The sequence below is a fragment of the Neorhizobium huautlense genome (assembly GCF_030811685.1).
GTDB classification, from domain to species: domain Bacteria; phylum Pseudomonadota; class Alphaproteobacteria; order Rhizobiales; family Rhizobiaceae; genus Neorhizobium; species Neorhizobium huautlense_A.
The window spans coordinates 57,131-113,312 of record NZ_JAUSRF010000014.1 but is presented as its reverse complement, the minus strand read 5'-3'; the positions used below and the strand labels follow the sequence as shown (position 1 = coordinate 113,312).

Genomic DNA, 56,182 nt, shown 5'->3' with positions numbered 1-56,182 from the left:
GCCGCAAGATCAGCGGTTCAAGCCGGAGGTCTCTCAATCACTATGTAGAACGCGTCCAGTCCTCCACCGGAGGTGGAGGTTTACTTCTCTTATAAGAAAACCGCCGGCATCGAAATCGATACCGGCGGTTTCAATGTTCCACGTGAATCAGGAATTTATTCCGCGGCGATCAACATGCCCGGAGCGGCATCGCGCACCTTGCTGTCGACGTGATCCTCGAATTTGCCGAAATTGCTGATGAACATCGCCACCAGCTTGGCCGCCTGCTGGTCATAGGCAATGCCATCAGACCATGTCGAACGCGGATCGAGAATGCTGGTATCGACACCCGGAACGGCTACCGGCACCGCGAAACCGAAATTGGCATCGGTGCGGAACTCGGCGCTTTTCAGGCTGCCGTTGAGCGCAGAGGTCAGCAGCGCGCGGGTTTCCTTGATCGGCATGCGACGACCGATGCCGTAAGCGCCGCCGGTCCAGCCCGTGTTGACCAGCCAGCAATCGACGCCGTGGCGATCGATCAGATCGCGCAGCAGATTGCCGTATTCGGTCGGGTGACGCGGCATGAATGGTGCGCCGAAGCAGGTCGAGAAGGTTGCCTCCGGTTCCTTGACGCCCTTTTCCGTGCCGGCAACCTTGGCGGTGTAACCAGACAGGAAGTGGTACATGGCCTGTTCCGGCGTCAGCTTGGCGATCGGCGGCATCACACCAAATGCATCGGCGGTCAGCATGATGATCGTCTTCGGGTGCGGCGCGATACCGGTCTTCGACGCATTCGGAATGAAATGCAGCGGATAGGCGCTACGGGTGTTTTCCGTCAGCGAATTGTCATCGAAGTCAGGCACGCGGTTTTCGTCGAGAACGACGTTTTCCAGCACCGTGCCGAAACGACGGGTCGCGGCATAGATTTCCGGCTCGGCTTCGGCCGATAGCTTGATGGCCTTGGCGTAGCAGCCGCCTTCGAAGTTGAAAATGCCGTTTTCGCCCCAGCCATGCTCATCGTCGCCGATCAGCGTGCGGTTCGGATCGGCCGACAGCGTGGTCTTGCCGGTGCCGGACAAGCCGAAGAACACGGCGGCATCGCCATCCGGGCCGACATTGGCCGAGCAGTGCATCGGCATGACGCCCTTTTCAGGCAGAAGGTAGTTGAGGACGGTGAAGACCGACTTCTTGTTTTCGCCAGCGTAGGACGTGCCGCCGATCAGAACCAGACCATTGGTCAGGTCGCAGGCAATCACTGTTTCCGAACGGCAGCCGTGGCGAGCCGGATCGGCCTTGAAGCTCGGCAGGTTCACGATCGTGAGCTTCGGCAGGAAGCCAGCGAGCGTGCCGCGATCCGGACGGATCAGCAGGTTGCGGATGAACAGGGCATGCCAGGCAAATTCGGTGACGACACGCGTCGGCAAAGCGTTCTCTGCGTCGGCACCGCCGATCAGGTCCTGCACATAGAGGTTCTTGCCGGCGGCATGGGCGAACATGTCCTTGCGCAGCAGCTCGAAATGTTCCGGCGAAAGCGGCTTGTTATTGTCCCACCAGATCTGGCTGTCGGTCTTGGTGTCACGAACGACGAACTTGTCCTTCGGCGAACGACCGGTGTGCTGGCCGGTGACGGCACGCAGGGCGCCATCGATGGTCAGTTCGGCTTCCTTGTTCTGGAGAGCCGCTTCGTAAAGTTCGGTCTCGATGAGGTTATAGCGGACGCTCGAAGCGCCGGAGAGGCCGATAACCTCTACACCATTCGCCGGATTATGAAGTCCGATCTGCTCCATGTCACGCTTTCCCTTCTTTTAAACTCGGGTTGCCAATGACGCCGGAAACTAGTGTCGGTTTTTTAAATAGGCAATACGCAAACACAAAAAAGATAAGCAAGATCAAATATTTAATCGATTTAAAGAATTTTCTTCTGTTTTAAATCGGTTTGATCACCACATGCGAACCGTCAATTCATATCCCTAATGTAAAGGCGGATCTGCAACTGCCCTTTGACGTTGCCACAATTTGTTCCACCTTTATACTCAGAACGCATCGACAGGGCAGCCGAGAGGCGGGGGCGATTTCCAGGAGACGCCTTGACGATGACGACGACGGAGACCGAAAGAATGCAGACAATCGCGCTCGTGGACGACGACCGCAACATCCTCACTTCAGTGTCTATCGCACTGGAGGCAGAGGGATATCGGGTCGAAACCTACACCGACGGCGCGTCGGCGCTGGATGGTCTGACCGCCCGCCCACCGCAGCTGGCGATCTTCGACATCAAGATGCCGCGCATGGACGGCATGGAACTGCTGCGCCGCCTGCGCCAGCGCTCGGACCTGCCGGTCATCTTCCTCACCTCCAAGGATGAAGAGATCGACGAGTTGTTCGGCTTGAAGATGGGCGCCGACGATTTCATCACCAAGCCGTTCTCGCAACGCCTGCTGGTGGAACGCGTGAAGGCGATCCTTCGCCGTTCCGCAAACCGCGAAGCAGCGGCCGCCGGCGGCACGACTGGCGCCAAATCCGCAGACCAGCAGGCAGCACGGACACTGGAACGTGGCCAGTTGGCCATGGACCAGGAACGCCATACCTGCACCTGGAAGGGTGAACCGGTGACGCTGACTGTCACGGAATTTCTCATCCTGCATTCGCTGGCACAGCGTCCCGGCGTGGTCAAAAGCCGCGATGCGCTGATGGATGCGGCCTATGACGAGCAGGTCTATGTCGACGACCGCACCATCGACAGCCACATCAAGCGACTTCGCAAGAAGTTCAAGATGGTTGATGACGACTTCGACATGATCGAGACGCTTTATGGCGTCGGATACCGCTTCCGCGAAGCCGCATGATTGCGATAGGGCGTTGACCCTGTCACAACCGGCGGCGATTCGGCGGTGGAAAGGAATAGGACTTGGCCGACCCGGCTATTGATAAGGACGTTGCTTACGCGAGTGAACCGCGGCAGGCGAACAGACGGCTGTGGTCACGGCCGTTCACGCTTGCCCGGCGCGTGTTCGGTCATGCCGTATTTTCCAGCCTGACGCGACGGATCCTGTTCTTCAACATCGCCGCGACCGTGGTTCTGGTCGCAGGTATCCTCTACCTCAACCAGTTTCGCGAGGGCCTGATCGACGCACGTGTCGAAAGCCTGCTCACTCAGGGCGAGATCATTTCGGCCGCCGTCTCGGCATCGGCTTCAGTCGATACCAACTCGATCACCATCGATCCGGAAAAGCTTCTGGAACTGCAGGCCGGACAGAGCATCACGCCGGTTCCCAATGACGAAGATCTCGATTTCCCGATCGATCCGGAGCGTGTGGCACCTGTCCTGCGACGGCTGATCTCGCCGACACGCACCCGTGCGCGTCTATTCGATGCCGACGCCAACCTGCTTCTCGACTCACGTCACCTCTATTCTCGCGGTCAGGTTCTGCGGTTCGATCTGCCGCCAATCGAAACTGAACAACAGACCTGGAACGAGTGGCTGGCAAGCCTGTTCAATCGCATGCTGCAGCCCGGCAATCTGCCGAGCTACAAGGAAGCACCGGGCGGCGACGGTTCGATCTATCCGGAAGTCATGAATGCGCTGACCGGCGTACGTGGCGCCGTGGTGCGTGTAACGGATCGTGGCGAACTGATCGTGTCGGTTGCCGTGCCGGTCCAGCGCTCTCGTGCCGTGCTCGGCGTGCTGCTGCTTTCGACGCAGGCTGGCGACATCGACAATATCGTCCATGCCGAACGCCTGGCGATCATGCGCGTTTTCGGTGTCGCGACCCTCGTCAACATTCTTCTTTCGCTGCTTTTGTCATCTACGATCGCCAATCCTCTGCGCAGGCTGTCGGCAGCCGCCATTCGCGTGCGCCGTGGCGCCAAGCAGCGCGAAGAAATTCCGGATTTCTCTGCCCGTCAGGACGAAATCGGCAATCTGTCGATTGCACTGCGTGACATGACGAACGCGCTTTACGACCGTATTGCCGCGATCGAAAGCTTTGCGGCCGATGTCAGCCATGAACTCAAGAATCCCCTCACCTCGCTGCGTAGCGCCGTCGAAACACTGCCGCTCGCCAAGAGCGAGGAGTCAAAGCAGCGTCTGACCAACATCATCTTCCACGATGTGCGCCGTCTCGACCGCCTGATCAGCGATATCTCCGATGCTTCGCGACTGGATGCAGAACTAGCGCGCTCGGATTCCGCACCGATCGACATGGAAGCCTTGGTCAGCAATCTTGTCGATATCTCGCTGCAGATCCGCACCGGTCGCAAGCCTGTCGAAATCGACCTCACTGTTGATCGCAAGACCGATGTGAAATCCGAATTCACGGTTTCGGGACATGATCTGCGCCTTGGGCAGATCGTCACCAACCTGATCGAAAATGCACGCTCTTTCGTCCCGGAAAAGAGCGGCAGGATCAAGGTTCGTCTTTTCACCAACAGCAAGGGCCGCTGTATCGTTCATGTCGACGACAACGGACCCGGCATTCAGGCGGAAGATATCGACCGCATTTTCGAGCGGTTTTATACGGACCGCCCGGAAGGCGAAAGTTTTGGCCAGAATTCCGGTCTCGGCCTCTCCATCAGCCGGCAGATCGCCGAAGCACATGGCGGTACACTGAGGGCGGAAAACCTGATCGACGAAAAGACCGGCAGCCCGAACGGTGCCCGCTTCATCCTTTCGCTTCCATCCGGCCAGCAACCGTAAGCACGGCGATCAGATGAGCATCGTGACAAAGGCAACCAATATCCATGGCACTGCGATTGTCATCGGCACATCCGGCATCCTGTTCGTGGGTCCGTCCGGCGCTGGTAAATCATCATTGGCACGAGATTGCCTTCAAGCCGCAGAGCAGGCTGGACGATATTGCGCATTGGTAGCCGACGATCAGGTTTTCATCGAAACGGCGAATGGTCGGATCATTGCCAAAAGACCGCCGACAACGGCAGGCCTGATCGAAATCCGACATACCGGCATCGCCCGGATCGACAGTATCGAAGCCGCAGTTCTGCATTTCGTCGTTCTGGTTGTGGAACGGGAAAACGAAGGCCGACTGCCGCCGGATGAAGAAACATATGCGCTTCCAAACGGTCTTTATCTGCCGCTTTTGCGTATAGCCCGAGACACAACTTATCCGCTTAAAATCATTGACGATATGAAACCGAATATGATTCACTAACAGGTCCGATATGACCGTTTTCATTTTTAGCTTGCACTTCGGGCTGACATATAGAAGATGGCACCCCACCGCGATGGCACTTGTTGCAGCGCGAATAAGGCCTGCGTTCATGTCTTCCAAGGGGTCATTTCATGATCGGACTTGTGCTTGTCACTCATGGCAAGCTGGCTGAAGAGTTTCGTCATGCAGTGGAGCATGTCGTTGGTCCTCAGAAATATATTGAAACGATCTGTATCGGCCCGGAAGACGATATGGACCAACGTCGACAGGATATTGTCGATGCCGTTGAGCGTGCCGATGATGGCCATGGCGTCATCATTCTGACCGACATGTTCGGCGGCACCCCGTCCAATCTATCCATCTCTGTGATGAGCAGCGGCAAGACCGAGGTTATTGCAGGCGTCAACCTGCCGATGCTGATCAAGCTTGCCGGTATTCGTGCCGACAACGACATGCAAAAGGCTTTGATCGAGGCATCGGAAGCAGGCCGAAAATATATCAACGTGGCCAGCCGCGTTCTGAGCGGCAAGTGAGGCCATAGCAATGTTTTCCCGCGACCTCCTCATCATCAACAAACGCGGGCTTCACGCGCGTGCCTCCGCAAAATTCGTGCAGACCGTCGAGGGTTTTAATGCCCAAGTCAGCGTCAGTAAGGATGGCATGACGGTGGGCGGTACTTCGATCATGGGCCTGATGATGCTGGCGGCCAGCCCCGGCTGCAGCATTTGCGTCACCACATCCGGCGAGCAGGCCGAAGCCGTGCTGGAAGCGCTCGATCAACTGGTCGCCAACAAATTCGGCGAGGAAGCCTGAGTAACAGATAAGGATATAAAGACTTCTTTATGTCTTGTTGCCAGCCTGCCATAAGCCTGCTACATCCCAGCGCTAATAACCGTCCGCAATGGGCGCGTTTACGGCTCTTCCCGTGGAAGAGTACCATCTTTGAGCTGGAGATCCTTCATGACCACTGAGAAAGACTATATCGTCGCCGACATTTCGCTGGCGGATTTCGGCCGCAAGGAACTCGATATCGCCGAAACGGAAATGCCGGGCCTGATGTCCTGCCGCGCCGAGTTCGGTGAATCGCAGCCGCTGAAGGGCGCGCGCATCTCCGGCTCGCTGCACATGACCATCCAGACCGCTGTTCTGATCGAGACCCTGAAGGTTCTCGGCGCAGACATCCGCTGGGCGTCCTGCAACATCTTCTCGACCCAGGACCATGCCGCTGCCGCGATCGCTGCCGCCGGCATTCCGGTCTTCGCCGTCAAGGGCGAGTCCCTCACCGAATATTGGGAATATACCGACAAGATCTTCCAGTGGACCGATGGCGGCCATTCCAACATGATCCTCGATGATGGCGGCGATGCCACCATGTACATCCTGCTCGGCGCTCGCGCCGAAGCCGGTGAGGACGTGCTGTCGAACCCGGGTTCGGAAGAAGAAGAAATCCTGTTCGCGCAGATCAAGAAGCGCCTCGAAGCTTCGCCGGGCTGGTTCACCAAGCAGCGCGATGCCATCAAGGGCGTCACCGAAGAAACCACCACTGGCGTTCATCGTCTGTACGAACTGGCCAAGAAGGGCCTGCTGCCCTTCCCCGCCATCAACGTCAACGACTCGGTCACCAAGTCCAAGTTCGACAACAAATATGGCTGCAAGGAATCGCTGGTCGACGGCATTCGCCGCGGCACCGACGTGATGATGGCCGGCAAGGTTGCCGTCGTCTGCGGTTACGGCGATGTCGGCAAGGGTTCTGCCGCTTCGCTTCAGGGTGCCGGCGCCCGCGTCAAGGTCACCGAAGTCGATCCGATCTGCGCCCTGCAGGCCGCCATGGACGGTTTTGAAGTCGTCGTTCTGGAAGACGTCGTTTCGACGGCCGATATCTTCATCACCACGACCGGCAACAAGGACGTCATCCGCATCGACCACATGCGTGCGATGAAGGACATGGCGATCGTTGGCAATATCGGCCACTTCGATAACGAGATCCAGGTCGCGGCTCTGAAAAACCTCAAGTGGACCAACGTCAAGCCGCAGGTCGACATGGTCGAGTTCCCGGCAGGCAACCGCATCATCCTTCTCTCGGAAGGCCGCCTGCTGAACCTCGGTAACGCAACCGGCCATCCGTCCTTCGTGATGTCGGCTTCGTTCACCAACCAGACCCTGGCCCAGATCGAGCTGTTCACCAAGCCGGGCGTCTACAAGAACGAGGTCTATATCCTGCCGAAGCACCTCGACGAGAAGGTCGCGCGCCTTCACCTCGAAAAGCTCGGCGTAAAGTTGACAGAACTTCTTCCGGAACAGGCTGCCTATATCGGCGTGCCGCAGCAGGGTCCGTTTAAGGCTGAACACTACCGCTACTAATAATTAGCCGGTCCATCCACAACATATAGGGCCCCAGGCGTTGACAAACGCCTGGGGCTTATTTTTTCGGCCCATCCTTCCCGCTGAATCCGGAAACAAGTATTGTGACAAGACTTGATTCGCGCCCTTTTTTGCGTTTGCGCGGACTGGAATGTCTTGTCGACGATGCGGCACATGGACGGAGACAGACCGGAATGGCGGTTGGAAATGTGGCCTCGCTTGAGCGGGCCGAAATGAATGTCGATGGCGACGAGGCCTCGGCACAGACAGGTTTTTGCCAGGGCATGGCAACAGAACGTGACACCGCTCCGCGGGGTCTGCGCCGTGTTGTGCGCTGGGCAGCAATTGCGCTTTCGGGCACGGCTCTGTCGAGCTTTGCCGGAGCGGCACTCGCGCAGGAAGCAGGGCTGGAAGCCGGCAGGCTTTTATCCTCTACGGAAATCATGGTACCGACGCTGACGATCGGCGCCCTGGCGGCTGCCCTGCTGTCGACCATCTGGCTCGTTCGCCAGAAGGGTAACATCGAGGCTGAAAGCCGTGATGTGCGCAGCGCTCTTTCCGATGCGCAGCAGAAGATTTCCAAATACGAGGCACTCATCGCCGAAAAGAACCGGCGGATCGTAATCTGGGAAGCCGGCCCGGGCCGTCCTGAATTTCTGGGCCAGTTGCCGGTCGAAACCGGTGCACCGGCTCAGGATCGCGATTTTCTCGCATTCGGGCGCTGGCTGAGCACGACCTCCGCATCGGAACTCGAGCGAGCCATCGAAGCACTGCGCGGCAATGCACGTAGCTTCGACATGGTGATTGAAACTATCCGCAACGAGGTTCTTGAGGTTCAGGGCCGTGTTTCGGGTGGCAAAGCCTTTGTTCGCTTTATAGCGCTGAACAATCTGCGCGCCGAACTGGCCGAACTCAAGATAGAGCGCGAGCGTCTCTCCAACTCGATGTCGCTGTTCCAGTCGCTGCTCGACAGCCTTGAACAGCCTGTCTGGCGCCGTGACGTCAACGGCAACCTGACCTGGGTCAACCACGCCTATAGTGATGCCGTTGAAGCGGCCTCTCCGACGGCAGCGGTTCAGGAAGGTCACGAGTTTCTGGGCACGATCGCCCGCGAGAAAATCCGCGCGACCGCAACGACGGCGTCACCGTTTCATGATCGCATGTCGACTGTCGTGCGCGGCAATCGCACTATCTTCGATATTTCCGACGTTGTCGGCCCCGGCGGCTCTGCCGGCATGGCAGTCGACGTTTCGGAAGCGGAAACGGTTCGTGAAGAGTTGAATCGCACGCTGAAGAGCCACGCAGAGACCCTCGATCATCTCGCGACCCCGGTTGCGATCTTCGACGGTGAACAGAGATTGCAATTCTATAACCAGGCTTTCGTGCGCCTGTGGGATTTCGACCTCGGCTTCCTCGAAAGCCGGCCGGGTAATGCCGAGATGCTGGATCGCCTGCGCAGCCAGAACAAGCTGCCGGAGCAGCTGAACTGGCGCAACTGGAAGGAATCCGTCCTTTCCGTCTATCGTTCGCTCGACACGCAATCCGACCGCTGGCACCTGCCGAACGGCCAGACGCTGCAGGTGATTGCCACCGCGCATCCGCAGGGTGGCGCAACCTGGGTTTTTGAAAATCTCACCGAGCAGATGGATCTCGAAACCCGCTACAACACGCTGGTCAAGGTTCAGGGCGAAACCATCGACCACCTTTCCGAAGGTGTTGCGGTGTTCGGTCCAGACGGACGTATCCGCCTGTCCAACCCTGCTTTCCGTGTTCTGTGGAACGTGACCGAAGAGCAGGCAAAGCCCGGCACGCATATTCGCGCCATCGAGGCGGCCTGCGCCTACGAATATGACAAGCCGGATGGCTGGCGTCATTTTGGCCAGATGCTGACCAATTTCGACGACGAACGCCCGTCGCTGCAAGGCACGTTCGAACTGCATTCCGGTCTCGTGCTCGATTATGCCGTCATTCCTCTGCCGAACGCGCAGACGATGCTCACCTTCGTCAACCGTACCGACAGTGCGCTGGCGGAACGGGCGCTGAAGGAAAAGAACGAGGCATTGCGCAAGGCCGATGAGCTGAAGAACGATTTCGTTCAGCACGTGTCTTACGAACTGCGTTCGCCGCTGACCAACATCATCGGTTTCACCGACCTGCTGAAGACGCCGGGCCTTGGCGACCTCAATGAACGTCAGGCCGAATACGTCGATCATATCTCGACATCGTCCTCGGTGCTGCTTACGATCGTCAACGACATTCTCGATCTGGCGACCGTCGATGCCGGCATCATGCAGTTGAACTACAACGAGACCGATATCGACGAACTGCTCGACGACGTGTCGCTGCAGATCGCCAACCGTCTTCAGGAAAACAACGTCACGCTGGAGATCAATGCTCCGGCTGGACTCGGTGCCATTGTCGCCGACCAACAGCGTCTCAAGCAGATCCTGATCAAGCTGATCACCAATGCCACCAATTTTGCGCCGGAAGGCTCGACGATCACGCTGAACTGCTGGCGCCAGAGTGAGGATTTCTTCTTCTCCGTAGCCGACAGGGGCCCCGGCATCCCTGAGGATATGCTGAAAACCGTGTTCGACCGCTTCTCGTCCAGCAACAAGGGCGGGAAACGCAGCGGTGCCGGCCTTGGCCTTTCCATCGTCGAAAGCTTTGTGACGCTGCACCACGGTGACGTGCGTATCGAAAGTGGACCAAGCCAGGGAACGACAGTCACCTGCCGTATTCCGAGCGCGCTGAATGCCCGTTCCGTTGCCGCCGAATGAACGACAGAACGGTTTTCACGATTGTACTGAATGACGAGGCCGACACGGCCCGTCTTGGCGAGGATCTGGCACTCGCCCTGAAAGCCGGTGATTGCCTCGCGCTTTCGGGTGACCTGGGCGCTGGCAAATCGACACTCGCCCGAGCCCTTTTGCGCGCATTGGCGGATGATGAAGGGCTGGAAGTTCCAAGCCCGACCTTCACGCTCGTGCAGACCTATCCATTGCGTATCCCCGTGGCGCATTTTGATCTCTATCGTCTGGCCGACAGCTCCGAACTTGATGAACTCGGCTTTGATGAGGCCCTGTCGGATGGGGTCTGCATCGTCGAATGGCCGGAAATCGGAGCGGAAGCGCTGCCGCATGACCGGATCGCCCTGACATTGGAACACAAAGGCACCGGGCGACTGGCGACTATCACGACCACCAGCCTGCGTGCCGATCGGATCGCCCGGACACTTGCCATTCGGGATTTTCTTGATCGCAATGGCCATGCCGGAAGTCGACGGCGTTTTCTGACGGGCGATGCTTCCGTCATGCGTGCCTATGAAAAGATCCATGCCACTGACGGCACCTCGGTCATCCTCATGGACTGGCCGAAACGCCCGGAAGGCCCGGCGGTTCTGGACGGAAAGCCTTATCCCAAGGTCGCGCATATTGCCGAAAGCATAGAGCCTTTTATCGCCATCGCCGGTTATTTGCGCGGTGTCGGGCTGACGGCACCGGAAGTATATATCGCCGACTATGAAGCCGGTTTTCTGCTGCTCGAGGATATCGGCTCCGAAGGCGTGCTCGACGACAGCGGCCAGCCGATCGCTGAACGCTACCGCGAAAGCATCGCGGCGCTTGCACATCTGCACGGTCAGAACCTGCAACAGAATATCCCGTTTGCCGACGGCCGCAGCCATCATGTGCCGGATTTTGATCCTGTCGCCATGAAGATGGAAGCGCGCCTGCTGCTCGACTGGCACCTGCCATGGAAAAACGGCACGCAGGCCAGCGAAGAACAGCGCCAAAGCTATCTGGCGATCTGGGACGACCTGATCGTCGAACTGTCTGGCGGCGAGACCAATCTCCTGCTGCGCGATTTTCATTCGCCCAATATCATCTGGCAGGAGCAGGCGGAAGGCATCCACAAGGTCGGGATCATCGACTTTCAGGACGGTATGATCGGGCCGACGGCCTATGATGTCGCATCGCTGGTTCAGGATGCCCGTGTCACCATCGAGCCTGATCTCGCCGACACTCTGATGGCGGATTATCTTCGCTTGCGCCATGCGCAGGGCAATTTCGATGAAAAGGCCTTTTTGAAGGCTTGGTCCATCATGGCGGCACAGCGCAACTGCAAGCTGGTCGGCCTTTGGGTGCGGCTGATGCAGCGGGACGGCAAGCCCGGCTATATGCAGCATATGCCGCGCACACTGACCTATCTGTCTGCAGCGCTTGAACACGAAGCGCTTGCCCCCTTGCGCGAATGGCTGCAGCAGGCTGGTATAGTGCCCAGCGAAACCTGACCACAGAATCACTGATACGGCGATCATGACGATAAAAAATGCGATGGTGCTGGCCGCAGGCCTCGGCACCCGTTTGCGACCGATTACCGACCGGATGCCGAAACCACTGGTGCAGGTGGGCGGCAGAGCGATGATCGATTATGCCCTGGACAGTCTGGCCGATGCCGGCGTGACAAGGGCCGTGGTCAACGTCCACCATTTTGCCGACCAGATGGAAACACATCTCGCCGCCTACCCGCGCCTCGACGTCGCTGTGTCCGATGAGCGCGACGCGCTGATGAATTCCGGCGGCGGGCTGGTGAAAGGCCTGACGCTGATCGAGCCGGGCCGTGTTTTCGTGATGAATGCAGATCTGTTCTGGATCGGCGAAAACGCCGGCGAAAAGACCAATCTCCAGCGTCTTGCCGAGTTCTTCGATCCGGAGCGCATGGATATGGCCTTGCTCTGCGTGCCGATCGAAAACACCACCGGCCATAACGGCAAGAAGGATTTTGGCCTCGCCGCCGATGGTCAGCTTGTCCGGTTTACCGAAGGCTCTGGCGAGGCTGTGGTCTATGCGGGTGCCATTGTTCTCGACACGTCACTTTTCAACGACGCACCGCAAGACGCTTTCAACCTCAACATCTATTTCGATCGCGCCATCGCGGCAGGTCGCCTCTATGGTATCAGCCTGGAAGGTCACTGGTTGACCGTCGGCACACCGGATGCGCTTGTCGAAGCCGAGGCCGTGCTGCAACAGGCCGGAGTGAACGCATGAGCGCGACCCGTCACAAACGGGTTTTTACGGTGCCACCTGCGGTGCCGTTCCTCAATACGATTGCGTCCAAGCTACTTGATGGTTCGCTGGTCGAAAGTTTTCGACACGATCCAGACGATCCGCTGTCGCTCTCGAAAGTCACCATTTTTGTGCCGACCCGTCGCGCCGCCCGTGTGCTGCGCTCGGAATTTGTCGATCTGCTCGGCGGACGCTCCGCGATTTTGCCGGTCATCCGGCCGCTTGGCGAAACAGATGACGACAGCGGTTATTTCGATCTGGCCGCGCCGGAAGAAATGGATCTGGCCCTGCCGATCGGCGGCGTGGCGCGTCTGCTCGAGCTTGCACGCCTGATCCTTGCCTGGCGCAATCAGTTGCCGCTGGCGATCACTGCCGTTCACTCCACCTCACCGCTCGTGGCGCCTGCAAGCCCGGCCGATGCCATCTGGCTTGCCCGCGCGCTTGCCGAACTGATCGATTCGATCGAGACGGAAGAGCGGGACTGGAACGATCTTGAAAAGCTGGACACGACCGAACATCCGCTCTGGTGGCAGCTGACAGCCGAATTCCTGAAAATCGCCAGCGCCTTCTGGCCGGCGCGGTTGGAAGAGCTGCGCCGTTCGTCCCCCGCCCGGCATCAATCTGCCATCCTTCGCGGAGAAGCGCGGCGCATCGCCACCGCCAGACACCAGGGGCCGGTGATTGTCGCCGGTTCGACCGGCTCGGTTCCCGCCGCGGCTGATCTGATCGCGGCGATCGCCTCATTGCCGAATGGCGTCGTTGTGCTTCCAGGTCTGGACCAGACCATGTCGGACGAAGACTGGCAGTTGCTGGACGACAGTCGCATTCTCGACAAACGGTCCGAACCGGCGGCCCGCAGCCATCCGCAGTTCGGTCTCTCCAAACTTCTGAAAAGGCTTCAGATCGAGCGTGGCGAGGTCGAGATTCTCGCTCTCCCCGCTGATGACCTGACATTCCGCGCTACAGCGATGTCGAAAGCATTGACGCCGGCAAAGGCCACGGACGAGTGGAGCGAATGGCGAGGCAATGCCGACAAGACCATTCTTGCATCAGCTTTTGCCGATGTCTCGCTGATCGAAGCGGCAAACGAGCGCGAGGAAGCAACGGCCATTGCCATTGCCCTGCGCATGGCGCTGGAGCAACCCGGCCGGCATGGTGAATCCCAGGCTGCACTGATCACTCCCGATCGTGCGCTTGCCCGTCGCGTCATGGCTGAGCTTGCCCGCTTCGGCATCCTTGCCGATGATACTGCCGGTACGCCGCTATCCTCGACACTGCCGGGGACGCTACTGACATTGATGCTGGAGGCGATCCTGCGACCGGGCGATCCGGTGCCGATCGTCGGCTTGCTCAAACATCCGCTTGCCCGTTTCGGCTTGTCGGAAACAGACATGCAGGCGGCAGCCCAGGCGCTCGAACTGCTTGCCCTGCGTGGTGGCATCGGCGAAATCGATATCGGCACGCTTGGGCCACTACTTGAGCGCCGTCTTCAGGAACAGAAAGACGATCGCCATACACCGCAATGGCGCCTGTCACTGCCGGAAACTGCAGCCCTTCAAGCCGGGGAACTGGCGGAACGGATAACGGCTGCGGTGGCGCCGCTGGCATCCGCCATTCTCGGCCGGCTTCCAAGCGGGCGCGGCAAGACTGCCAAACTGTCATTGGCGGACTGGGCCGGCCGTTCCGGCCGTGTGTTGGAAGATATAGCCAAGGATGAACGTGGCGATCTTTCCGCTCTCTGGAGTGGTGAAGCCGGCGAACGACTGGCCGGAATGCTTTCAGAAGTCATCGATACCGACGGTCAGATGGAAGCGGATGGCCCGCAATGGATCGATATCGTTGCAGCTCTGACGACCGCCGAGGCGGTTAAACCCAAAGCCCTCAGCCATCCGCGGATCTTCATTTTCGGGACACTGGAAGCGCGCCTGCAGACCGTGGACACGCTTGTTCTCGGTGGCCTCAACGAAGGATCCTGGCCGGGCCAATCGGTCAACAATCCTTTTCTTTCGCGCAGCATGAAGGTGGATCTCGGCCTTGAGCCGCCGGAACGCCGCATCGGCCAGTTGGCGCATGACTTTGAAATGGCGAGCGGCACCCGCAAGCTGATCTATTCGCGATCCATGCGGCAAGGCACGGCGCCGACCGTGGCATCTCGCTGGCTGCAGCGTCTGCTTGCCCTGGGTGGACAGGAATTTGCGAAGGAATTGCGCGCACGCGGCGAGGTCTACCGGACATGGGCGGGCATGATCGATGACGCGCCCTCACAGCCGGTTGCCAAACGCCCCTCGCCCACACCGCCGGCAGAGCTGCAACCGATAAAATATTCGTTCAGCGAAGTCGGGCGCCTGAGACGCGACCCCTATTCGATCTATGCGGCCCGCGTGTTGCGGCTCGATCCCTTAAAGGCCTTCAACGAGGATCCGGGGGCGGCTCAGCGCGGCACGCTTTATCACCGCATCATCGACCAATATACGCGGGAAGGCCATATACCCGGCACGCCGGTTGCCCGCGAAGCAATCATGCGGCTGACCCATGCGCTTTTCGATGCGGAAAAATTACCGCCGCATATCGATCAGGTCTGGCGCCCGCGCTTCATCAAGGTCGCTGAAGCTTTTCTGGTCTGGGAAACCAACCGTGCGCCCGACATCAACGAGACTTTTACGGAACTCTCAGCCGGATTCGACATGCCGGAAGCCGGCATACGCCTGACCGGTATTGCCGACCGTATCGATATCAAGGGCTCCGGTCGCGCCGACATCATCGACTACAAGACCGGCCTCAGCCCTTCCGTCAATCAGGCCCGCTCCTTGCTCGATCCGCAATTGGCGCTGGAGGCGGCGGCCCTTCTGGCCGGCGGGTTCAAGAACATGCCGGCACTGACACCTGAAGAACTGACCTATGTGCGCCTCAGACCCGGCGACCGCTTTGCGACAGACACCGTGAACAACGAATACGCCAAGGAAAGTGCCCGCATTCAGCCCAAATCAGCGATCGACCTCGCCAATGAAAGCCGAGAACAATTGGCCGGACTCGTCAATCTCCTGCGCAGCGGCAAGGCCGGCTTTTCCTCGCGCCTCGTGCCGATGATGCAAAGCGCCTATGACGGTGACTACGATCATCTTGCACGCGTCGCGGAATGGTCGACGGCTCAGATCGAGGAGGGTGATGGCGATGAGTGAGACCCTGCCCCAGCCCGTCGATGACGATCCGAAACAGTGGCTGGACTGGACCAGCCTCCAGCAATCGCGGGCATCCGATCCCTTGAGTTCGGCCTGGGTGTCGGCCAATGCCGGCTCCGGAAAAACGCATGTGCTGACACAGCGTGTCATCCGGCTTCTTCTCTCCGGCTGCAGGCCGTCATCGATCCTTTGCCTGACCTATACCAAGGCAGCCGCGTCAGAAATGTCGAACCGCGTGTTTCAGCGGCTGGCCGGCTGGACCGTGCTTTCGGACGAAGCGCTGAGCGACCAGATTGCCGCCATGGAAGGCAAGCGGCCTGACCGGATGATGCTGGCGGAAGCCCGCCGGCTGTTTGCCCGTGCCCTGGAAACGCCGGGCGGCCTGAAAATCCAGACCATCCATGCTTTCTGCGAGGCGCTGCTGCATCAGTTTCCGCTGGAAGCGAATGTTGCCGGGCATTTCTCGGTTCTCGACGACCGCGCCGCCGCCGCCCTTCTGGAAGACGCCCGCCGATCTCTGCTGACTGCGACCGCCAGGCAGGATGACAGCGGTCTGGCTGATGCTTTTGCTCATGTGCTGGATCTCGGCGATGAAAGCGGCCTGGAAAACCTGCTTTCCGACATCGTGGCCAATCGCACCTCCATTCGCGAATTTCTGGCAAAGGCGGAAACAACCGGAGGCCCAGGCCTGACGTTGCGGCGCGCTTACGGACTGGCAGCAGATGAAAACCAGCAGACCGGCGCCGAACTCTATTGGCCGCTGCCGGGTCTTTCCGGCCCAACTCTCGATCTTTATCTCGACCTTGCTGACAGCAAAGGCGGCACAAAGGTCACCGAGGTGGCTTATGGCCTGAGGCTTGCTCAACGCGAAACCGATGTCTTCAAGCGGGCCGGTTATCTCGAACGGATTTTGCTGACCAAGGAAGGAAAGCCGAAAGCGGACTCTTCGCTCGTTGCGAAAGCGATGCTGACGGCGGCACCGGAAATGGGCCCGGCCGTGTCTGCCGCGCGCGAACATGTATCCGCATGCAGAAACCGGATGCGTATATTGCGCATGGTGGCCGCAACCGAGGCTGCCCTGCTGCTGGCAGCCCGGCTGAACCACGACTACGAAAATCTGAAGAAGCAACGCAGCCTTCTGGATTTCGAAGACCTGATCAACCGCACCGCCAATTTGTTGACTCGTGACGGCGTTGGCGCCTGGGTCCACTATAAACTCGATCAGGGCATCGACCACATTCTGGTCGACGAAGCGCAGGACACCAGTCCGGTTCAATGGACGGTCATCAAGTCTCTGGCCGAGGATTTCTACAGCGGCCGCAGTGCACGCGACACGACACGCACCCTGTTTGCGGTTGGCGACGAAAAGCAGTCGATCTATTCGTTTCAGGGTGCGCGCCCGGAACGTTTCGCCGAAGAACGCGACGATACGCTGCGGCAGGTGACCGAAGGGGGGCAATCTTTTCACTCGGTTCGCCTGCCCCTCTCCTTCCGCTCTACGGCGGAAGTGCTGAGCGCCGTCGATCAGGTGTTTTCGCTGGAAGACAATATGCGCGGCCTGAGTGCCCGCGGTGAGGCGATCATCCATCGGTCTAACCGTCTTTCCCATCCCGGCATGGTCGATCTCTGGCACACGATCGTGCCCGATGTGGTCGAGGCCGAGGAAGACTGGACAGCCCCATTCGATGCGACCCCGGACAGGGCGCCATCCGCCATGCTTGCCGGTCGAATGGCGCATGTCATCGGTACGATGATCGGCAAGGAGACAGTGATCGAGCACGGTGTCGAACGACCGATCCGTGCCGGTGACATTCTGGTTCTGGTGCGCAAGCGCGACGGTTTCGTCAATGCGCTTACCCGCGCGCTCAAGCGCCGGGGTGATATTCCCGTTGCCGGCGCAGACCGCCTGCGCCTGACCAGCCATATTGCCATTCAGGATCTGCTGGCGTTGGGACGCTTTCTGCTGTTGCCGGGCGATGATCTTTCGCTGGCTTCCATCCTCAAGAGCCCGCTGTTTACTCTTTCGGAAGATGATATCTTCGAGATTGCGGCTCTGAGGCCGAAAGACACCTCCGTCTGGTCGCATATGCAGACATTGGCGACCGATAATCCGACCCTGCAGTCCGTCATCGGGCGTCTGCAGCGCTATATCGCCTTGTCACGCACCATGAGCGTCCACGACCTGTTTGCCCATCTGCTGGGTCCGGATGGCGGGCGTCGCCAGTTTCTGGCACGTCTCGGCAGCGAGGCCGGCGATATTCTCGACGAATTCCTGACATTTGCGATGGACTACGAGACGAGCGGCCTGCCCGGCCTGCAATCTTTCGTCTCCACGCTCGAGCTGGAATCTCCGACCATCAAACGTGAGCAGGATAGTGGTCGAAACGAAGTCCGGATCATGACCGTGCATGCTTCCAAGGGGCTTGAGGCTCCCGTGGTCTTTCTGGTCGACAGCGGCTCAAAGGCCTTTGTTCACAGCCATGTTTCGAAACTCAGAATGCTGCGTATCGGCGACATGGATGTGCCCGCATGGCTTCCATCCAAGGCACTCGCCAACAGTTTTAGTGACGTCGATGAAGAACGCCTGAAAACCTCGACCGAGGAAGAATATCGCCGGCTTCTCTATGTCGGCATGACCCGGGCTGCGGACAGGCTGATTGTGTGCGGTTATAGCGGCAAACGCGATAATCCGGAAAGCTGGCAGGCCATGATTGCCCGTGCCCTAAGCGCCGACGAGGAGAATTGCAGGCCCGCCGAATTCAGCGGTCCTGATGGAAGCTGGACCGGTTTGGCCTGGCGGCTTTCCGGCAAGGTGAACCGGCCGGTTCCGAAGGAAGATTTGCAGCAGGCAGCAGACGTGAACATCTCGCTGCCGGATGCGCTCCATCGACCATTGCCGGCACAGAAGTTGTTACCACGACCTTTAAGCCCTTCCGGCGCCGGGGCAATGATCGATGACGAAGCCAACGATGCCCTGATCACTTCACCTTTGTTTGGCGAGGCCGCCGGCCCCGACCGCTCGTTGCAGCGCGGACGCATGACGCACCGGATGTTGCAGATGCTGCCGGATTTTCCCGAAAGCGAGCGCCAAGCGGCAGCCCAAAGATATGCGTCCCGTGCGGTGCCCTTCTGGCCGGAAGTGGAGCGTCGGCAACTGGTGGCGTCCGTCATGGCTGTGCTTTGCACGCCTGATCTTCGCGATGCCTTTTCCGATCATGCGCAAGCGGAGGTTTCCATCATGGGAACACTGAAGCTTGGCGGTCAGGAGTATGCTGTTTCCGGTCGTATCGACCGGCTGGTCGCCAATGACGACCGCGTCATGATCATGGATTACAAAACCAACCGTCACCCGCCGGCTTCAGAAGAGCAGACATCTTCTTCTCACCGGGCTCAGCTCGCCATCTATCGCGAAATCTTGAAGCCGCTCTATCCGGGTCGCGCAATAGACTGTGTGCTGGTCTACACCGAGACCGGTCACGCCATACGCCTGTCTGACGACATGCTGTCCCGCTCGCTTCGGGAACTGCAAACAAAGTGATGCCGCAAGCATTGAAATTCGTCAGGCCAACGCGCACATTTGCACCAACGCGAATTTAAAGGAGAGCCCTATGGCTACCGTCAAAGTAGACATGTCCAACTTCCAGACCGAAGTTCTGGATTCCACCCAGCCCGTCGTTGTGGACTTTTGGGCGGAATGGTGCGGTCCGTGCAAGATGATCGGCCCGAGCCTCGAGGAAATCGCCTCCGAGCTTGCCGGTAAGGTCAAGATCGCCAAGCTGAACATCGACGAGAACCCGGAACTGGCAGCACAGTTCGGCGTCCGCTCGATCCCGACCCTCGCCATGTTCAAGGGTGGCGAAGTGGCCGATATCAAGGTTGGCGCTGCTCCTAAGACGGCATTGTCCAGCTGGATTTCCAGTGCAAGCTGATCATTTGTCCATGATTGATATCGAAAAGCCCGGTTGCGAGACCGGGCTTTTTTCATTTTGGCGCTGTGCCATTATCGCGAAGGACAGTTCCCGCAAGGTATAGCGAGCCGCCGATCAGGATTCGAGGTGCGGCATCCTCCGGCATATGACGCTCGGCAATCTCTTTCAGGGCATCTGCAACGCTGAGCGACGGTTCAGCCACCAGACCTGCATCAAATGCCGAATGAGCAAGAATGACCGGATCGATCATCGATTCGGAATCGCGGATAGGTACGGTGAAGACGTATTCGGCGATATCGGCGAAGGCGCGAAAATAACCGACCGGCTCCTTGGTATTGATCATGCCGGTGATCAGATAAAGCGGCCGTGCCTGACGTTCTTCAAAACTGGCCATTGCTTCGGCGATAACTTCGCCCGCACCAGGATTGTGCCCGCCATCGACCCAGATTTCCGAACCGGGTGGGGCGTATTGCAGAAGTTCGCCTTCGGCGAGCCGCTGCAGGCGGCCAGCCCACTCGACCGTTTCCATGGCCTTTTCCATCATGCCCTCGGTCACCGCAAAACCGGCAGCCTTGACGGCACGTATGGCTGCTGCCGCATTGGCATATTGATGGCGGCCGAGGAGACGCGGCAAAGGCAGATCGGCAAGGCCGAACTCGTCCTGATAAACCAGTCGGCCGAATTCTTCATGCGCCGAATAATCCTGACTGTAGACGGTCACAGGGCAGGAAAGGCGGTCGGCAGTCGACACAAGAACATCCAGGGCCGCATCATATTCCTGTTGCCCGATCACGACCGGGCGTCCCTTTTTCATGATGCCGGCTTTTTCCGCGGCAATCAGCTCGACACGATCGCCGAGATAGGCCTGATGATCGAGCGAGATCGGCATGATGATCGAGACAGCCGGGTCTGGAACGACATTGGTGGAATCGAAACGACCACCCATACCGACTTCGAGAATGACCGCATCGGCTGGAATTTCCGAAAAGATCAGAAAACCGACGGCAGTGAGGATTTCGAACACGGTAATGTGCTGGCCACCATTGGCTTCGCCCACGCGCCGCAGCGCATCCGCAAACACGGCATCATCCACGAGTTCGCCACGGCCGCCTTTGACACCGATGCGATAACGCTCGTGCCAGTTGACGAGATGCGGCGAGGTATGGACGTGGACGGCATGACCGCCGGCTTCCAGCAATGCCCGGCAAAAGGCCGTGACCGACCCCTTGCCATTGGTGCCGGCGACGTGGATGACTTTCGGCAATTTCAGATGCGGATTGCCAAGCACGTCGAGCACCCGCAGGACGCGGTCCAGGGACATATCGAAGCCCTTGGGATGAAGCGTCATCAGCCGCTCGATTTCCTTGGCTGCCTCACTCGGCGCCGGTTCCGTCATCGCCGTCATTCCACCCGCCTCATATTCTCGCCTCAAGCCGTCTTGGCGAGAGGTTCCGCTTCCGTCACCGGTTGCTTCATCAGGATGCGCAGGACTTGTGCCAGCGTCGTCGGAATATCATGACGATTGACGACCATGTCGACCATGCCGTGTTCCAACAGATATTCAGCCGTCTGAAAACCTTCCGGCAGTTTTTCGCGCAGCGTCTGTTCGATCACGCGCTTGCCTGCAAAACCGATTTCCGCACCCGGCTCAGCGATATGGACATCACCGAGCATCGCATAGGATGCGGTAACGCCACCGGTGGTCGGATTGGTCAGAACGACGATGTAAGGAAGGCCGGCTTCCTTCAGCATATCAACGGCAACGGTCGTGCGCGGCAGCTGCATCAGCGACAGGATGCCTTCCTGCATGCGGGCACCACCCGAGGCCGGAAAGATCACGAGTGGGCAACGTTCTGCCAGAGCACGTTCGCAGGCCTTGACGATCGCTTCGCCTGCTGCCATGCCGAGCGAACCGCCGATGAAGTTGAATTCATGGACAACGGCCACAAGCTTGACGCCCTGCACGAGTCCCAGGCCGGACAGAATGGTATCTTCCTGCTCGGTCTTCAGGCGGCTGTCTCTCAGGCGATCGGCATATTTCTTGGAGTCGCGGAATTTCAGCGGATCCTGAGCGACCTTCGGCTGCGGCAGGGATTCGAAGACACCGCCATCGAAAAGATCCGCAAGGCGCGCCTTGGCAGGCATCTTCATATGGAAACCGGAAGCGGGAATGACCCACTTGTTGTCCTCGAGATCTTTATGGAAGACCATTTCGCCGGTCTCGGGGCACTTGATCCAGAGGTTTTCCGGAACTTCGCGACGGCCGAGCATGGAGTTGATCCGCGGCCGGACATAGTTGGTGATCCAGTTCACTGGGCATTCTCCCGATTGGAAACCACGTATAATGTGGGATTATTATTCGGCGGCAACAAGGCGCGCGGCATGAACGCCGGTCGCAAGGCCACGGACAAAAGTTGCAACTGCTGAAACGGTATCGGCTGTTGCGGCACCGTCCTTGGAAAGACTGCCGGCAACCTGCGCAACAATCGCAGTACCAACAACGACACCATCAGCCGCAGCGCCGATCGCCTTTGCATGGTCCGCCGTCTTGACGCCGAAACCGACGCAAACGGGCAGATCCGTGTGGCTCTTGATGCGATTGACGGCGCCCGAAACCAGCGACGGATCCGGCAGGGCCGAACCGGTAATGCCGTTCATCGACACGTAATAGACAAAGCCGGACGAGTTTTTCAGAACCTTTGGCAGGCGCTTGTCATCCGTCGTCGGCGTTGCGAGACGGATGAAGTTGATGCCCTTTTCCAGTGCCGGGATGCAGAGTTCATCATCCATCTCGGCCGGAAGATCGACAACGATCAGGCCGTCGATGCCGCAGGCCAGCGCATCGTCCAGAAACTTTTCAACGCCGTAGATGTAGATGGGATTGTAATAGCCCATCAGAACGATCGGCGTATCGTTGTCCGTCTCGCGGAAAAGCTTTGCCAGTTCGAGCGTTTTCGCCAAGGTCTGGCCGGCTTTCAGAGCGCGCTGGCCAGCAAGCTGGATGGCCGGGCCATCGGCCATCGGATCGGAAAACGGCATGCCGAGTTCGATGACATCGGCGCCAGCACCCGGAAGCGCCTTCATGATGGCGAGCGAGGTGTCGAAATCCGGATCACCGCCCATGAAATAGGTGATCAGCGCCGGGCGGCCTTCAGCCTTCAGAGCCGCGAAACGAGTGTCCATACGCGCGGTCATGTCAGACCTCCATTCCGAGTATCTTGGCGACAGTGAAGATGTCCTTGTCGCCACGGCCAGACAGGTTCATCAGAATGATCTCGTCCTTGCCCATTTTGGGAGCGCGCTTGATGACTTCGGCCAGCGCATGGCTCGGTTCAAGTGCTGGAATGATGCCTTCGAGACGGGTCAGCGTCTGGAAAGCTTCGAGCGCTTCGTGGTCCATGATCGGCACATATTCGGCGCGACCGGTATCCGCCAGCCAGCTGTGCTCAGGGCCGATACCCGGATAATCGAGACCGGCCGAAACGGAATGGCCTTCCTTGATCTGGCCGTCGCCATCCTGCAGCAGGTAAGTGCGGTTGCCGTGCAGGACGCCCGGCGAGCCGGCCGTGATCGAAGCGCAATGCTCTTCGCCATCGAGACCCTTGCCGCCGGCTTCGACGCCGACAATCTTGACGCTTGGATCATCGAGGAAGGGATGAAAAATGCCGATTGCGTTCGATCCGCCGCCAACAGCAGCGATAACGACGTCCGGCAGACGGCCTTCGGCTTCCAGAATCTGCTGGCGCGCTTCCGTGCCGATGACGGCCTGGAAGTCGCGAACCATTTCCGGATAAGGATGCGGGCCGGCGGCTGTGCCGATCAGGTAATAGGTGTCATCGACATTGGTGACCCAGTCACGCAGGGCCTCGTTCATCGCATCCTTGAGGGTACCATTGCCAGCCGTGACCGGAACGACTTCAGCGCCGAGCAGGCGCATGCGGAAAACGTTCGGGGCCTGACGTTCGACATCTGTCGCGCCCATGTAAACGACGCAGGGGAAACCGAAACGGGCGGCAACGGTGGCGGATGCCACGCCATGCTGGCCGGCGCCGGTCTCGGCGATGATGCGGGTCTTGCCCATGCGCTTGGCCAGCAGGATCTGGCCAATGCAGTTGTTGATCTTGTGCGAACCCGTGTGGTTCAACTCTTCGCGCTTGAAATAGATCTTTGCGCCGCCGAGTTCTTCCGTCAGACGTTCGGCGAAATAAAGCGGGCTCGGACGACCGATGTAGTGTGCGCCGAGCGATGCAAGTTCCGCCTGGAATTCCGGATCGGTCTTTGCCTTGTCCCATTCACTCTGCAGATCGAGAATGAGAGGCATCAGGGTTTCGGCGACAAAACGGCCGCCATAGATGCCAAAACGTCCGTCTTCGTCCGGACCGGACCGGAATGAGTTTGGTGTCGCCGCCTGGTTCACAGTCTACTCCTTGCGATCCGTTTCTTCGGCCGATCGCGCCTGCGCAATCGCGTCGAAAAACGTATCCATCATTTGCAGGTCCTTGACCCCCGGCGCGCTTTCCACTCCGGAGGAAATATCGATACCGCTGGCTGTCGTACCCGACAGCGCCTGGCCGACATTATCCTTGTTCAATCCACCGGAAAGCATGTAATCCACGCCATCGTCAAGCGCAGTCAGCAGTTTCCAATCGAAGGAGACACCGTTTCCCCCCGGCAGTTCGGATCCGGCGGGCGCCTTGGCATCCAGCAAAAAGCGATCGGCAAGACCATCATAGGCCTCAAGCTTTCTCAGATCGTCCGCCGTGCGGATAGAAAATGCCTTCATGACCGGGAGACCGAACACGGCCTTGATGTTCAAAACCCGCTCGGGGCTCTCATGACCATGGAGTTGGAGAATGTCCGGCTTTACGAAGGCGATGATCTCTTCAAGCATTTCGTTGTCGGCATCGACGGTGACGGCAACGATCTTCACCCTGCCACGGACGCGGTCGGCGAGAGCGCCGGCGTCCATCGGCTCAATATGTCGTGGGCTTTTTTCGAAAAAGATGAAGCCGATATAGGTCGCACCGCGCTCAATCGCACGATCAACCGCCTCCGGTGTCTTCAGTCCGCAAATCTTGATATCGGGAACCATTGGCGCGGATTGCCACGAAAAGCCGTGTGAGTCGAGCCAAATCGACTTATTCACCCTTGCTGAATTCAGGTGAAGTCAATGGCATGAAGCTGCGAACCATGCTGCTTGAGCCATTTGCGGGCCGCTTCCATATCCGGGCATAGACTGTGACACAGCGCCCAGAATTTTGGACCATGGTTCATTTCTCTGAGATGGGCGACCTCATGCGCGGCCAGATAGTCAATGACACCGGGCGGCGCCATGACGATACGCCAGGAAAAACTCAGATTACCGTCCCACGAACACGAACCCCAGCGGCTGCGTGTATCCTTCATGGTGATCGCGCGAACCGGCTTGCAGACCTGCGCCGCATGACGAGCGACAAGAGGTTCGAGATCACGCCGGGCTTCCTTCTTGAGAAAGGCAGCGATACGGCGGCCGAGATGATCCTCCAGCCCACCAACCCGCAGAACCGGCTCTCCATCGACAATCAGCGCTTCGGTGACGCCGCGCAAGCTGCCGGTATGCACGATCCGATGCGGAGTGCCGCGTAGCGAGATCGTGCCACCGGGACGTAAATCACCGGAGACGGGAAATTTTGCAAGCTTGGTGAGAAGCCAGCCCTGATGGCGATCGAGAAAAGCATCGACTTCCGTCCGTTTCAGCCCTGTCGGAACAGTCAGTTTCAGCGCTCTTCCACCTGGCTCGATGCGCAAGGTGATGCGTGTCGCCCGAACATTTTCCCGGATCGTCAGCGGCATTATGCGATCGCCGACATGAACGGTTCGCTCTATCAGGCGAAGCGGTTCGGGCAATGATTTGGGCAGCAGTTTCTTGAGGGCGGGAAACATTCGGCTCTTCTAGCAGCTTCGAGAGGTCAGCGCCCCAAGAAAAAACCGGCGCTTCAAAAGCGCCGGCCGATTTTTTTGTTCGTTCAACTGGCGGCCGGAAAACCGGGACCAGAACTTCCGGGACCACGCTCGCGCATGAAGCGGTCGAATTCCTCCTGGTCCTTGGCTCGGCGAAGCTCACGCATGTATTCGTCGAACTCGGCGCGCATCTCGTCGAGCTTGCGGCGCTGCTCCTCGATCCTTTCGAGTTCGGCACGGCGCCAATCATCGAAGGCAACATTGCCGGTCGAGAAATGGCGATCGTAACGGCCGCGTGCGCGGCGGAAACCGGCACACATGCCATCCGCCTTTTCATTGGCGGAATGTTTGAACTGGCCGAGTTTGTCGCCAAACAGGATATAGGCGAGCATGGCGAGGCCCAGTGGCCAGAAGACGATGAAACCGAGAACCATCAACGCGATGGTTGCCGGCGTCCAGTCCGGGCGGATCAGTGCTGACTGCGTCATGTTTCGGTATTCCTCTCAAATACGGCCGACCGAATGTCGGCCCGGATTCGATTTGGGAAATGCCGCAGTTCCATTCAAGACAAAGGCCATGACAATTCAGGAGGATTTGCGACGGCTGGCGGGCTTTTGGGTCCCTTGTCCTTCGCCTGTCAGGGAATGCGCCCGTGCAAATGCAATGATCCGCGGCGCGATTTCCTTGCGGAAACGGGAACCGTTGAAAACGCCGTAATGGCCGACATCGGGCTGCACATAATGCATGCGCTTGGCGTCCGGTATGTTCGGACAAATCGTGTGGCTAGCCTCGGTTTGTCCCAGCCCGGAAATGTCGTCGTTTTCTCCCTCTACCGTCAGCAGCGCAACATTGCGGATTGCGGCCGTGTCGACCGGCCTGTCGCGATGCATCATCTCGCCCTTGGGCAGTGCATGACGGATGAAGACGGTGTCGACCGTCTGCAGATAAAATTCGGCAGTCAGATCCATCACCGCCAGATATTCGTCATAGAACTCGCGATGCCGTTCCGCAGACTCGCCGTCGTTCTGAACGAGCTGCTCGAAAAATTCCTTGTGTGCAGTGACGTGGCGATCAAGGTTCATCGACATGAAGCCGGACAATTGCAGGAAGCCGGGATAGACCGGACGCATGCATCCGGGCTGGGGCCAGGGCACGCTCATGATGACATTGTCCTTGAACCAGCTCAGTGGACGGTCCTTCGCCATGGCGTTAACAGCGGTGGGATTGATACGGGTATCGATCGGGCCGCCCATCAAGGTGATCGAAGCCGGTGCCAGGACATCTCCTGCGGCTTCCATCAGCGCGACTGCCGACAGCACGGGAACAGAAGGCTGACAGACGGCAACAACATTGGTCTTGGGGCCAACGACCTGCAGCATCTCGATGACATAATCGATGTAGTCATCCAGATCGAATGTACCCTCCGTCACCGGCACCGTTCTCGCATCGATCCAGTCGGTGATGTAGACCTCCGCGCTCGGCAAAAGCGCTTCGACCGTTCCACGCAACAAGGTGGCGTAATGGCCGGACATCGGCGCGACGAGGAGAATTTTCGGATCCTCCGCCCTGCCCTGCTTCAGGTCCCGGCGAAAATGCAGAAGATTGCAGAATGGCTTGGACCAGATGATTTCTTCGGTCACATCAACCGTGTCACCATCAATCACCGTTTGCGGCAGATCGAATGTCGGCTTAGCGTAACGACGCGTCATTCTCTCGAACACTTCGAGGCCCGCCGCCAGCGTTCGTCCCATGGCTGTCTGTGAAACGGGATTGGCCGGATCGCTGTAGAGGACCCGCATTGCCTCGGTCGTTGCACGCAATGGTGCAAGCGCGGCATGGTTCAATTCATAGAGCTGGTAGAACATTCTGACGCTGCCTCTGACATGTCGCAGAGCGCCACTCGGTCTTGCTGCAGACCGGACGATGCTTAGTCCAGCTTTATCAGCTTTTGCGGATCATGCCTATCAATGGCAAGCGTACAGGTTTTTGACCGATCCGGCGGTAGGCGCACCATCACCGGCAGAAACCATTTTGCCGGCAAATAAAAATGTTTCACGTGAATCACCCACAGGAAAGATTCACGTGAAACACTCATTTTTAACTTTTTAGATATCGAGGTTCGCGACGCTTAGCGCATTGTCCTGAATGAACTCGCGACGTGGCTCGACCTCGTCACCCATTAGGCGGGAGAACAGGCCATCTGCATCAGTCGCGTCCGGGACCTTTACTTGAAGCAATGAGCGGACGTTCGGATCGAGCGTCGTTTCCCAAAGCTGTTCGGCGTTCATTTCGCCAAGGCCTTTATAACGCTGCATCGATAGGCCGCGACGACCGGATGCAAAAATAGCATCGAGCAGCGCCCGTGGGCCCGAAACATCGAGTGTTCCCTCTTTGCGCGCCAAGACCGGTGGCGCCGCATAGATGTCGTGAAGACGCTGCTTCATCTGATCGATATGACGGGCATCCGCAGAACCGATCAGTGCGTTATCAAGAAACGCCACTTCTTTCACGCCACGGACCATCCGTTCGAAACGAAGGCCGCCCTCGCTGGTCACATGACCAGTCCAGCCGCGCTCGGTTTCCTCGGCGATAACATCAAGACGACGCGCAACCTCATCAGCCGTCTGCTGCGCACGCTCGCGATTATCGGTCAGTTCCGGATTAAGAGCGCCGGCAATGGCAGCCTGTTCGATGATCGAGCGATTGTAACGCGAGTGCAGACCATCAACGAGCGAACGCAATCGCAGAGCATCCTGAATGACTTCGCGTAGGTCAGCGCCAACACGTACTTCGCCGGATTCCAGGGTCAGCCGGGCCTCTTCGAGACCCATGCTGATAAGGTATTCTTCCAGCGCCTTTTCATCCTTCAGATACTGGACGGATTTGCCACGGCTGACCTTATAGAGCGGCGGCTGGGCAATATAGATATGCCCACGTTCGATCAGTTCCGGCATCTGGCGGAAGAAGAAGGTCAGAAGCAGGGTACGAATATGGGCGCCGTCAACGTCAGCGTCCGTCATGATGATGATCTTGTGATAACGCAGCTTATCGGCGTTGAACTCGTCCTTACCAATTGACGTGCCGAGCGCAGTAATCAGCGTGCCGATTTCCTGGCTGGACAACATCTTGTCGAAACGCGCGCGCTCGACATTGAGGATCTTGCCGCGCAGCGGAAGGATCGCCTGGTTTTCACGCGAGCGACCCTGCTTGGCAGAGCCGCCTGCGGAGTCACCCTCAACGAGAAAGACTTCGGACTTTGCCGGATCACGTTCCGAGCAGTCTGCCAGCTTGCCCGGCAGCGATGCGATATCCAATGCACCTTTACGGCGGGTCAGTTCACGCGCCTTGCGAGCTGCTTCACGCGCAACGGCGGCCTCAACGACCTTGCCAACCAGAATTTTCGCGTCAGCTGGATGTTCTTCGAACCAGGTGCTCAGCGCTTCATTGACGAGGCTTTCGACAACCGGACGGACTTCGGAAGAAACGAGCTTGTCCTTTGTCTGCGACGAGAATTTTGGATCCGGCACCTTTACCGACAGGACGGCAGTCAGGCCTTCGCGGCAGTCTTCACCCTGCAGCGTCACCTTTTCCTTTTTGGTGATGCCAGATGTATCCGCGTAGGAGGTGACCTGGCGCGTCAACGCACCGCGGAAGCCGGCCATATGCGTGCCGCCATCGCGCTGCGGGATATTGTTGGTGAAGCAGAGCACGTTTTCGTGGTAGCTGTCGTTCCACCACATAGCGACTTCGACGGTGATGCCGTCTTTCTCACCCTTGATGGCAACCGGCTTTTCGACCAGCGGCTTCTTGGCACGGTCGAGATACTGGACGAAGGCTTCCAGACCGCCGTCATAGACCATCTCTTCTTCGCGTATGTCAGACTTGCGCTTGTCGGTGAGCCGGATTCTGACCCCGGAGTTCAGGAAAGCCAGTTCACGCAGACGGTGCTCGAGCGTGTTGTAATCAAATTCCGTCATGGTGAAGGTTTCCGGGCTGGCAAGGAAGGTCACTTCCGTACCGGAGCGACCTTCGTAGTCACCAATGACCTTCAGCGGCGCGTCAGCGACACCGTGGGTAAAGCCGATTTCATGGACCTTGCCATTGCGACGGATCTTCAGCTTCAGCCAGACAGACAGCGCGTTGACGACCGAAACACCAACGCCGTGCAGACCACCGGATACCTTGTAGGAATTCTGGTCGAATTTTCCGCCTGCATGCAGCTGAGTCATGATGACTTCGGCTGCGGAGACGCCTTCTTCCTTATGGATATCCGTCGGGATGCCGCGGCCGTTATCGGTGACGCTGACAGAACCATCGGCATTGAGCGTGACGGTTACGATATCTGCGTGACCGGCCAGCGCTTCATCAATGGCGTTATCGACAACTTCATAGACCATGTGATGCAGACCGGACCCGTCATCGGTATCACCGATATACATGCCGGGGCGCTTGCGCACGGCGTCGAGTCCCTTGAGGACCTTGATCGAATCCGCGCCGTATTCAGAACTCGCGCCGCTGTCGTTGACGGGTGTTTCGCTCATCAATGATCTTTCCAATTAACGTGGTGCGGCAATCTGGCGAATCACCGTATTTCGTGCCACTGAATATAAGAAATCCGGGCGGATTTCCAAAGCGTGGAGCCGTTTTCCGCGCATTTAACCCGGGATTATGTGGCTTCAACCGGAAGGGCAGCCACTTTCGAGAACTTTCGTGAGTTTCTCTAGCATGTCCGGCGACAAAGAGCGAATCTCCTTGGCCAGCCGATTGGCGAAAGCCGTATATTCCGGCGGCATGTCGCTTGTGTCGATCACCACGCGCGGATCGGATGCCTCCGCCAGCATGAAAAGCTCTTCGGCCTCATCCCAGATGATGTTGAAATAGCCGGCAACACGTTGGAGGAAATCGAAGCTCGGCTTGCCACGATGGCCGTGTTCCAGCGCCGACAGATAGGCAGCAGATACCCCTATTGCCGCGGCCATCTCAGCCTGCTTGACGCCCTTACGCAAACGCAGTTCACGCAGTGCTTTCCCAAATGGCGTCATGCGCCGCTCCCGGCCCGGCGGCTGAGACGAACATAAAGAGCGCCTTCCCCACCATGCTGACGGGCTGCCGGCTCATAGGATGAGATCAGGAAACGGAATTCCGGCTTGGAAAACCAGAAGGGAACGGCACGTTTCAAGGCGCCTTCGCTGCCAAACGAGCTTCCCTTGCCCGTGATCACCAGAACATGCCGCAGGCCACGATCATGAGCTCGCAGCAGGAAATCCAGAAGAATGCCATGCGCGTCGCTTTGGATAAGGCCATGGAGGTCAATGCGTGCTTCCAACGCCAGATGTCCTCGCGCCAGCTTTCGTTTGACCGGCTTTTCAAGCGGATGGTGGGTCTTCCGATCCGGCTGGACAGGTTTTGGCGACGGGTCCGGCTGTACCGGATTTTTGCCGCTGAATGTAGCAGATGGCTTTTTGTCCTGCATATCTTCGACAGGCTCTACAAAAAGCACTTCGAATTTCAGCAGATCTTCCAGCCGCCCCGGCATGGGTTTGGCAGAACGAGCAACCTTACCCCATAGGATGCGGTCTTCGGTGCTGAGCTTGCGGTCGCCCTTCATGACACAAACCTTGACGCAGCAGCCTTCGGAACAAGGATATAGAAATCTGCCGGATGCTTGATCACGCCGGCCTGCTCGCCTGCATCGTAACCGGAGCCTGTAAAAATATCCCCGCGCGCCGGGCCCACAATCGCTGAACCGGTATCAAGGGCAAGCATGGTGCGGGCGAAGGGTTTGCCCGCATCAAGATGTGTCAGGGTTTGCGAGCGAATGAAAAACGGAAAACCAAAGGTGTGGATCAGCCGATCGACTGCCAGCGAACGTCCGGCCACCAGCGGCACCTTGGCGGCGGCGATCGGTCCCTGATCGAGCCCGGCAACCGGCGCCTTCCGAAAAAATATGTAGGATCGGTTATGCCAGAGAACTTCATCAACCTTAGCCGGATTCTCCAACAGCCAGTCACGAATGGTCTGCATGGAAACGGTCGCTGAATCGATCTCCCCGCGATCGATCAACAAACGGCCGATCGCAGAAAAGACGTGACCGGCCTTGGCTGCATAAGTAATGCGCTCGACGTGCCCATCGCGATACTTCAGCCTGGCGGCGCCCTGAACATGCGTAAAAAACACATCGACCTTGGATTTGGCCCAGGCGATTTCCAGCCCCTGTCCTTGCAGATATCCGCGGTCGATTTCACCGCGATCCGGATAGAGGTCGATCCTGCCATCCCGCGATCTGGCAAAAACATAGGAGGGATCAATGGAGGACGGACGGTTGCCATCATCGATATCGATCAAATCTGACGGACGGCGATAAAACGGATACCGGTAAATCTCGTCCGGATGATCGGAAACATCCACCTCGGGTTCAAAAAAGCCGGTCACGAAACCAGGTTTTTCATACCGCCGCCGGATCATCAACGGTATGCACTGTTCTTCAAAGAAATGTCGAGCAGCGTCCGGGCCGGATAATGAAAAACCTGCCGCCGCTTTCAACAGCGGCAACAGGTCATCTGTCGTCAGCCCCAATGAGCCCGGGCGATATGGTTTGACTGCCTCGATGTGATCGAGACAGTCACGCATTGCTGAAAACAGTGGCGACGGATCATCTTCGTCCCAGCCGACGAGATCAGAAAAGGTCGTTGGCGTCAGAACGTAGTCGATCTTGCTCATTGTTCGGATTCGGTGGCGATCAGCTTCCAGTTCGGATCACGCGAGCGGGTGTCACGCGCGAAGGTCCAGATGTCGGTGACTTCGGCAACAGCATCAGCTTCACCATCGACAACCGCTCCGGCCTTGTCATAGGTCGCGGAAATCAGGTGGCTGACGATACGGATGGTGATCTGGGCTTCGGAATCCTTGACGACTGCGTTGACGATATCTGCCTTGTCGATACCGACAAAGCTCGACTTTACCACTTCACCACGCGCTTCGCGCTCGGAAATGGCCGCGTCGAAGCCGTCAAAGACTTCTTTAGAAAGCAGGCCCTTCAAGGTTTTTCGATCGCCATCGGCAAATGCCATCACGATCATTTCATAGGCCATGCCGGCGCCTTTGACGAATTCCTTGGGACTGAAGCTCGGATCTGCCTGAACAAGTTCGCGAATCTGCGTGTTAAGTTCGGTGCCGGGCTTGGCAAATGCATCGACATCAGCCCAGCGCTGTTCCTCATCGACCTGATCGCGACGCGGCAAAGTCACAACCTTACCATCGTCAGCAGCGGGTTTTGCCGTATCACGTGCCGAAAACGGATCGACTGGCGGCTTTTCATGGCCGGTACGGCGACCAAGAACGCTGCGAAGCTGCAGAAAAATCAGCACTGCAGCGACCAGAAAAAACAGTGTAATAAAATCGTTCGCGCCCATCTTCACCCGCAGTGATCATTTAAATTGTTGGCTGACTTTCACATATAGTCCGCAACTGCCAATCATTCAAATGTGCAGCCGGAAATACGGCCTGCCAAAAAAGACAGGAAATACGGCACGATGCCCCTCATTCTTCTGCCGATCATGTTTCTCGGTCTGCCACTGATCGAAATTGCCGGTTTTGTTCTGGTCGGCAATGCCATCGGTTTGTGGCCGACACTGGCGCTCGTCATCCTGACCTCCTTCGTCGGTGCGATCCTGCTCCGGGTAGAAGGCATGGGCGTCTTGCGGGAAGCAAACCGCGAAAGCCAGGAAGGAAGACTGCCAGGCAAGTCGCTCGTGAGCGGCGCAATGGTCGTCATCGCCGGCATCCTTCTTATCCTGCCCGGCTTTTTTACCGACATCATAGGCCTGCTTCTCTTCATTCCGCCGGTCCGCCATTTCATCTGGTCGCTGATCGGAAAACGGGTGGTCGTCATGCGAACCGCCCACGGTACATCCGCTTCCTATCGGTCGGGCAGTCGTGAAGATGCGCGGCAGTCGGATAAACCGAATGTGCTCGACCTGGACGAAAACGATTTCACCCGCGGTCCAAATCCGTCTTCTCCCTGGTCGGATCCGGATAACCGCAAGGACTGATCACGCGCAGCCCCATGCCGCAGGGTTGTAAGCATTAAACTGAAATGTTAGACGGCCTCACAGTCAAAAGCCGCGAGGAATTCCAATGGCAAACGAAACAGAGACCCAGGCTTCCAATCCGTCGCTCAGCATCCTTGCGCAATATACGAAGGATCTGTCCTTCGAAAATCCAGGCGCACCGCGTTCCTTGCAGGCTCGCGACACCGCACCGGCGATCAACATCAATGTGAACGTCAATGCGAACCCGCTGTCGGATTCCGATTTCGACGTTGTTCTGACACTGAACGCTCAGGCCATGGACGGTGACAAGGTCGTCTTCGCGGCAGAACTGGTTTATGGCGGCGTATTCCGCATCACCGGCTTCCCGCAGGAACACATGCTGCCGGTTCTCTTCATCGAGTGCCCGCGCTTGCTCTTCCCGTTTGCCCGTCAGGTCATTGCCGACGTGACCCGCAACGGTGGCTTCCCGCCGCTGATGATCGACCCAATCGATTTCGCGCAGATGTTCACGCAGCGCATTGCAGAAGAGCAGACCCGCTCGAAGGTTCAGGCTCTCGACAGCTGAGCCTTATAAAATTCCCGATATGAAAAAGCCCGGCTCAAACCGGGCTTTTTTATTGGTACCGCTTCCAGATCGCCTTGTCGCCCATGGCGGCAATCAGCTTTTGATGATCTTCCACATCTGTCGCCGACAAACGCAATGGCAGCGGTCGTGAGCGCGGAGGGATATCGAAGACGACGCCATCGTCATCTTCCTCAATCACCCTGACGACCTTTTTTTCCTCGACCAGCCCGAGCGCGGTCTGCCGGCCGCCGATCATCTCGATATAAACTTCGGCCAGAAGTTCGGAGTCGAGCAAGGCGCCATGCTTGGTACGATGCGAGTTGTCTATCCCATAACGACGGCAAAGCGCATCGAGCGAATTCGGTCCCATCGGATGTTTCCGACGTGCCATCGCCAGGGTATCGACAACCTGTTCGCTTTCGACTGGCGGGATAGCGAGACGTTCGAATTCGGCATTGATGAAGCCGATATCGAAGTTGGCGTTATGGGCGATCCATTTCGCATCGTGAAAAAACTCCTGAAGCTCCGCGACAATTTCTGCAAAGGTCGGCTTGTCCTTCAGAAACTCGTCCGTCAGGCCATGCACAGCCAATGCGTCCGGATGTACCTTGCGATCACCGGGCGAAATGTATTTGTGAAAGGTGCGGCCGGTCGGAAAATGGTCAACGAGCTCGATGCCGCCGATTTCGATCACTCGGTCGACCTTGGATTCAAGTCCCGTGGTTTCCGTATCGAAAATGATCTCACGCATCTGTCTTCTCGCTCAATATTCCGGCCCGAAGGCTTTTGATGATGGCTTGAACGCGGGCTCGCGCGGCATCCATTCCATTGCTGGTATCGACCAGAAAATCGGCTTTTTGGCGTTTTTCCCGATCCGGCGTCTGGCGTGACAGAATAAGCTGAAACTTTTCTTCCGTCATTGCCGGACGCGCCAATACCCGTTCACGCTGAATGTCCGGGTCGCTGGTTACGACAACGATAGTATCCATCGCATTAACCCGGCCGCTTTCGAAGAGAAGAGGGATATCGAGCACCACGATATCGGCACCTGCCTCCTTCTGGCGATCGAGAAACTGGTGCTCCCGTTCACGCACGAGCGGATGAACAATTGCCTCGAGCCGCTTGAAGCCGTCCGGTCTCGACGCGAGTTGCCTTGAGAGCTCCTGTCGATCAACCGCACCGTCTTTTGTACTTCCCGGAAATTCTCTTTCGACCGGTTCCACTGCATCGGATCTATAAAGATCATGGACGACGGCATCCGCATCGTTGACCGGAATCCCCTCATCCGCAAAAAATCTTGCGGTCGTCGTTTTACCCATTCCTATCGAACCAGTGAGACCGACGATGATCATCAGTGGCGATCCATGTCATCGATAACGCGCTGACGAAGTGCCATGTCCACGTTCGGTCGTCTGCCAAACCATTTTTCGAAACCGGGCACGGCCTGATGAAGTAGCATGCCCAAACCATCGACGGTCGAGAACCCCTGTTTTTCCGCCTGGGTCAGAAAACTGGTTTTCAGCGGCACGTAGACGATATCCGTAACCAGGGCATTTTGGGCAAGCGGGGTGAAGTCGATTGCCATCGCCTCTGTTCCATCCATGCCGAGCGATGTGGTGTTGACGAACAAACCGGCACCTTTGAGCACTTCCGAAAGCGCGCCCATCGGCTGGGCGTGAATGGTCGGCCCGAAATGATCTGCAAGTTGACGCGCACGATCAACAGTTCGGTTGACGACATGAATTTCCTTGATGCCGCGATTTCGCAGCGACTGGATAACCGATCGGCTGGCACCGCCGGCACCCAATATCACTGCCGTATCGACCTTATCCCATCCGGCTCGATGATGATCGAGATTGGCTGTAAATCCATGACCGTCGGTATTGGTCGCGTGGATCAATCCATCTTCCAGCCAAAGCGTGTTGGATGCTCCAAGTTCCTCTGCGAGTTCATCCGGTTTGTCTGCAAGGCGATAAGCGGCTTCCTTATGCGGGATGGTGACATTGCCGCCGCGATGGCTCTCGCTCTTTTTCAGGTCCTTGATGAAGGCTTCAAAATTTTCCGGCGCGATCTCCAGCGCTTCGTAATAGCCATCGAGGGCGAACTGCCCGATCCAATGATTGTGAATGAGCGGCGAGCGGGAATGACCGATAGGGAAACCCGCCACAAAGGCACGCGCTTTCGTTTCACGTGAATCAGCCATGGATCGCTCCCAGTTCGCGCAATTTTTGCAAAAGTGCCAACATCGGCAATCCGACGATCGTAAAATAATCGCCGTCGATTTTTGAGAAGAGCTGAATGCCAACACCTTCCAGTTGATAGGACCCGACACTTTTCAACACGTCGGGACCAGTCCGGCTCATATAATGCTCGATGAATTCCGGAGAAAGTTCTCTCATCGTCAGATCGGCATGGCCGACATGATCCCAGACGACCTCGCTATCGCGAACAATCACGACGGCACTGTTGAGACGATGGGTCTTGCCGGACAGGGATAGCAGGTTCGCCTTGGCTTCCGCCGCGTCTGCCGCCTTATGATAAATGCGTTTTCCGAGCGACATCGTCTGATCGGAGCCGATGACAAAACTGCCCGGCCGCACCGCGGAGACGTTTTTCGCTTTTTCCTCCGCGAGAACAGTCGCCACCTTTTCCGGATCAGCGCCAGTAAGACCCGCCTCGATTTCCCGTTCGTCTATATCGGCAGCCTGATGTTCGAATGTCAGTCCGGCATTGTTCATCAACATGCGTCGGAATGGGCTGGAAGATGCAAGAACAAGGGGAACTGTCACAGCGGATCCTGAAGATTGGGGTGTGGATTCGCCTTACCGCAGCCTCGGCCTTAGCGCAACGATGGCCGCTGCCGTCTCCTCGATAGACCGGCGGGTCACATCGATAATCGGCCAGTTGTGCCGGGTACACAGCGCACGAGCATATTTAAGTTCTTCGTTGATCGCCGCCCGATCGATATAATGTCCGTGATCATAGGAAACCGAGCTTCCGAGCTCACGATTTTCCCGAACCTGCGAAATTCTATCCGTCGTCGCAACGAGACCGACAATGACCGGCCGCGTCGCGCTCAAAAGCGCCGACGGCAATTCCACACCCGGCACGATCGGAATGTTGGCAGCCTTGATGCCGCGATTGGCAAGATAGATGCTTGTCGGTGTTTTTGAGGTTCTGCTGATACCGATGATCACGACATCCGCATCATCGTAATCCTCCGGCAACTGCCCATCATCGTGGTCCATGGCAAAGTTCAAGGCCTCGATGCGGGCAAAATATTCGGCATTGAGAATGTGCTGGGCGCCGACCCGTCGGTGCGATGGCGCGCCTAGGAATTTCTGGAAAACTGTCATGACGGGTTCAAGCAAGTTGATTGTCGGAACCCCCATTTCAAGACAACGGGTTTCGATCAGCGCGGCAAGTTCCGCGTCCATGATCGTATAAATGACGATACCGGGCGTCTCGTCGATTTCTTCGAGAACCGGCAAAAGCTGTCGCCGATTTCTGATCAGCGGGTAAACATGCTCGACAGGGACAGCATTGGTAAACTGGACCGCGGCTGCACGACCGGCTGACACGAGCGTATCGCCCGTTGAGTCAGAAATGAGGTGCAGATGGAAGAAATTTTTCCTGTTCTCCACGCTAAACTTGTTCCCCTGTTGATAGTCCGGGAGAGGCCGACGCGACGGCGCGAACTCGCTTCGGTCGATCTGATAACCGCCGATTTATCCACAAATGGCGATCGCACGAAAAGCTTTTCGAGCCTATTCGGGATGCAGTGGACAATTCGTCGCTGCTATCAGTTAATTCACAAGTCATCCACAGGCCTGCATAAAATCATAATCAAGCCAAGATTATGAAAATAAAAGACATTTTTTAGATTTCAGACTTCCTTCCGAAAAACACGCCAAATTAGCCAGGGATGGTCGGCCTGAATTTGCTGGAAGTGGACAACACTGGCAAAGTCATTAGTCCTTGCTACTCACAGACTCTAAGAAATAGAAGAATCCTTTATATAGGATATTTAATTTTAGGAGACCTGAGTGACGGACGTGCGCCGAACGATCCTCGAAGTGCTCGACGGGAAAACCGTCTCCCCTCCCCCGATCTGGCTGATGAGGCAGGCGGGGCGTTATCTGCCGGAGTACCGGGCAACCCGTGCACAGGCCGGGAGCTTTCTCGATCTCTGTTATAATCCGGAATTGGCTGCGGAAGTGACGCTGCAGCCGATCCGGCGTTATGGCTTTGATGCGTCCATCCTCTTTTCCGATATCCTCGTCATCCCTGATGCTCTGAAGAGGAATGTTCGCTTTCTCGAAGGTGTCGGACCGCAGATGGATCCAATCGATGCGGACGGTATCGACAGGCTCGATGCTTCCAATGTTATGGACCACCTGAAGCCTGTCTTTGGAACGGTCACTCGCCTGCGTCGCGAGCTTCCATCCCAGACGACCCTTCTCGGCTTCTGTGGCGCGCCTTGGACGGTCGCCACCTACATGATCGCCGGCAAGGGAACGCCTGACCAGGCTCCTGCCCGACTGTTTGCCTACAGGCATCCTCAGGCCTTCCATTCGCTTCTGATGCAGCTGGCGGATATCTCGGTCGACTATCTCGTTGGTCAGCTTGATGCCGGCGCCGATGCTGTACAGATTTTCGACTCCTGGGCTGGGGTGTTGGGTGAAGAAGAGTTTTCCGCCTTCGCCATTGCGCCGGTGGCGAGGATCATTGAAGGGGTTCGTGCGCGACGCCCGGGCGCCAAGATCATCGCCTTTGCGAAAGGCGCCGGTTTCAACCTGAAAACCTATCGCCAGAAAACAGGTGCAGACGCCATCGGTCTCGATTGGTCCGTTCCTTTGAGCTTTGCGGCCGAACTGCAGAAGGATGGACCGGTTCAGGGCAATCTCGATCCGATGCGCGTTGTCGCCGGTGGAAAGTCTCTTGATGACGGGATCGACCGGATACTTCAGACACTCGGCAATGGGCCGCTGATCTTCAATCTGGGCCATGGGATCACACCTGAAGCCAACCCGGATCATGTGACTGCGCTGGTCGATAGGGTCCGGAGTTTCGGTCTATGAGTGGCCATGAGCTGCAGACGGACGAGAAACCCGGCCGGCGGGCCAGGCGTCGTGCTGCTGCGGCGATTGTCATTTTCGTCGCTCTGCTTTTGGCAGTTCTGTTCTGGCGGCCGGATGATCTCTTCCTCTGGATCAAGGCGCTGCATGTGATTGCCGTCATCTCCTGGATGGCCGGCCTTCTCTATCTTCCGCGCCTTTTCATCTATCACACGGATGCCCTGATCGGTTCCGTCCAGTCTGAAACGTTCAAGATGATGGAGCAGCGCCTCTATCGGGTGATCATGAACCCGGCGATGATGCTGTCATGGATTTTGGGGCTGTATCTGGCCTGGAGTGTTTACGAATTTCAGGGCGGCTGGCTGCATGCAAAGATAGCCATGGTCGTGCTTCTGACCATCGTGCATGTGATGTTTGGACGCAGCGTCAAACAATTTGCCAAGGACGGGCCGCGCAAAACGGCGCGTTATTGGCGTCTGGTCAACGAGATACCGACGGTTCTGATGATCGCGATCGTCATTTTCGTTGTCGTAAAGCCGTTCTGACGGTTCTGTGTAAAGAATTGCGGTTATTCCCCCCTTGCGGTACGAGGGGGGAATCGCTATTTTCGCGGCCATCTCTTCTCTCGTGCATGTGTGCAGGTTCACTGTCTGCGGATTTCTCCGCGGGAACGAATTCCACCGACACGGCTTCCCCTCGAAATTGAAATGGTCCTTCCTTCATGGCTGAAATGAAGCTTCAAGAACTCAAGAGCAAATCTCCGACCGATTTGCTGGCCTTCGCGGAATCGATGGAGGTCGAGAACGCCAGCACCATGCGCAAGCAGGAGTTGATGTTCGCCATATTGAAGGTTCTTGCCAGCCAGGACGTCGAGATCATCGGTGAGGGTGTTGTTGAGGTTCTGCAGGACGGTTTCGGCTTCCTGCGTTCCGCCAACGCCAACTACCTGCCGGGTCCGGACGATATCTATATCTCACCGTCGCAGATCCGCCGTTTTTCGCTGAAGACCGGCGATACGGTCGAGGGTCCGATCCGTGGTCCGAAGGAAGGTGAGCGCTATTTCGCCCTTCTGAAGGTCAACACGATCAATTTCGATGATCCGGAAAAGATCCGCCACAAGGTTCACTTCGACAATCTGACACCGCTCTACCCCAATGAGCGCTTCAAGATGGAACTCGATATCCCAACGTCGAAAGACAATTCGGCGCGCGTCATCGATCTGGTGGCGCCGCTCGGCAAGGGTCAGCGCGGCCTGATCGTGGCACCGCCGCGTACCGGTAAAACGGTTCTATTGCAGAACATTGCCCATTCGATCACCGCCAACCATCCGGAATGTTATCTCATCGTTCTTCTGATCGATGAACGTCCGGAAGAAGTGACGGACATGCAGCGTTCCGTGAAGGGTGAAGTCGTTTCCTCGACCTTCGACGAACCTGCCGTTCGTCACGTTCAGGTGGCGGAAATGGTCATCGAAAAGGCAAAGCGTCTGGTCGAGCACGGTCGCGACGTCGTTATCCTTCTCGATTCGATCACCCGTCTCGGCCGAGCCTACAACACGGTTGTGCCGTCTTCCGGCAAGGTCCTGACCGGTGGTGTTGATGCTAACGCCCTGCAGCGCCCGAAGCGTTTCTTCGGTGCTGCACGAAACATCGAAGAAGGCGGTTCGCTGACGATTATTGCGACGGCCCTGATCGATACGGGCAGCCGCATGGACGAAGTCATCTTCGAAGAATTCAAGGGTACGGGTAACTCGGAAATCGTTCTCGATCGTAAGGTTGCTGACAAGCGTATCTTCCCGGCCATGGATATCCTCAAGTCGGGTACCCGTAAGGAAGACCTGCTCGTTCCGCGTCAGGATCTTCAGAAGATCTTCGTGCTCCGCCGTATTTTGGCGCCGATGGGCACCACCGATGCGATCGAATTCCTTATCGATAAATTGAAGCAGACCAAGAACAACGGCGACTTCTTCGAATCGATGAACACCTAATCCTTAGCCGGATTCTGCCACACGTGTGAGATCTCAGACGATGCGGGCTGACGATACTATTTTTGCGCTATCAAGCGGATCGCTGCCGGCAGGTTTGGCAGTGATCCGTTTGAGCGGTTCAAAAGCTCTGGAAACAACGGAAAAACTGGTCGGCGCGGTCGGACAACACCGACAGGCTCTCTACAGAGCGGTTAAGGCCCCAGACGGGACGATTATCGATCGCGGTCTGGTTATAACCTTTCCGGGCCCGCGTTCATTTACCGGCGAAGACTGTGTCGAACTCCATCTTCACGGAAGCCGTGCAGTCGTATCCGCCACCTATAATCTCCTGGAAATGATGGGACTACGGCTGGCCGAGGCCGGAGAATTCTCAAGACGTGCTCTGGAGAATGGAAAGCTCGATCTGGTCGAAGCCGAAGGTCTGTCCGATCTGCTGCGAGCAGAGACGGAGATGCAACGCCGTCTGGCGATAGAGCAAAGCGAAGGCGGCCTGTCTGCGGTATATCGGCAATGGGCAAAGGATCTTACTCATGCACGGGCGATGATCGAGGCCGAGCTCGATTTTGCAGACGAGGAGGATATTCCCGGGTCCGTATCCGACAGCATATGGCCAAAAATCAGGGATATTAAGACGCAGATCGACGCCCAGCTTGTAGCGACAAGATCGTCCGAGATTGTTCGCGACGGCTATCATGTCGCCATAATGGGTGCACCGAATGTCGGGAAATCCAGTCTCCTGAATGCATTGGCTGGCCGGGACGTCGCCATTGTTACCGAAATCGCCGGAACGACCCGCGATGTTCTGACGGTTGATCTGGATATTGACGGATACCTGGTTCGTTTTTTTGATACTGCTGGTATTCGCGAGACGAATGATATCGTTGAAAAGGAAGGTATCAGGCGCGCGCGCGCAGTTGCTGATCGCGCTGATCTTGTTCTTTTCCTGAGTGATGTCGAACAGTCTGAGAGTTCTGAAGAGAACCTGCCCGATGTGCCGGTATGGTTTGTTCGCTCCAAGGCGGATATCGATTTTCGTCAAGGTGATGATAGCGCAACATTGTTGATATCGGCCAAAACGGGTCAAGGGCTCGATGATCTGAAATCCGCCATAGGAAGTCTGGTCGCAAGCCGTTGGCAGTCCATCGCCGAGCTCAGGCCAGGGCGTATTCGCCATGCGCAACTGCTCGAAAGAGCTTCCAATTTCCTTGTAGAAGCTTTAGAGGTTTCGCAACTTGATATACGAGCCGAGTGTTTACGTTCGGCTGCCGAGGAGCTTGGCCGAATAACGGGCCATGTGGATGTCGAACAATTACTCGACATCATATTCTCGGAATTTTGCATCGGCAAATGACTCACGTGAAACAATTCGATTCGGATTCGAAACGATATGGTGCTTGGTATGAATGGCTATGATGTCATCGTAATTGGCGGCGGCCATGCTGGTTGTGAGGCCGCGAGCGCGGCTGCGCGCGCAGGTGCCAGAACGGCCTTGATTACTCACAGGATCGATACGATCGGCGCGATGTCGTGCAATCCGGCGATCGGCGGCCTCGGCAAGGGGCATCTCGTGCGCGAGGTAGATGCACTGGATGGATTGATGGGCCGCATTGCGGATGCAGCCGGTATCCAGTTTCGCCTCCTGAACAGAAAGAAGGGACCCGCAGTTCGGGGACCTCGTACTCAGGCCGATCGAAAACTGTATCGCCAAGCCATGCAGCAAGCGATCTTGCATCATGATGATCTGACGGTGCTAGAGGCTGATGTCTTCGACCTTTTGGTAACGGAAGGCAAAGTTTCGGGCGTTATTTTGGCCGATGGCCGAACCTGCCAGACGCAGTCTGTTGTTTTGACGACAGGCACGTTCCTGCGCGGGTTGATCCATATTGGCTCCATGAAGACACCTGCCGGCCGGATGGGCGAAGCGCCGTCTGTTGGCCTGTCGGATACATTGGCGCGGCTGGGTCTGCGGCTTGGTCGCCTGAAGACCGGTACGCCGGCGCGTCTTGATGGAAAGACCATTGATTGGGAAAGTCTGGACAAGCAGGAAGCGGACGACGTTCCCTCCCCTTTCTCGTTCATGACGGACAAGATCACCAATCCGCAGATTGCATGCGGCGTGACGCGCACGACTGAAAAGACCCATCAGATGATACGGGATAATATCGGCCAATCTGCTATGTATTCCGGAGAGATCAGTGGGGTCGGCCCGCGTTACTGCCCGTCGATCGAGGACAAGATCGTTCGGTTTGGAGAGAGAGACGGCCACCAGATTTTCCTTGAGCCTGAAGGCCTTGATGACGATACGGTCTACCCGAACGGCATTTCGACGTCGCTTCCGGCTGATATTCAGGATCAATTCATCAGAACAATCCCCGGCCTCGAAAAGGTTCGGATCGTTCAACCTGGTTATGCGATAGAATATGATCACATTGATCCGCGCGAGTTGACGCAGAGCCTTGAAGTCAAAAAAATGCCTGGTCTTTTCCTAGCCGGGCAGATCAATGGTACCACCGGATATGAGGAAGCAGCGGCTCAAGGGCTTATCGCTGGATTGAATGCTGCCTATCTTGCCGGCGGCAAGTCACCTTTCGTGTTGAGCCGTACCGAAGCCTATATCGGTGTCATGATCGACGACCTGACGTCGAAAGGCATTACCGAGCCCTACCGCATGTTTACATCGCGTGCCGAATATCGGCTGTCATTGCGTGCCGATAATGCGGATTTGCGCCTCACTCCGCTGGCTATTCGTGCTGGCATTACGTCTTTCGCGAGGCAGGAACGCTTTTCGACCTATCAAAGCCAGCTGGATACCGCACGACAGAGTCTGCAAGCCCTTTCTCTGACGCCGCAAGAGGCTGCAAAATCAGGTATCAAACTGAATATGGATGGCCAGCGGCGAAGCGCTTACGAGCTTCTGTCCTATCCCGATATATCCATGTCGGACATTCAGCGCGTCTGGAGCGATCTTGCGGCTATCCCTGAAACCGTGTCGGAAGCGCTTGAGATTGAAGCAGGTTATGCCGTCTATCTAAATCGGCAGGAGTCAGGCATTCTGGCGACACGCCGAGAGGAACAGCGACTTATCCCCGGTGATTTCGACTTTAACATGCTGAGCGGCCTGTCTAACGAGCTAAAGTTGAAATTGGCAAAACATCGACCGGAAAACATGGCGCAGGCAAGTGCGATTGAAGGAATGACGCCAGCTGCAATGGCGCTTCTCCTTGCCATGTTGAAAAAGAATGACATCCAACGCGTGCAGCGAGTCCTGTAATGCTTATAAACGGAATAGCTGTTTCACGTGAAACACTGCAACGCCTTGAGCACTTTGTGGAGCTTTTCAGAAAGTGGGCAAAGTCCATCAACCTGGTTGCCCCTTCGACATTGCCGGACATCTGGAGCCGACATGTATCCGACAGCGCGCAGATTTTTCAGCTATCACCAGGGCCTTTCACTTGGGCTGACCTCGGATCTGGAGGCGGCTTTCCGGGCGTCATCACTGCAATTTTCCTGACAGAAATCGGTGATGGATGGCTACATCTGGTCGAGAGCAACCAAAAGAAGTCCGCTTTCCTCCGCCAGGCTTTGTTGGAAACCGGCGCCCGAGGAAGTGTCCATGTTTGTCGGATAGAGGACGCGCCCAAAATCATCAAAAATGTCGATCTCATATCGGCCCGCGCGTTGGCGGATCTTGATCTGCTGATGAGTTATGCCGAGCCCTGGATGATTTCAAACGAAAACTGCAAGGCCTTTTTCCATAAAGGCCGGGATTATCGTCAGGAAACGGTAAAAGCGAATGGTCGCTGGGATTATGATCTGTTAGAACATCCAAGTGCCGTAGAGCCAGATTCCGTCATTTTGGAAATCGCGAGGCTCCGGCGTAAGGTCAACTGATCAGTCGGACGGCATCATGAGTGAGCTTAATCGGATTATTACGATCGCCAACCAAAAAGGCGGCGTCGGAAAAACGACAACGGCAATCAACCTCGCAACCGCATTGGCGGCAATCGGCGAACAGGTGCTGATCGTTGACCTTGATCCGCAAGGAAATGCCAGTACCGGTCTCGGTATCGACAAGCGTGATCGCCAGCTTTCATCATTCGATATCATGATGGGAACGCACAGTATCAACGAAGCTGTTGTGGCAACCGCAGTGCCCAATCTGTCCATCATTCCATCAACGATGGATCTGCTGGGTCTGGAGATGGAAATTGGCCAGTCTACCGACCGTGCTTTCCGCTTGCGCCAAGCATTGCAGTCCGAGCAGGCCGACGCCTATTCCTACATACTGCTCGATTGCCCCCCCTCCTTCAACCTGTTGACAATCAATGCCATGGCGGCTGCGCATTCGGTTCTTGTGCCGCTGCAATGCGAATTTTTTGCGCTTGAAGGGCTCAGCCAGCTGCTGGAGACGGTCAATCAGGTCAAACAGTCGGTCAATCCTGCCCTTGATATTCAGGGTATCGTTTTGACGATGTTCGATATTCGTAACAATTTGGCTCAGCAGGTTGTGAATGATGTTCGCACCTATCTTGGCGAAAAAGTCTATCACACGCTGATCCCACGCAATGTGCGTGTGTCCGAGGCGCCTTCTTACGGCAAGCCTGCAATTCTTTACGACTTGAAATGTGCTGGAAGCCAAGCGTATCTTCAGTTGGCCTCGGAAGTTATCCAGCGTGAGCGTCGCCGCAAGGCGGCTTAACCTGTCGTGGTAGGAATTTTGGTATGAGTGACGATATCTCGAAACGTCGCCTCGGGCGAGGTTTGGCTGCGCTAATCGGCGAAATGGATCAAACAACGCCGGTTGGCGAAGCTCCCAAGAGCGTGAGCGCCGATCGCCTCGTTCCTATCGAGCATATCGACCGCAATCCGCGTAATCCACGCCGTTACTTCGACGAAAGCGACCTTCAGGATCTTTCAAGTTCCATTCGCCAGCACGGCATCGTCCAGCCTGTTGTGGTACGGACAATTGGCGATCGTTTTGAAATCATCGCTGGTGAGAGACGCTGGCGCGCGGCACAGCTGTCCGGCCTTGTCGAAATTCCCGTTATCGTTCGCGATGTCGATGATCGAACGGCGCTGGAAATTGCTATTGTTGAAAACGTTCAGCGCGCCGATCTCAATCCCCTCGAAGAAGCGCTAGGCTATGAACTCCTGGTCGCTGAACATGGTTATACGCAGAATGATCTCGGTGACATCATCGGAAAAAGCCGTAGCCATGTCGCTAACAGTTTGAGATTGTTGAAACTTCCCAATTCTGTTCGGGAAATGTTGGCAGCCGGCGATCTTTCTGCCGGCCATGCAAGGGCTCTGGTCTCGACATCCGATCCGGCCGGTTTGGCGAGAACGATTGTTGCAAAGGGCATGTCGGTGCGCGATGCGGAGCGTCTTGCGCAGAACGATATCAAGGCGCAGACGCAGCCGGCGTCCATGCCGAAAATGGACCAGAAGGATTCCGATACGCTGGCTCTGGAGCGTACCTTGTCTGACGCGCTTGGCTTGGATGTCACGATCAATCATCGTGGTAGCGGCGGACAGGTCCGCATTTCCTACAAGACGTTGGATCAGCTGGAAGAAATCTGCCGTCTTCTCGAAAAACGCTCTTAAGTTATTAATTTATAATAACTATCTTCGTCCGACGGCAGCTTGTCGGGCGGATTGCAGCGTGATCGACATCAGCAGATGAAAAGCGATGCTATCCTCGAGGCTCTGCCGTTGGCGGGTCTGGAGGATCGTCGTCTGTATTCTGGCGGATTCGCGGGCGATCATTTGCGATGACCAGCGGCGAAGCGCGCGTTCCATGATCGGTTTGCGCCGAAAGTGGATATGCCGACCAAGCGTCTGCATGATTTGAGCCGGTTGTGCGTTCTTGTCATCCATTTCCGACCGCATGAGGTCCAGCGTCTGAAACTGGCGTAGGCAGGATTGCAGGATCAGAAAAACAGGTGTTTTGGAAGCGACCACCTTGGCGAAAGCCAGGTTCAATCGCTCGACGTCACCGTCCAGCACAGCGTCAACGGCGTCATCGGTCGAGACCGCACTTGCATCACCGATGATATCGACCACATGCTGCTCGTCGATCGTCCCCTGCCCTCTTCGATAAAGAGCGAGTTTTCTGATCTCTCCGCGAGAGGCTATCCGGTCGCCACCAAGCGCTTCCAGCAGCCGTTCACGCGCTGCGGAGGTAATGGTGAGGTTTTCGGCTTGGAGCTCATCGTCGATGAGAGCGTTCATGGCGCGTGCGTCATCAGCATAACACGGGATGGCAGCGACAGAATTGGCCGTTTCGGCAACCTTGCGGACGCCGGCGCCTTTTTTAACGTCGCCCGCCTCGATCAGCAGGATGTTTTCACTCGGCGTGGCATTGGCGAGCGCCTGCAGCGCTTCGACCAATGGCTTTTCTGTGCCGCTTGCTCTGACCCAGATCAGTTTCCTGCCACCGAAAAGGCCAAAGGCACCAACCTCATCGGCGACACGTCCGGGGTCTCCCGCAAGGTCTGATGAATCCAGCTTGACCATCGCAAAAGGATCATCGGCCGAAACGCCGCTCTTGGCTGCAATAATTGCCGCACGTTCGGACACAAGTCCGCGATCCGGGCCATATACCAGGAAGATGCGATAACTGCTGATGGTGGTTTTCGAAAACCGATCGAATTCGTGCGATTTAATCTCGACCATGATCGGCCGCCTTATTGGCGGCCGAGCGTCGTGGCGATATCGCCCCTGATGAATTCGGCCAACTGCTTGGCGGCACGATTTTCCGCGTCACGATAGGCGCGCATCTCGGCAAACTCCTGCGCTGAAACATCGAGCAACGCTGTCGACTTGCGGGTTGAGGTGCGCAGGACCTTGCCATCGCTCACGCGTGTCAGGCTGTAGGTTGCGGTCAGCGTGACACGGCCCGGAATGAGGCTGTTGGTCACCTGTTCGTCGAGGACGTTCTGGCGGAACGACGTAACGTTCATAGCCAATTTGTAGGCCGGGTTCTTGCTCTCCCCGGCGCCGCCGGAGGTCAGGAAGATCAGTTCGTTGCGAACGGCCTGCTCGATACGATCATCAGCCTGCGAAAATTCGATGGCGGCGAGCTGTTGACCGGTACTGGTCCCTTCCGGTGACACGGCATAAAGCGGTTTCACCTGACAGCCGGCCAATGCCACCAGAACGGCGGCGATGGATGCCGTGCGGCCGATGCGAAGCAAATCTTTGGTGACGTTAGACAACAATGTTCACGATCCTCTGTGGGACAACAATGATCTTTTTCGGGGACCGCCCTTCAAGCGTGGCTTGTACTGCATCGAGTTGAAGCACAGCCTTCTCCACGGCACTTTGATCCGCGTCGCGCGCGATTGTCAATTCAGCGCGCTTCTTGCCGTTGATCTGTACTGGCAGGACGATCTCGTTATCGGCAACAAGCGTCGCATCGAATGAAGGCCAGGTCGTTTCGGCCACCATGCCCGTACCGCCGAGTGCCTTCCAGCATTCTTCAGAAAGGTGCGGCGTCATCGGTGCAACGATCTGCACAAGGATCTCGGCAGCGTTGCGGACGGCGGCAATATAGGCCGCATCCTTGCCGCCGGCGGCGACAGCTGTGAGCGGGCCCGCCAGCGCGTTGACGAGTTCGTAGATGCGCGCCACGGCCTTGTTGAAAGCCAGCTTGTCGAAATCAGCCTGAACAGCCTGCAGAGTTTTATGCGCGGCCTGCGAGATCGCCAGAGCTTCACCTTCCTTAGCCGGATTCGCCTCGACAGTGACAAGCGTATCTGCGGCCTCCGAAATCAAACGCCAGACGCGCTGCACGAAACGATGCGCACCTTCAACGCCCGCTTCGGACCAAATGACGTCGCGTTCCGGTGGAGAATCCGAGAGTACAAAGAAACGCGCCGTATCGGCACCATAAGAAGCGATGATATCGTCCGGGTCCACGACGTTCTTCTTGGACTTCGACATCTTTTCGATCGAGCCGATCGCAATCTCCTCTTTGGTGGAGAGCAGATAGGCACGGCGCACACCGTCGGTCTCTTCGATACGAAGGTCAGCCGGGGCAATCCATTCGCCATTGGAGCCGGATCCACGGCGGTAGGTTTCGTGGACGACCATGCCTTGCGTGAAAAGGCCCTTGAACGGCTCGCTGACGCCCACATGGCCGGTCGCCTGCATGGCCCGGGTAAAGAAGCGCGAATAGAGCAGATGCAGGATCGCGTGCTCGATGCCGCCGATATACTGGTCGACCGCCAGCCAGTGATTGGCAACGGCCGGATCGGTCGGGTCGTTTTCCCAGGGCGCCGTGAAGCGGGTATAATACCAGCTGGAATCGACGAACGTGTCCATCGTATCGGTTTCGCGACGGGCATCGTGGCCGCATTGCGGGCAGGCCACGTGACGCCATGTGGCGTGACGGTCGAGCGGATTGCCCGGCTGGTCGAAAGTCACGTCATCGGGCAATTGTACCGGAAGGTTCTTCTTCGGAACCGGCACGACACCGCAAACTTCGCAATGGATGACGGGGATGGGGCAACCCCAGTAACGCTGGCGGGAAATGCCCCAGTCACGCAGGCGGAAATTGACCTTGCGGTTGGCCTGTGGGGCGTCGCCCAGAACCTGCTCGGAAAGCTTCGTCGCCACCGTCTCGAATGCGGCTTCCGTGCTCATGCCGTCGAGGAAGCGCGAATTGATCATCACACCGTCGCCATCATAGGCTTCTTCACCGACAGTGAAGGTCGCGGCATCACCATCGGCGGGCATGACAACCGGCACGACCGGAAGGCCATATTTGCGTGCGAAATCCAGATCGCGCTGATCACCGGACGGGCAGCCGAAAATGGCGCCGGTGCCGTAATCCATCAGCACGAAATTGGCGATATAGACCGGCACTTCCCAGTTCGGATCGAGCGGGTGTTTTACCTTGAGACCGGTGTCAAAACCCTTCTTTTCCGCTGTTTCCAGAGCAGCCAGGGATGTGCCGGCCTGACGGCACTCCTCGCAGAAACTCTGCGCTTCGGCATTTTTCTCAGCGATAGAACGGGCGACCGGATGGTCGGCGGCGATCGCCAGGAAGGAAGCGCCGAACAGCGTGTCGGGGCGAGTGGTGTAGACTTCGATGTCCGCGGCACCGCTTTCAGTCTGGCTGTCGGCCGTCAGCTCCCAGCGCAGCGCCAAGCCCTCGGAACGGCCGATCCAGTTCTTCTGCATCAGCCGGACCTTTTCCGGCCACTGATCCAGCGTGTCGAGCGCGTCCAGCAGGTCCTGGCTGAATTCAGTGATCTTGAAGAACCACTGAACCAGTTCGCGCTGTTCGACCAGCGCACCGGAGCGCCAGCCGCGACCATCGATCACCTGCTCATTGGCCAGAACGGTGTTATCGACCGGGTCCCAGTTGACCTTGGACTGCTTGCGGTAAACCAGACCTTTTTCCATCATGTCGAGGAAAAGCATCTGCTGGCGATGATAATAATCGACATCGCAGGTTGCGAACTCGCGCGTCCAGTCCAGTGAAAGCCCCATGGCCTTCAGCTGTTTCTTCATGGAAGCGATATTCTGGTAGGTCCACTCCTTGGGGTGAACCTTGTTGTCTCGGGCGGCATTTTCCGCCGGCATGCCGAAGGCGTCCCAGCCCATCGGGTGCAAGACGTTATAGCCGCGCGCGCGCTTGTAACGTGCAACGACATCGCCCATCGCATAGTTGCGTACGTGGCCCATGTGAATGCGGCCCGACGGATAGGGGAACATCTCGAGGACGTAATATTTCTCGCGAGGATCGCTATTGTCCGTCTGGAAGGTTTTTGCTTCATTCCAGCGCGCCTGCCAGCGAGGCTCGGCGTCGCGCGGATTGTAACGTTCACTGGCCATTTTATTGATTTCCGGAATATGATGCGTTTGGGCTGACCTTCACCACGAAACCATCCGAGCGTCAAGTTTTGCCGGGCCTTTGATCAGGCCGGAAGGCTGGAAAGGCTTGGCATTCGGCCCTCTGCCGGTTAATCGCTGATCTGCATACATGCTGGAGATACCAATGACTGTCGAACAGAGACTTGCCGAGGTTCAAGGCCGTATCAAGGCCGCGGAAAAAACTGGCCACCGAACTGCCGGTGCGGTCGAACTGGTTGCAGTCTCAAAAACATTCGATGTCGAGGACATTCGCCCGGTGATCGCTGCCGGGCAGCGCATTTTCGGCGAAAATCGCGTGCAGGAAAGCCAGTCAAAGTGGCCTATCCTGAAACAGGAAACCTCCGACATCGAATTGCATCTCATTGGTCCGCTGCAATCCAACAAGGCGGCCGAAGCGGTTGCATTGTTCGATGTGATCGAGACGGTGGATCGGGAAAAGATCGCTGCGGCTCTTGCTCAGGAAATGACCAGGCAGGATCGCAAGCCGCGCCTCTATGTTCAGGTCAATATCGGTCTTGAACCGCAAAAGGCGGGCATCGCGCCCAAGGACACTGCCGCCTTCCTTCGTTATTGCCGCGAGGATTTGTCGCTCGATATTGAAGGATTGATGTGCATACCGCCGGCGGACGATCATCCCGGTCCGTATTTCGCATTGCTGCGCAAACTTGCTGAGGAAAACGGCATTGCAAAACTCTCGATGGGCATGTCGGGCGATTTTGAAACCGCCGTCCAGTTCGGCGCCACCAGTGTGCGCGTCGGTTCGGCCATTTTCGGGTCGCGCTGAAGGGCCTTCGCCCTTCGTCGGATTTTCGATTTGATGACTTCTGCCTAAACTGTTCACGCGAGCTGTGGTTCGCGTGGGAGGAGAAGTCATATGTCCAGTCGCTATGCCGAGGTTTACGAGCATTGGAAGCGGGATCCAGTAGGATATTGGGGTGAAGCCGCCAGGGATGTGAGCTGGTTCGAGCCACCGCACCATGTCTTCGATCCGGAGCAGGGTGTTTATGGCCGGTGGTTCGTCGGGGGCAGCACCAACACCTGCTACAACTGTGTCGATCGGCATGTGGCCGCTGGCCGCGGAAAAGATCCGGCCATCATTTTCGACAGTGCCATGTCCGGCGCCAGCCGAATCTTCACATTCTATGATGTTCTCCAGGAGGTCACGGCGGTCGCCGCGGTTCTGCAAAATCTTGGCGTCACAAAGGGCGATCGTGTCGTCATCTACATGCCGATGGTGCCGGAGGCGGTCTTCTCCATGCTGGCCTGTGCACGTATCGGCGCGGTCCATTCCGTCGTGTTCGGTGGCTTTGCGGCACAGGAACTTGCCTCACGTCTGGATAGTGCGCGCGCCAAGGTGGTTATCGCGGCCAGCTGCGGGCTCGAACCCGGGCGTGCGGTTGCCTACAAGCCGCTTGTCGATGCCGCGATCGATCTCGCCGAAACCAAACCGTCCCATCGTCTTATCCTGCAGCGTGAACAGTTGCGCGTCGATCTGCGGGCGGAGCACGGCGAACTGGATTTTGCCGAGCTGGTTGCGGCGGAAAGGGAAAAGAAGTCCGAGGTCGCCTGTGTGCCCGTGTTGGCCACCGACCCGCTTTACATCCTCTACACATCCGGCACGACCGGAAAGCCGAAAGGCGTGGTGCGCGACAATGGCGGTCACATGGTCGCGCTTCAATGGTCCATTCGAAACATCTACGGGCTGAAACCGGGTGATGTTTCCTGGACCGCCTCCGACATCGGCTGGGTCGTCGGCCATTCCTATATTGTTTATGGCCCGCTGCTGGCCGGTGTCACGACTGTTCTGTTCGAGGGCAAGCCGGTGGGTACCCCGAATGCCGGCACGTTCTGGCGTGTGGTCGAGCAATATCGGGTCAATGTGCTTTTCACCGCACCGACTGCCTTTCGGGCGATCCGGCGCGATGATCCCGAAGGGAAATTTGTATCCGGGCGCGATCTCTCCAGCCTGCGAATGCTTTTCCTAGCAGGCGAACGTGCTGACCCGGAAACTTTGCATTGGGCGGAAGCCTTGCTTCGCATTCCGGTGGTCGATCACTGGTGGCAGACGGAAACCGGCTGGGCCATCGTTGCCAACCCGATGGGTCTGGAAGTGTTTCCCGTGAAACACGGATCGCCGACCGTGCCCATGCCGGGCTTTGCAGTTGATGTTCTCGATGATGGCGGCAAGCCTCTGGAAAGAGGCGTTCTGGGCAATCTGGCGATCCGCCTGCCATTGCCGCCGGGTTGCCTGGTTACTTTCTGGGAGGCTGACGACCGCTTTCGTGAAACCTGCCTTGAGGCGTTTCCAGGATACTACAAGACGGCCGACGCCGGACTGATCGACGATGACGGATATGTTTTCGTCATGGCGCGCACCGACGACATCATCAACTGCGCTGGCCATCGCCTGTCGACGGGCGCGCTGGAGGAAGTCTGCGCGTCTCACCCCGATATTGCCGAATGTGCCGTGGTCGGTGTGGCGGACGCAATCAAGGGACAGGTGCCTTACGGCTTCCTGGTCCTGAAGAATGGTGTAACCCGTAGCGAATCAGCCATCATCCAGGAGGTTGTTGATCTGGTTCGGGAACGTATCGGCCCGGTGGCCGCGTTTCGCACCGCTTTCATTCTGCCGAAATTGCCCAAAACCCGCTCAGGAAAGATCCTGCGGGGCACGATGCGCAAGATTGCGGATGGTGAAGTTTGGACCATGCCGGCAACGATCGATGATCCTGCCACGCTTGATATGGTGTCGCGTGCCCTGCAAAAGCCCGTTTACATTTCAGCCGACCGATAAAAGCATTTTTTCGTAACGGCTTAGCCTGATTGAAGCGGCGTCTTCGAGACTGCCATCTACTGATCGAAACAGCGCTTGTTAACGATTTGTTAACCATGTGCACGTTAATGAATTCTCAACGATTTCTTTACGTAGATGACCAAAGTGTTAACTGACGCACGCTCAATCCGCATCAAGGGCCGCTCCTTCCTGGCGCTCGTTCTTTCACCCGACCTGCCACTTGATGACTGGCTCGTCCGGCTGGACGATCTTGCTTCCCGCTCTGCAGGCTTCTTTCTCGATCGCCCTGTTGTGCTGGATGTCACCGGCCTTGCCATCGACAAGGTCCAACTGAAAGAGCTTTTCGAGCAACTGGCCGAGCGTAACGTTCGTATCATGGGCATCGAAGGCGCGCGTCCATCCATGCTTGGGCCGGGCATGCCGCCAGCCATGAAGGGCGGAAAACCTGCCGCCGATATCGAGGTGAAGGAACGCGAAGCTGCTTGCGAGGAGCCGGAGAGCGTTGACACCGCGCCGGTCGAGCTTCCGCAGGTTCGCGCCATCACGCAGTCTCTGGTCATCAACGAGCCGGTGCGCTCGGGCCAGTCGATCATTTTTCCGGAAGGCGATGTGACGATCGTCGGTTCCGTGGCGTCCGGCGCCGAGGTCATTGCCGGCGGCTCCATCCATGTTTACGGCGCGCTTCGTGGCCGCGCCATGGCAGGCACGACCGGAAATTCTGCATCCAGAATCTTCTGCCGCAAGCTTGAGGCAGAGTTGGTGGCTATAGATGGCATTTACAAAATGATCGAAGACATGTCGCCGGCACTGGTGGGGCAGCCCGTCCAGCTCTGGCTGGATGGTGATTCGATCATGGCCTCGACAATAATCTAAGCCGGAAGACGGCAGGAAACAGGAGATTAAGATGGGCAAAGTCATCGTGGTGACATCCGGCAAGGGCGGGGTCGGCAAGACAACGTCGACCGCCGCCCTCGGCGCAGCGCTGGCGCAGAATGGCGAACGGGTTGTTGTGGTGGACTTCGATGTCGGCCTTCGCAATCTCGACCTCGTCATGGGTGCCGAGCGCCGGGTCGTTTACGATCTCGTCAACGTCATTCAGGGCGAAGCCAAGCTCACTCAGGCACTGATTCGCGACAAGCGCCTCGAAAGCCTGTTCCTCCTTCCGGCCTCGCAGACCCGCGACAAGGACAACCTGACGACCGAAGGCGTCGATCGCGTCATCACCGAGCTCAAGCGCGTGTTTGACTGGGTCATCTGCGATAGCCCCGCCGGTATCGAGCGCGGCGCGACGTTGGCCATGCGCCATGCGGACATGGCCGTCGTCGTCACCAATCCGGAAGTATCGTCGGTTCGCGATTCGGACCGCATCATCGGTCTGCTCGATTCCAAGACGCTGAAGGCTGAACGCGGCGAGCGCATGGAGAAGCATCTGATGCTGACCCGTTACGATTCGGCCCGTGCCGATCGTGGCGACATGCTGAAAGTCGATGACGTTCTGGAAATCCTGTCGATCCCGCTGGTCGGCATCATTCCGGAAAGCAGCGATGTGCTACGCGCCTCCAACATGGGTGCGCCGGTAACGCTTGCTGATGCCCGTTGCGCGCCGGCCATGGCCTATTTTGAAGCTGCACGCCGCCTTCGTGGCGAACAGCTGCCGATCACGATCCCTGGCGATAAGCGAGGTATTTTCGGCAAGATTTTTGGAAGGAAGGCCGCATGAGTATTTTTGGTCTTTTCCGCAAGAACAAATCGGCGCCGATGGCGCGCGAACGCCTGCAGGTTCTGTTGGCTCATGAACGCGCATCTACCGGTTCCGATCTCGTATCGATCCTGCGTGAAGAAATTCTCGCCGTTATCGCCAAGCATGTCGAACTCGACGCCGATCGCGTTCACGTGAAGATGGATCGCGACGAGAACATGTCGATCCTCGAAATCGACGTCGAAATTCCGCTGAAGGCGACCCTTCAGGCCGCGTGATGAAAGGGAGCCGGGTCGGCCGGCTTCTTCAATCCGGAAAAACAAAACCCCGCCGAGCATATCGGCGGGGTTTTGTTTTTAGACTTTCATTCGAAGAGACGGACAACTTAAAAATTGTCTTCGTCTTCCTCTTCAGTGCGGGTCGACTTCAGCGAGCTAAGTTTCGCGAAAACGGCGTCCGCATCGATTTCCTTCTCTTCTTCGCGCTCGCTACGATAACCGAAAT

At 57.3% G+C, this 56,182-nt stretch carries 50 protein-coding genes (1 of these 50 only partly in view); 27 read left to right on the top strand and 23 right to left on the bottom strand.

From position 1 onward, the window contains the following. Positions 1–155: 155 nt before the first annotated feature. Positions 156–1,766 carry a phosphoenolpyruvate carboxykinase gene (locus J2T09_RS20040; protein WP_306837761.1) on the bottom strand — a complete coding sequence of 537 codons (1,611 nt, stop codon included), beginning with the start codon at positions 1,764–1,766 and terminating at the stop codon, positions 156–158. Between the two features lie 330 nt (positions 1,767–2,096). Between J2T09_RS20040 and J2T09_RS20035 the strand changes: the two genes are divergently transcribed. From J2T09_RS20035 to trxA, 12 genes are all read left to right on the top strand, one after another. After that, the gene (locus J2T09_RS20035; protein ID WP_306837778.1) at positions 2,097–2,825 is read left to right on the top strand and encodes a response regulator transcription factor; all 729 of its coding nucleotides are present in this window, start codon (positions 2,097–2,099) and stop codon (positions 2,823–2,825) included. Between the two features lie 77 nt (positions 2,826–2,902). Next, complete coding sequence (locus J2T09_RS20030; RefSeq protein ID WP_306837776.1) at positions 2,903–4,675, top strand: sensor histidine kinase; 1,773 nt, start codon at positions 2,903–2,905, stop codon at positions 4,673–4,675. Between the two features lie 13 nt (positions 4,676–4,688). After that, positions 4,689–5,147, top strand: a complete 459-nt coding sequence (locus J2T09_RS20025; RefSeq protein WP_306837760.1) for an HPr kinase/phosphorylase — start codon at positions 4,689–4,691, stop codon at positions 5,145–5,147. A 131-nt stretch (positions 5,148–5,278) separates the two neighbouring features. After that, positions 5,279–5,680 carry a PTS sugar transporter subunit IIA gene (locus tag J2T09_RS20020; RefSeq protein ID WP_306837759.1) on the top strand — a complete coding sequence of 134 codons (402 nt, stop codon included), beginning with the start codon at positions 5,279–5,281 and terminating at the stop codon, positions 5,678–5,680. A 10-nt stretch (positions 5,681–5,690) separates the two neighbouring features. Continuing rightward, positions 5,691–5,960 (top strand): HPr family phosphocarrier protein, encoded by a 270-nt coding sequence (locus J2T09_RS20015; protein WP_373458530.1) that lies wholly within the window; start codon positions 5,691–5,693, stop codon positions 5,958–5,960. A 147-nt stretch (positions 5,961–6,107) separates the two neighbouring features. Then, on the top strand, positions 6,108–7,508 hold the full coding sequence (gene ahcY / locus J2T09_RS20010; RefSeq protein WP_306837758.1) for an adenosylhomocysteinase: 1,401 nt from the start codon (positions 6,108–6,110) through the stop codon (positions 7,506–7,508). A 194-nt stretch (positions 7,509–7,702) separates the two neighbouring features. Then, positions 7,703–10,288 (top strand): sensor histidine kinase, encoded by a 2,586-nt coding sequence (locus J2T09_RS20005; protein WP_373458529.1) that lies wholly within the window; start codon positions 7,703–7,705, stop codon positions 10,286–10,288. After that, positions 10,285–11,799 (top strand): tRNA (adenosine(37)-N6)-threonylcarbamoyltransferase complex ATPase subunit type 1 TsaE, encoded by a 1,515-nt coding sequence (tsaE, locus tag J2T09_RS20000; protein ID WP_306837756.1) that lies wholly within the window; start codon positions 10,285–10,287, stop codon positions 11,797–11,799. Before J2T09_RS20005 ends, tsaE begins: the two co-directional genes overlap by 4 nt. A gap of 25 nt (positions 11,800–11,824) precedes the next feature. Then, positions 11,825–12,556, top strand: coding sequence for a nucleotidyltransferase family protein (locus J2T09_RS19995; protein ID WP_306837754.1), 732 nt, complete (start codon positions 11,825–11,827; stop codon positions 12,554–12,556). Next, positions 12,553–15,753: a double-strand break repair protein AddB gene (gene addB / locus J2T09_RS19990; RefSeq protein ID WP_306837753.1), complete on the top strand. Its 3,201-nt coding sequence runs from the start codon at positions 12,553–12,555 to the stop codon at positions 15,751–15,753. The genes J2T09_RS19995 and addB overlap by 4 nt, the downstream gene beginning before the upstream one ends. Further along, positions 15,746–19,291 (top strand): double-strand break repair helicase AddA, encoded by a 3,546-nt coding sequence (gene addA / locus J2T09_RS19985; RefSeq protein ID WP_306837752.1) that lies wholly within the window; start codon positions 15,746–15,748, stop codon positions 19,289–19,291. The genes addB and addA overlap by 8 nt, the downstream gene beginning before the upstream one ends. A gap of 70 nt (positions 19,292–19,361) precedes the next feature. Continuing rightward, complete coding sequence (gene trxA / locus J2T09_RS19980; RefSeq protein ID WP_306837751.1) at positions 19,362–19,682, top strand: thioredoxin; 321 nt, start codon at positions 19,362–19,364, stop codon at positions 19,680–19,682. A gap of 52 nt (positions 19,683–19,734) precedes the next feature. On the opposite strand, the gene J2T09_RS19975 is transcribed toward trxA, so the two are convergent. From J2T09_RS19975 to J2T09_RS19915, 13 genes are all read right to left on the bottom strand, one after another. After that, positions 19,735–21,087: a bifunctional folylpolyglutamate synthase/dihydrofolate synthase gene (locus J2T09_RS19975; protein ID WP_306837750.1), complete on the bottom strand. Its 1,353-nt coding sequence runs from the start codon at positions 21,085–21,087 to the stop codon at positions 19,735–19,737. A 23-nt stretch (positions 21,088–21,110) separates the two neighbouring features. Beyond that, positions 21,111–21,995 (bottom strand): acetyl-CoA carboxylase, carboxyltransferase subunit beta, encoded by an 885-nt coding sequence (accD, locus tag J2T09_RS19970; RefSeq protein ID WP_306837749.1) that lies wholly within the window; start codon positions 21,993–21,995, stop codon positions 21,111–21,113. Between the two features lie 42 nt (positions 21,996–22,037). Further along, entirely contained in the window at positions 22,038–22,877 is an 840-nt protein-coding gene (trpA, locus tag J2T09_RS19965) for a tryptophan synthase subunit alpha (protein ID WP_306837747.1), read from the bottom strand. A 1-nt stretch (position 22,878) separates the two neighbouring features. Next, positions 22,879–24,099, bottom strand: a complete 1,221-nt coding sequence (gene trpB / locus J2T09_RS19960; RefSeq protein ID WP_306837745.1) for a tryptophan synthase subunit beta — start codon at positions 24,097–24,099, stop codon at positions 22,879–22,881. 3 nt (positions 24,100–24,102) lie between these two features. Next, on the bottom strand, positions 24,103–24,774 hold the full coding sequence (locus J2T09_RS19955; protein WP_306837744.1) for a phosphoribosylanthranilate isomerase: 672 nt from the start codon (positions 24,772–24,774) through the stop codon (positions 24,103–24,105). A 65-nt stretch (positions 24,775–24,839) separates the two neighbouring features. After that, positions 24,840–25,604, bottom strand: coding sequence for a M48 family metallopeptidase (locus J2T09_RS19950; RefSeq protein ID WP_306837742.1), 765 nt, complete (start codon positions 25,602–25,604; stop codon positions 24,840–24,842). An 83-nt stretch (positions 25,605–25,687) separates the two neighbouring features. Further along, on the bottom strand, positions 25,688–26,110 hold the full coding sequence (locus tag J2T09_RS19945) for a DUF2852 domain-containing protein (protein WP_306837740.1): 423 nt from the start codon (positions 26,108–26,110) through the stop codon (positions 25,688–25,690). Between the two features lie 96 nt (positions 26,111–26,206). Beyond that, a complete protein-coding gene (locus J2T09_RS19940; protein WP_306837739.1) occupies positions 26,207–27,487 on the bottom strand; it encodes a polyhydroxyalkanoate depolymerase in 1,281 nt (426 codons plus the stop codon). Positions 27,488–27,727: 240 nt separating this feature from the next. Next, the gene (gyrB, locus tag J2T09_RS19935; protein ID WP_306837737.1) at positions 27,728–30,163 is read right to left on the bottom strand and encodes a DNA topoisomerase (ATP-hydrolyzing) subunit B; all 2,436 of its coding nucleotides are present in this window, start codon (positions 30,161–30,163) and stop codon (positions 27,728–27,730) included. A gap of 135 nt (positions 30,164–30,298) precedes the next feature. After that, positions 30,299–30,664: a helix-turn-helix domain-containing protein gene (locus J2T09_RS19930; RefSeq protein ID WP_306837734.1), complete on the bottom strand. Its 366-nt coding sequence runs from the start codon at positions 30,662–30,664 to the stop codon at positions 30,299–30,301. Continuing rightward, the gene (locus tag J2T09_RS19925) at positions 30,661–31,230 is read right to left on the bottom strand and encodes a Smr/MutS family protein (protein ID WP_306837732.1); all 570 of its coding nucleotides are present in this window, start codon (positions 31,228–31,230) and stop codon (positions 30,661–30,663) included. The genes J2T09_RS19930 and J2T09_RS19925 overlap by 4 nt, the downstream gene beginning before the upstream one ends. Then, the gene (gene mltA / locus J2T09_RS19920) at positions 31,227–32,342 is read right to left on the bottom strand and encodes a murein transglycosylase A (RefSeq protein WP_306837730.1); all 1,116 of its coding nucleotides are present in this window, start codon (positions 32,340–32,342) and stop codon (positions 31,227–31,229) included. Before mltA ends, J2T09_RS19925 begins: the two co-directional genes overlap by 4 nt. Beyond that, positions 32,339–33,034, bottom strand: coding sequence for a Tim44/TimA family putative adaptor protein (locus J2T09_RS19915; RefSeq protein ID WP_306837729.1), 696 nt, complete (start codon positions 33,032–33,034; stop codon positions 32,339–32,341). The genes mltA and J2T09_RS19915 overlap by 4 nt, the downstream gene beginning before the upstream one ends. 120 nt (positions 33,035–33,154) lie before the next feature. Between J2T09_RS19915 and J2T09_RS19910 the strand changes: the two genes are divergently transcribed. Both J2T09_RS19910 and secB read left to right on the top strand, forming a co-directional pair. Then, entirely contained in the window at positions 33,155–33,673 is a 519-nt protein-coding gene (locus J2T09_RS19910; protein ID WP_306837728.1) for an FxsA family protein, read from the top strand. Between the two features lie 85 nt (positions 33,674–33,758). After that, positions 33,759–34,238, top strand: a complete 480-nt coding sequence (secB, locus tag J2T09_RS19905; RefSeq protein ID WP_306837727.1) for a protein-export chaperone SecB — start codon at positions 33,759–33,761, stop codon at positions 34,236–34,238. Between the two features lie 49 nt (positions 34,239–34,287). Here secB and dnaQ read toward each other — a convergent pair whose 3' ends face one another. From dnaQ to J2T09_RS19880, 5 genes are read right to left on the bottom strand one after another with little or no spacing between them, the layout of a single operon-like run. Further along, complete coding sequence (gene dnaQ, locus J2T09_RS19900) at positions 34,288–34,989, bottom strand: DNA polymerase III subunit epsilon (protein ID WP_306837726.1); 702 nt, start codon at positions 34,987–34,989, stop codon at positions 34,288–34,290. After that, positions 34,982–35,590, bottom strand: coding sequence for a dephospho-CoA kinase (gene coaE, locus J2T09_RS19895; protein ID WP_306837725.1), 609 nt, complete (start codon positions 35,588–35,590; stop codon positions 34,982–34,984). The genes dnaQ and coaE overlap by 8 nt, the downstream gene beginning before the upstream one ends. Further along, a complete protein-coding gene (locus J2T09_RS19890) occupies positions 35,590–36,441 on the bottom strand; it encodes a shikimate dehydrogenase (RefSeq protein WP_306837724.1) in 852 nt (283 codons plus the stop codon). Before J2T09_RS19890 ends, coaE begins: the two co-directional genes overlap by 1 nt. Further along, positions 36,434–37,027: a Maf-like protein gene (locus J2T09_RS19885; protein ID WP_306837723.1), complete on the bottom strand. Its 594-nt coding sequence runs from the start codon at positions 37,025–37,027 to the stop codon at positions 36,434–36,436. The genes J2T09_RS19890 and J2T09_RS19885 overlap by 8 nt, the downstream gene beginning before the upstream one ends. 33 nt (positions 37,028–37,060) lie before the next feature. Further along, positions 37,061–37,882, bottom strand: coding sequence for a pyruvate, water dikinase regulatory protein (locus J2T09_RS19880; RefSeq protein WP_306837722.1), 822 nt, complete (start codon positions 37,880–37,882; stop codon positions 37,061–37,063). 402 nt (positions 37,883–38,284) lie between these two features. On the opposite strand from J2T09_RS19880, the gene hemE reads away from it, so the two are divergent. The 8 genes from hemE to J2T09_RS19840 all read left to right on the top strand — a co-directional run bounded on the left by hemE (position 38,285) and on the right by J2T09_RS19840 (position 46,907). Then, positions 38,285–39,319, top strand: coding sequence for a uroporphyrinogen decarboxylase (gene hemE / locus J2T09_RS19875; protein ID WP_306837721.1), 1,035 nt, complete (start codon positions 38,285–38,287; stop codon positions 39,317–39,319). Then, positions 39,316–39,861 carry a protoporphyrinogen oxidase HemJ gene (hemJ, locus tag J2T09_RS19870; RefSeq protein WP_306837720.1) on the top strand — a complete coding sequence of 182 codons (546 nt, stop codon included), beginning with the start codon at positions 39,316–39,318 and terminating at the stop codon, positions 39,859–39,861. The genes hemE and hemJ overlap by 4 nt, the downstream gene beginning before the upstream one ends. A gap of 176 nt (positions 39,862–40,037) precedes the next feature. After that, a complete protein-coding gene (gene rho, locus J2T09_RS19865) occupies positions 40,038–41,303 on the top strand; it encodes a transcription termination factor Rho (protein WP_112730558.1) in 1,266 nt (421 codons plus the stop codon). 40 nt (positions 41,304–41,343) lie between these two features. Beyond that, the gene (gene mnmE, locus J2T09_RS19860; RefSeq protein WP_306837719.1) at positions 41,344–42,654 is read left to right on the top strand and encodes a tRNA uridine-5-carboxymethylaminomethyl(34) synthesis GTPase MnmE; all 1,311 of its coding nucleotides are present in this window, start codon (positions 41,344–41,346) and stop codon (positions 42,652–42,654) included. A gap of 48 nt (positions 42,655–42,702) precedes the next feature. Continuing rightward, positions 42,703–44,574 (top strand): tRNA uridine-5-carboxymethylaminomethyl(34) synthesis enzyme MnmG, encoded by a 1,872-nt coding sequence (gene mnmG / locus J2T09_RS19855; RefSeq protein WP_306837770.1) that lies wholly within the window; start codon positions 42,703–42,705, stop codon positions 44,572–44,574. After that, positions 44,574–45,194 carry a 16S rRNA (guanine(527)-N(7))-methyltransferase RsmG gene (gene rsmG, locus J2T09_RS19850; RefSeq protein WP_306837718.1) on the top strand — a complete coding sequence of 207 codons (621 nt, stop codon included), beginning with the start codon at positions 44,574–44,576 and terminating at the stop codon, positions 45,192–45,194. The genes mnmG and rsmG overlap by 1 nt, the downstream gene beginning before the upstream one ends. Before the next feature lie 16 nt (positions 45,195–45,210). Beyond that, positions 45,211–46,002, top strand: coding sequence for a ParA family protein (locus J2T09_RS19845; protein WP_306837717.1), 792 nt, complete (start codon positions 45,211–45,213; stop codon positions 46,000–46,002). A gap of 23 nt (positions 46,003–46,025) precedes the next feature. Then, positions 46,026–46,907 (top strand): ParB/RepB/Spo0J family partition protein, encoded by an 882-nt coding sequence (locus tag J2T09_RS19840; protein WP_306837716.1) that lies wholly within the window; start codon positions 46,026–46,028, stop codon positions 46,905–46,907. 18 nt (positions 46,908–46,925) lie between these two features. Here J2T09_RS19840 and holA read toward each other — a convergent pair whose 3' ends face one another. From holA to leuS, 3 genes are read right to left on the bottom strand one after another with little or no spacing between them, the layout of a single operon-like run. Continuing rightward, positions 46,926–47,978 carry a DNA polymerase III subunit delta gene (gene holA / locus J2T09_RS19835; RefSeq protein ID WP_306837715.1) on the bottom strand — a complete coding sequence of 351 codons (1,053 nt, stop codon included), beginning with the start codon at positions 47,976–47,978 and terminating at the stop codon, positions 46,926–46,928. Between the two features lie 11 nt (positions 47,979–47,989). Further along, entirely contained in the window at positions 47,990–48,520 is a 531-nt protein-coding gene (gene lptE / locus J2T09_RS19830) for an LPS assembly lipoprotein LptE (protein ID WP_306837714.1), read from the bottom strand. Continuing rightward, positions 48,513–51,146 (bottom strand): leucine--tRNA ligase, encoded by a 2,634-nt coding sequence (gene leuS / locus J2T09_RS19825; protein WP_306837713.1) that lies wholly within the window; start codon positions 51,144–51,146, stop codon positions 48,513–48,515. The genes lptE and leuS overlap by 8 nt, the downstream gene beginning before the upstream one ends. A 163-nt stretch (positions 51,147–51,309) precedes the next feature. Here leuS and J2T09_RS19820 point away from each other — a divergent pair, with 163 nt between their 5' ends. From J2T09_RS19820 to minE, 5 genes are all read left to right on the top strand, one after another. Continuing rightward, on the top strand, positions 51,310–51,969 hold the full coding sequence (locus J2T09_RS19820) for a YggS family pyridoxal phosphate-dependent enzyme (RefSeq protein WP_306837712.1): 660 nt from the start codon (positions 51,310–51,312) through the stop codon (positions 51,967–51,969). Between the two features lie 90 nt (positions 51,970–52,059). Then, complete coding sequence (locus tag J2T09_RS19815; RefSeq protein ID WP_306837711.1) at positions 52,060–53,979, top strand: AMP-binding protein; 1,920 nt, start codon at positions 52,060–52,062, stop codon at positions 53,977–53,979. A 135-nt stretch (positions 53,980–54,114) separates the two neighbouring features. Beyond that, positions 54,115–54,852, top strand: coding sequence for a septum site-determining protein MinC (gene minC / locus J2T09_RS19810; protein WP_306837710.1), 738 nt, complete (start codon positions 54,115–54,117; stop codon positions 54,850–54,852). Positions 54,853–54,883: 31 nt separating this feature from the next. Then, on the top strand, positions 54,884–55,699 hold the full coding sequence (gene minD / locus J2T09_RS19805; RefSeq protein ID WP_306837709.1) for a septum site-determining protein MinD: 816 nt from the start codon (positions 54,884–54,886) through the stop codon (positions 55,697–55,699). Next, positions 55,696–55,956, top strand: coding sequence for a cell division topological specificity factor MinE (minE, locus tag J2T09_RS19800; RefSeq protein ID WP_306837708.1), 261 nt, complete (start codon positions 55,696–55,698; stop codon positions 55,954–55,956). The genes minD and minE overlap by 4 nt, the downstream gene beginning before the upstream one ends. Before the next feature lie 107 nt (positions 55,957–56,063). Here the strand turns inward: minE and J2T09_RS19795 are convergent, their stop codons facing one another. Continuing rightward, positions 56,064–56,182, bottom strand: the final stretch of a protein-coding gene (locus tag J2T09_RS19795; RefSeq protein ID WP_306837707.1) for a DUF1013 domain-containing protein. 589 nt of this gene lie beyond the right edge of the window; 119 of the gene's 708 nt are visible here — the last part of the coding sequence; the start codon falls outside the window, past its right edge; it ends in the stop codon at positions 56,064–56,066.

Excerpts from the sequence above, each read along its gene's own strand:
- trpA (WP_306837747.1), bottom strand. The coding sequence starts at position 22,877 with ATGACCGCGCGTATGGACACTCGTTTCGCGGCTCTGAAGGCTGAAGGC.
- coaE (WP_306837725.1), bottom strand. The coding sequence starts at position 35,590 with ATGATCATCGTCGGTCTCACTGGTTCGATAGGAATGGGTAAAACGACG.
- J2T09_RS19840 (WP_306837716.1), top strand. The coding sequence starts at position 46,026 with ATGAGTGACGATATCTCGAAACGTCGCCTCGGGCGAGGTTTGGCTGCG.
- minE (WP_306837708.1), top strand. The coding sequence starts at position 55,696 with ATGAGTATTTTTGGTCTTTTCCGCAAGAACAAATCGGCGCCGATGGCG.
- secB (WP_306837727.1), top strand. The coding sequence starts at position 33,759 with ATGGCAAACGAAACAGAGACCCAGGCTTCCAATCCGTCGCTCAGCATC.
- mnmE (WP_306837719.1), top strand. The coding sequence starts at position 41,344 with ATGCGGGCTGACGATACTATTTTTGCGCTATCAAGCGGATCGCTGCCG.
- holA (WP_306837715.1), bottom strand. The coding sequence starts at position 47,978 with ATGGTCGAGATTAAATCGCACGAATTCGATCGGTTTTCGAAAACCACC.
- J2T09_RS20025 (WP_306837760.1), top strand. The coding sequence starts at position 4,689 with ATGAGCATCGTGACAAAGGCAACCAATATCCATGGCACTGCGATTGTC.
- addA (WP_306837752.1), top strand. The coding sequence starts at position 15,746 with ATGAGTGAGACCCTGCCCCAGCCCGTCGATGACGATCCGAAACAGTGG.
- J2T09_RS19925 (WP_306837732.1), bottom strand. The coding sequence starts at position 31,230 with ATGAAGGGCGACCGCAAGCTCAGCACCGAAGACCGCATCCTATGGGGT.
- rsmG (WP_306837718.1), top strand. The coding sequence starts at position 44,574 with ATGCTTATAAACGGAATAGCTGTTTCACGTGAAACACTGCAACGCCTT.
- ahcY (WP_306837758.1), top strand. The coding sequence starts at position 6,108 with ATGACCACTGAGAAAGACTATATCGTCGCCGACATTTCGCTGGCGGAT.
- J2T09_RS19890 (WP_306837724.1), bottom strand. The coding sequence starts at position 36,441 with ATGGCTGATTCACGTGAAACGAAAGCGCGTGCCTTTGTGGCGGGTTTC.
- J2T09_RS20035 (WP_306837778.1), top strand. The coding sequence starts at position 2,097 with ATGCAGACAATCGCGCTCGTGGACGACGACCGCAACATCCTCACTTCA.
- J2T09_RS19940 (WP_306837739.1), bottom strand. The coding sequence starts at position 27,487 with ATGTTCTACCAGCTCTATGAATTGAACCATGCCGCGCTTGCACCATTG.
- J2T09_RS19930 (WP_306837734.1), bottom strand. The coding sequence starts at position 30,664 with ATGACGCCATTTGGGAAAGCACTGCGTGAACTGCGTTTGCGTAAGGGC.
- J2T09_RS20020 (WP_306837759.1), top strand. The coding sequence starts at position 5,279 with ATGATCGGACTTGTGCTTGTCACTCATGGCAAGCTGGCTGAAGAGTTT.
- tsaE (WP_306837756.1), top strand. The coding sequence starts at position 10,285 with ATGAACGACAGAACGGTTTTCACGATTGTACTGAATGACGAGGCCGAC.
- J2T09_RS19815 (WP_306837711.1), top strand. The coding sequence starts at position 52,060 with ATGTCCAGTCGCTATGCCGAGGTTTACGAGCATTGGAAGCGGGATCCA.
- J2T09_RS19915 (WP_306837729.1), bottom strand. The coding sequence starts at position 33,034 with ATGGGCGCGAACGATTTTATTACACTGTTTTTTCTGGTCGCTGCAGTG.
- J2T09_RS20005 (WP_373458529.1), top strand. The coding sequence starts at position 7,703 with ATGGCGGTTGGAAATGTGGCCTCGCTTGAGCGGGCCGAAATGAATGTC.
- hemJ (WP_306837720.1), top strand. The coding sequence starts at position 39,316 with ATGAGTGGCCATGAGCTGCAGACGGACGAGAAACCCGGCCGGCGGGCC.
- rho (WP_112730558.1), top strand. The coding sequence starts at position 40,038 with ATGGCTGAAATGAAGCTTCAAGAACTCAAGAGCAAATCTCCGACCGAT.
- J2T09_RS20040 (WP_306837761.1), bottom strand. The coding sequence starts at position 1,766 with ATGGAGCAGATCGGACTTCATAATCCGGCGAATGGTGTAGAGGTTATC.
- gyrB (WP_306837737.1), bottom strand. The coding sequence starts at position 30,163 with ATGAGCGAAACACCCGTCAACGACAGCGGCGCGAGTTCTGAATACGGC.
- dnaQ (WP_306837726.1), bottom strand. The coding sequence starts at position 34,989 with ATGCGTGAGATCATTTTCGATACGGAAACCACGGGACTTGAATCCAAG.
- J2T09_RS19950 (WP_306837742.1), bottom strand. The coding sequence starts at position 25,604 with ATGTTTCCCGCCCTCAAGAAACTGCTGCCCAAATCATTGCCCGAACCG.
- J2T09_RS19820 (WP_306837712.1), top strand. The coding sequence starts at position 51,310 with ATGACTGTCGAACAGAGACTTGCCGAGGTTCAAGGCCGTATCAAGGCC.
- J2T09_RS20015 (WP_373458530.1), top strand. The coding sequence starts at position 5,691 with ATGTTTTCCCGCGACCTCCTCATCATCAACAAACGCGGGCTTCACGCG.
- J2T09_RS19955 (WP_306837744.1), bottom strand. The coding sequence starts at position 24,774 with ATGGTTCCCGATATCAAGATTTGCGGACTGAAGACACCGGAGGCGGTT.
- mltA (WP_306837730.1), bottom strand. The coding sequence starts at position 32,342 with ATGAGCAAGATCGACTACGTTCTGACGCCAACGACCTTTTCTGATCTC.
- J2T09_RS19975 (WP_306837750.1), bottom strand. The coding sequence starts at position 21,087 with ATGACGGCGATGACGGAACCGGCGCCGAGTGAGGCAGCCAAGGAAATC.
- J2T09_RS19910 (WP_306837728.1), top strand. The coding sequence starts at position 33,155 with ATGCCCCTCATTCTTCTGCCGATCATGTTTCTCGGTCTGCCACTGATC.
- J2T09_RS19945 (WP_306837740.1), bottom strand. The coding sequence starts at position 26,110 with ATGACGCAGTCAGCACTGATCCGCCCGGACTGGACGCCGGCAACCATC.
- minD (WP_306837709.1), top strand. The coding sequence starts at position 54,884 with ATGGGCAAAGTCATCGTGGTGACATCCGGCAAGGGCGGGGTCGGCAAG.
- minC (WP_306837710.1), top strand. The coding sequence starts at position 54,115 with ATGACCAAAGTGTTAACTGACGCACGCTCAATCCGCATCAAGGGCCGC.
- leuS (WP_306837713.1), bottom strand. The coding sequence starts at position 51,146 with ATGGCCAGTGAACGTTACAATCCGCGCGACGCCGAGCCTCGCTGGCAG.
- J2T09_RS19845 (WP_306837717.1), top strand. The coding sequence starts at position 45,211 with ATGAGTGAGCTTAATCGGATTATTACGATCGCCAACCAAAAAGGCGGC.
- addB (WP_306837753.1), top strand. The coding sequence starts at position 12,553 with ATGAGCGCGACCCGTCACAAACGGGTTTTTACGGTGCCACCTGCGGTG.
- trxA (WP_306837751.1), top strand. The coding sequence starts at position 19,362 with ATGGCTACCGTCAAAGTAGACATGTCCAACTTCCAGACCGAAGTTCTG.
- J2T09_RS19995 (WP_306837754.1), top strand. The coding sequence starts at position 11,825 with ATGACGATAAAAAATGCGATGGTGCTGGCCGCAGGCCTCGGCACCCGT.
- mnmG (WP_306837770.1), top strand. The coding sequence starts at position 42,703 with ATGAATGGCTATGATGTCATCGTAATTGGCGGCGGCCATGCTGGTTGT.